We start from the raw sequence: 53,988 nt of genomic DNA on the forward strand, positions 1-53,988 counted from the left end.
GGCCTTCGTCGAAGGGGCGGTGTACGACGCCGAAGGGCGCGTCTGCAGCCATGCCACGGGCACCTTCAAATACGTGCCCAAGGCCGTGCCCGGCGGCGTGTCCACCGACTGATTATTGAACGAAAAGTGGCTCTAGCGCTTGTGTATCAAGCGCTAGAAGCTATTGAAACAATAGCAAACCTTAACCTGGAGATTTCGCATGCCACGCAACCAACAGATCCTCCTCGACAACCGCCCCCAGGGTGAAGCCACGGTGGACAACTTCCGCTTGGTCACCACCGATACGCCTGCACTGCAGGACGGCCAGGTGCTGGTGCGCCACCATTACCTGAGCCTGGACCCCTACATGCGCGGGCGCATGAACGACAGCAAGAGCTACGCCGCCAGCCAGCCGCTGGGCGAGGTGATGATCGGCGGGACGGTGGGCGAGGTCGTCGAGAGCCGCCACCCGGCCTATGCCGTGGGCGACAAGGTGGTAGGCATGGGCGGCTGGCAGGAGTACAGCGTGGCCGACGGCAACACGCCCGGCATGCTGCGCAAGGTCGATACCACCCACGTGCCGCTGTCGGCCTACCTGGGGGCCGTGGGCATGCCCGGCGTGACCGCCTGGTACGGCCTGGTGAAGATCATCGCCCCGAAGGCGGGCGAGACCGTGGTCGTGAGCGCCGCCAGCGGCGCCGTGGGCAGTGCCTTCGGCGCGCTGGCCAAGGCGCGCGGCTGCCGCGTGGTGGGCATTGCCGGCGGCCCGGACAAATGCCGCTATGTGACTGAAGAGCTGGGCTTTGACGCCTGCATCGACCACCGTGCGAACGGCGATTTGAAGAGCATGGCCCGCGCGCTCAAGGAAGCCTGCCCGGACGGCATCGACGGCTACTTCGAGAACGTGGGCGGCTACATCCTGGACGCCGTGCTGCTGCGCGCCAACGCGTTCGCCCGCGTGGCCGTGTGCGGCATGATCGCCGGCTACGACGGCCAGCCGCTGCCGCTGCAGAACCCCGCGCTCATTCTCATCAACCGCATGAGGGTCGAGGGCTTCATCGTCAGCGAACACATGGAGGTGTGGCCCGAGGCGCTCAAGGAACTGGGAGGCCTGGCGGCCAGCGGCAAGCTGCGCCCGCGCGAGACCATCGCCCAGGGCCTGGCCGCGGCGCCCGAGGCGTTCCTGGGCCTGCTCAAGGGCAAGAACTTCGGCAAGCAACTGGTGAAGCTGGTTTGACGGTGCAGTGGAGCTGGGCACGGTTTGACGACCTGGGCGTGCACGCGCTGCACGATGCCTTGGCCCTGCGCTGCCGGGTGTTCATCCTGGAGCAGGGCCCCTACCAGGACCCGGACGGCGCGGACAAGCACGCCTGGCACCTGCTGGGCCGCGCGCAGCCGCAGGGGCCGCTGCTGGCCACGCTGCGCGTGGTGGACCCCTGCGTGAACTACGCCGAGCCCTCGATCGGCCGCGTGGTCTGCGCGCCCGAGGCGCGCGGCAGCGGCCTGGGCCGCGCGCTGGTGGCTGAAGGGCTGGCGCAGTGCCAGCGGGTATGGCCGGGGCGCCCGGTGCGCATCAGCGCGCAGGCGCACCTGCAGCGCTTGTATGGCAGCTTGGGGTTTGCTACGGTGTCCGATCCCTATCTGGAAGACGACATCCCGCATGTCGAGATGCTGTGGAGCCCGCCGCCACAGGCCTGAAAGGGCGCAAGGCAGGGGCCGTCTTTCGCACCGCACCGGAGAGCGCGCATGACCGAACTCATCCTGCACCACTATCCCGCCTCGCCGTTCGCACACAAGGTGCGCTGCGTGCTCGGCTTCAAGCAACTGGCGTGGAAGTCGGTGATCGTGCCCAGCGTCATGCCCAAACCCGACGTGGTGGCGCTCACCGGCGGCTACCGGCGCACGCCCTTCCTGCAGATCGGGGCTGACATCTATTGCGACACGGCGCTGATCTGCGATGTGCTGGAGCATCTGCAGCCCGAGCCCGTGCTGTACCCGCCGCACCTCAAAGGCGTCTCGCGCGTGTTCGCGCAGTGGGCGGACATGGTGCTGTTCGGGGCTGCCATGGCCTACTGCCTGCAGCCGCGCGGGGCACAGGCGCTGTTCGCCGGCCTGCCCGATGGTACGGCCGAGGCTTTTCGCAACGACCGCCGCGCCATGGGCACGGCGCGCACCCACCCGGCGGACGCCACGGCGGCCTACCGCTCGTACCTGCGGCGCATCGCCAACATGGTGGAAGAGCACGACTTTCTCTTCGGCGCCGAGCCCTGCGTGGCCGACTTTGCCGCCTACCACCCGCTGTGGTTCACGCGCGAATGTGTGCCGGTGATGGCCGACATTCTCTCGGCCACGCCGGCGGTGCTGGAGTGGATGGATCGCATGGCCGCGCAGGGCCAGGGCCGCGCGGAGAAGTTCAGCGCCCAGGACGCCGTCACCGTTGCCGCAGGCGCGCTACCCCAGCCGCTGCCCGCCGAGGCCTTCCAGGACGAGCATGGCATCCCCCTGGGCAGCCGCGTGACGATCACCGCCGAGAGCTTTGGGCCCGAGCCCACCGAAGGCACGCTGATCGCCGCCACGCGCACGCGCTACACGCTGGCGCGCACCGACCCGCGCGCGGGCGACGTGCATGTGCACTTCCCACGCGTGGGCTATGTGCTGCGCCGCGCCGCATGAGATTTCCATTCATAGACCGCAGGAGACACACCGCATGATCGACAACTTCGCCGGCAAGACTGCCGTGCTCACGGGGGCGGGCTCGGGCTTTGGCCTGGAGTGCGCCCGCATCGGCGCGCGCCTGGGCATGAACCTGGTCCTGGTGGACGTGCAGCAGGACGCGCTGGAGCGCGCCGCCGTGGAGCTGGCCGCCGCTGGCGCCCCCGTGCTGGCGCGCCGGGTGGACGTGTCCAGCGCCGCGCAGATGGAGCAGCTGGCGCAGGACGTGGTGCAGCACTTCGGCGCGCCGCACCTGGTGTTCAACAACGCGGGCGTGGGATCGGGCGGGCTGGTGTGGGAGAACTCGGCCCGCGACTGGGAATGGGTGCTGGGCGTGAACCTCATGGGCGTGGTGCACGGCGTGCGCCTGTTCACCCCGCTGATGCTGCAGGCGGCCAAGGACGACCCCGCCTGGCGCGGGCACATCGTCAACACCGCCAGCATGGCCGGCTTACTGGCCCCGCCCAACATGGGCATCTACAACGTCAGCAAGCACGCCGTGGTGGCACTGAGCGAGACGCTGTACCAGGACCTGGCGCTGGTCACCGACCAGGTGGGCGCCAGCGTGCTGTGTCCGTATTTCGTGCCCACGGGCATCAGCCAGAGCGAGCGCAACCGCCCGCAGGTGCTGGCGGACGAGCGGCCCACCAAGAGCCAGCTCATCGGCCAGGCCATGATCGGCAAGGCCGTCACCAGCGGCAAGGTGACGGCCGCCGAGGTGGCGCAGAAGGTCTTCGACGCCGTGGCGGCGGGGCAGTTCTACATCTACAGCCACCCGCAGGCGCTGGGGGCCGTGCGCACGCGCATGGAAGACGTGGTGCAGGCACGCAACCCCACCGACCCGTTCGCGGACAAACCCGAGCTGGGGGCGCAACTGCGGGCGGCGTTGCGCGCGCAGTGACCGGTTTTTGAATTGAAATGGCTTCTGGCGCTTGCTGGATAAGTGCTAGCAGCTATTGAAAATGTAGCGTTTGCGCGTCCACCCAGGTGCAGGGTGCGCAGAGCGTCCGCTCAGGGCGCCGGGCGCACCAGCCGTATGGGCAGGCGCGTGCTGCGGCCCACGTCGCCGCGGGCCTCGCCGCTGGTCATGTCCACGGCCCAGCCCTGCTGCACCGACAGGCTGCTCTCGCCCGCGCCGCCGCGCGCCACATTGCCATAGGCGTAGGGGTTCACGCTGAGGGTGTTGACGCTGGCGGTGCCGGTCCAGTGCCATTCCAGCGGCGCATTGGGAAAGAGTTGGGGGTCGACCGAGGGCGGCTGCGCGTTGCGGTTGACCAGGCGGCGCAGCTCGGGCACGCGCGGCAGGCGCCAGCGCACGCCCTCGTCCTTCCAGCGCTGGCGCACCAGCGCCTGGGCCTCGCCGTAGGTGTAGCGCAGGGCCACGCCGGTGCAAGTGGTGCCTGTCCATTGCATGCCCTGCGCGCAGCGCGGCCAGGCCAGCCGCGCCTGCGTATCGATCACCAGCGCGCCGTCGGGCGACGGCACCAGCACCGGCTGGGCGGGCGCGACCGGAACGGGCGGGGCGTCGTCGGCCTCGTCCTCACGGTCCGCGGCGGCGAGGGCGGGCGCGGCCAGGAGCAGGGCGCCAGCGCACAGGGCCAGGGTGGCGGCCCAGCCGCGCACGGCGGGGGCGATCGGGGGCAGGGGCATGCGGTCTCCGGGCGAGGCAGTACAGGACGGCAGGGAACAGTGCGGCCGAGCCGCGCACGCGATTGTCGGGCGGCGGCAGGGCCAGGCAACCCGTGAACAGCGGGCAGGAAGGGCGGCTTTTGCGGCCATCGAACGCACGCGGGTGCCGGCCGCGGCGCTGCATGGGAGGCGATGTGGGCCTTCGCGCAGCGCGCCAGCACGATCCGGCCAGTGTGGCGACAATCGCCCGAATGCCCTTTTCCCCGTTCTTCCGCATGGCCCTGATCCTGGGCCTGCTCTCGGCCATCGGCCCATTTGCCATCGACATGTACCTGCCGGCGCTGCCGGCCATCGGCGCGGCGCTGCGGGCCGACGTGGGGGCGGTGCAGTGGAGCCTGACGGCCTTCTTCCTCGCGCTGGGCGTGGGCCAGTTGGTCTACGGCCCGGTGTCCGACATGGTCGGGCGCAGGCCGCCGCTGTTCTTCGGGCTGGGCCTGTTCACGCTGGCCAGCGTGGGCTGCGCGCTGGCGACCGACGTGCACACGCTCGTGCTGCTGCGCTTTGTGCAGGGGTTGGGCGCGGCGGCGGGCATGGTGATTCCGCGCGCGGTGGTGCGCGACCTGCACACGGGCACCGAGGCGGCCCGGCTCATGTCGCTGCTGATGCTGGTGTTTAGCGTGTCGCCCTTGTTGGCGCCATTGGTGGGCAGCGGCGTGATCGCGCTGGCCGGCTGGCGCGGCGTGTTCTGGGTGGTGGCGGTGGCGGCGCTGGCCGGGCTGGTGTTGGTCCAGCGGGCGCTGCACGAGACACGGCCCGCCGGCCAGCGGGTGCGCAGCTCCGTGGGCAGCGCGGCTGCGGCGTACACGACGCTGCTGCGCGACTGGCACTACCTGGGGCTGGTGGGCATCGGCGGCTGCTCCATGGCGGGTTTCTTCGTTTACCTGGCGGGCTCGCCTTTCGTGCTGATCAACCACTACGGGTTGTCGCCCGTGCAGTACAGCGTGGCGTTTTCGGTCAACGCGGCGGCCTTCTTCGCCAGCGCGCAGTTCACGGCGCGGCTGGGGCGGCGCTACGGCATGGCGCCGGTGGTGAAGGCGGCCGCCAGCGGCGCGGGCGCGGTCATGCTGGCCCTGCTGGCGCATTACCTGCTGGGCGGCGACCGGCTGGCCGTGCTGCTGGTGCTGTACTTCGTCGCCAGCGCGCTGATGGGGCTGGTGATCCCCACCACCTCCGTGCTGGCGCTGGAGGAGCACGGCACCATTGCGGGGACGGCGTCCGCCCTCATGGGCACGCTGCAGATGCTGATCGGCACCCTCGCCATGGCGGCGGTGGGCCTGTTCGCCAGTGACGCGCCCCTGCCCATGGTGGTGGGCATGGCCACGGGGGCGCTGACGGGGGTGGCGCTGACCTGGATCACGCTGGGGCCGGCGGGCGCGCAGCGCATCGCGCACGGCGCCGCGAAAGACATCGCCCCGGAGCGCCGGCCATGAGCGGCTTACCCGTGGGTGCGCCGCCCCTGGCCGACGGCCTGCCGCAGCCCGCACGCCGCCAGGCGATGCTGGTCATCGTTCTCGGGCTCACGCTGGCGGTGCTCGACAGCAGCATCGTCAACCTGGCGCTGCCCGACATCGCACGCCAGTTGCAGTCGGGCGCGGCGCAGAGCGTGTGGGTGGTCAACGCCTACCAGCTCGCCACGCTGGTCGTGCTGCTGCCGCTGGCCGCGCTGGGCGAGCGCGTGGGCTACCGGCGCGTGTATCTGGTGGGCATGGCGCTGTTCGCGCTGGCGTCGGTGGGCGCCATGCTGGCGGCCAGCATGCCCGCCTTGATTGCCGCGCGGGCGTTGCAGGGCCTGGGCGCCGCGGGCGTGATGGCCGTGAACGCGGCGCTGGTGCGCCTGATCTACCCGCGCGCACAGCTGGGCCACGGCATGGCCATCAATTCGCTGGTGGTGGCCACCGCGTCTATGGCGGGGCCGTCGGTGGCGGCGGCCATCCTGTCGGTGGCGTCGTGGCCCTGGCTGTTTGCCATGAACCTGCCCTTGGGCGTGGGAGTCTGGTGGCTGGGGCGGCGCGCGCTGCCGGCCAATCCTCCATCCGCCAACCATGCGCCGCGCTTTTCCGCCATCGACGTGCTACTCAACGGCGCCATGTTCACGCTGCTGTTCCTGGGCGGGGAGCAACTGGGCGTGCGCAGCGCGGCGCAGGGCGGCAGCGCGGCCACGGGTGCGATCCTGCTGGCCGTGGGTGTGGCCGTGGGGGCGGTGTTCCTGTGGCGCCAGCGCGGCCTGGCGGCGCCGCTGTTTCCGGTGGACCTGCTGCGCATTCCGGTGTTCGCCCTGTCGATGGGCTCGTCCGTGGGGGCGTTCTGCGCGCAGATGCTGGGCTTTCTGTCGCTGCCCTTCCTGCTGTTGGAGGCGCAGGGCCGCACCCACCTGGAGGCCGGACTGCTCATCACGGCCTGGCCCCTGGCCACCGCCGTGGTGGCGCCGCTGGCGGGCCGGTTGATTGGCCGCTACCCGGACGGCCTGCTCGGCGGCATTGGCATGGCGGTGTTTGCTGCCGGCCTGGTCTCGCTGGGCCTGATGCCCGCGCAGCCCGCGGACTGGAACGTGGCCTGGCGCATGGCGCTGTGCGGTGCCGGCTTTGCGCTGTTCCAGTCGCCCAACAATCACACCATCGTCACCTCGGCCCCGCTGCACCGCAGCGGCGCGGCCAGCGGCATGCTGGGCACCGCGCGCCTGACGGGCCAGACACTGGGCGCCGTGTCGCTCGCGGCCATCTTCGCCCTGCGGCCGGGGCACGATGGAAGCGCGGAGTCGCTGGCACTGCTGGTGGCGGGGGCGTGCGCGGTGGTTGCGGGGGTGTGCAGCTCGCTGCGGGTGAGGCAGCGGTAAGAGGGCACGCGCCGTGGCGCTTGTGCGCCCCATGTGGGCGGTGTTCTTGGCCTCCTTTTGGCGCAAGAAGAACGTCGTGCGGGCGCGGCAGTCCGTGATCGTCAGATCGTCAGATCGTCAAAAAAGATAGCTGCCAGCGCTTGCCAGTCAAGCGCTAGAGCTGTTTTTGATCATAAAGAACCACCTGTTCCGCCAGCCGCTGCACTGTCAGCGGCGCACAGCCTTCCGCGTGGTTGCTGATGGTCACGAAGGCGTTTTGGTCCCGTCCGCAGATGCCCGCCACCGTGCGCGCCAGCAGCGCCAGGTTGTCCGGATCGGGGTCGTGAATGCGGTCGTAGGGCGCGTAGCCCTTTTCAGCGGCTTCATACCCCTGCGGGCCGTGCACGGGGTTCAGGTTCCACCGGCAGACCAGTGGGCCGGGCCAGAGCCGGCGCAGCAGCGGTAGTTGCTCGGCCAGGGGCGGCAGGCGCGCGTGCAGGCCCAGGCAGTAGGTGGCGCCGCTGCTGCGCAGTACGTCGGCGAAGTGGGGCAGGTGTGCGGGCGCCAGCCATTCGGGGTCGCGCACCTCGACGGCCAGCACGGCGTCGGGCGCCGCGGGGAATAGCGCCGGTTGGGCCTGCAAGAGCGTGCGCAGTCGCTCCAACACCTCGGGCAGGCGGTCCAGCAGGTTCCAGGGCAGCGGGCTTAGCTGGAACACCAGCGCGCCGGTGCGCTGGCCCAGCCCCTCCAGTGCGGGCGCCACGAACTCCTGGGCGGCCAACTGCGCGTCCAGGAAGGCCGGGTTGGGCTCGCGTCCACGGCCGTCCTCACTGCGCACCAGCGCGTCGGTGACCAGGCTGGGCGCCTTGACCACGAAGCGGAAGTCCGCCGGCACCTGGGCCGCGTAGCGCGCATAGTCGCTGGCCGTGAGCGGGCGGTAGAAGCTCCGGTCGATGCTCACGGTGCGCATCAGCGGATGCTGGGCCAGCACGGGCAGGCCTTTGCGGGCCAGCAGCTGTTCGGAATGCACACCCTTCCACACCAGGCCCTGCCAGCCAGGGTAGCTCCAGGAGGAGGTGCCCAGCCGCAGCGTGGACGGCAGCCGGTTGGCGAGTGCGTGCAGGTCATCGTCCCAGGCGGCGGGATGCACACCGGTGCGGCGGGTGGGCGACTTTTCCCGTGGGCGGGCGGGGGTGTCTTCCGGTGGTCGTGGCGGTGCTGAGGGCGATGGCGGCGCACCGCCAAACAGATCGTCCTGCATGGATCACACGCCTTCGAACAGGCCGCCCGCGTTGAGCAGGGCGTAGACGATCTCGGGGTGCCGCTCCATGCTTTTCTTGATGGCCGCAGGGATGGCCTGGCGCGTCTTGCGGCACAGGCCCGGCTGCTCCTGGACCAGCACGGTGATGCCACGCAGGCTGCGCACCTCGTTGGGGCTGGTGCCGATGGTCAGGCGCACGCCGAGCTGCTCGAACAGGCGCTGCTCCATGTGGCGCAGGTCGGCCAGGCTGGTGAGGCTCTCCAGGCGCTGCACGAGGCGATTTTCCTCCTCGCGCGTGAGGCGCAGGATGCGCACATCACCGCCGGGCGTGCGCATCAGCGCGTCGCGCTCGCACACGCAGGCGCCGGGCGGGCATTCGGTGCGGAGGGGAAAGGGCGGGGTGGACATCGGCAGTTGCAATTTTAGGGAGCAAGCCCTGTGGCAAACTCGCGCGCTTCGTGTTTTGACCCGTCTCAGAAGGCACATGCAGCAGATCGTTCGGCAGTTGGCCGCAGAAATCAAAGTCACCGAATCCCAGGTCCGCGCAGCGGTGGAGCTGCTCGATGGCGGGGCCACCGTGCCCTTCATCGCGCGCTACCGCAAGGAGGTGACCGGCGGCCTGGACGATGTGCAACTGCGCGAGCTCGAAGCGCGCCTGGCCTACCTGCGCGAACTGGAAGACCGCCGCGTGGCCGTGCTGAAAAGCATCGACGAGCAGGGCAAGCTGACCGACGCATTGCGCGCTGCCATTGCTGCTGCTCCAACGAAGCAGGAGTTGGAAGACATCTACCTGCCGTTCAAGCAAAAGCGCCGCACCAAGGGCCAGATTGCCAAGGAGTTCGGCATCGAGCCGCTGGCCGACAAGCTGCTGGCCGATCCCACGCTGGACCCGCACGCCGAGGCCCAGGCCTTCTGCCAGCCCGCCACCACGCTTGACGACGGCAAGCCGGGGCCCGATTTTTCGACCACCTTCGCCGTGCTCGACGGCGTGCGCGACATCCTGTCCGAGCGCTGGGCTGAGGACGCCGTGCTGGTGCAGTCGCTGCGCGAATGGCTGTGGGCCGAGGGGCTCTTGCGCAGCAAGAAGGTGGAGGGCAAGAACGAGAACGACCCCGAGGTCGCCAAGTTCCGCGACTACTTCGACTACGACGAACCGATTGGCCGCGTGCCCTCGCACCGCGCGCTGGCGGTGTTCCGCGGCCGCGCGCTGGAGATTCTGGAGGCCAAGCTGGTGCTGCCTGAGCCGCAGGTGAATTCCACGTTCAAGCCCGAGCCGGGCCAGCCCAGCCTCGCCGAGGGCAAGATCGCCCTGCACCTGGGCTGGAGCCACCAGGGCCGCAAGAGCGACGACCTGCTGCGCAAGTGCGTGGCCTGGACCTGGCGCGTGAAGCTCAGCCTGTCCACCGAGCGCGACCTGTTCTCGCGCCTGCGCGAAGAGGCCGAGAAAGTGGCCATCAAGGTGTTTGCCGACAACCTGCGCGACCTGCTGCTGGCCGCGCCCGCCGGCCCGCGCGCCGTGATGGGGCTGGACCCGGGCATCCGCACCGGCGTGAAGGTGGCTGTGGTGGACCGCACCGGCAAGCTGGTGGAGACCGCCACCGTCTACCCGCACGAGCCGCGCCGCGACTGGGACGGCAGCCTGGCCACGCTGGGCCGCCTGTGCATGAAGCACGGCGTGCAGCTCATCGCCATCGGCAACGGCACCGCCAGCCGCGAAACCGACAAGCTGGCGGCCGAGCTGATCAAATTAATGCAAAAACAGGCCGTAGACCAGGCGGGGCAAGCGCTGCCAGCTATTGAAAAGATAGTGGTGAGCGAGGCCGGCGCCTCGGTGTATTCCGCCAGCGAGTACGCCAGCCAGGAAATGCCCGACGTGGACGTGAGCCTGCGCGGCGCCGCCAGCATTGCGCGCCGCCTGCAGGATCCGCTGGCCGAGCTGGTGAAGATCGAGCCTAAGAGCATTGGCGTGGGCCAGTACCAGCACGACGTGAACCAGAGCGAGCTGGCGCGCACGCTGGACGCCGTGGTCGAGGACTGCGTGAACTCCGTGGGCGTGGACCTGAACACCGCCAGCGCGCCGCTGCTGGCGCGCGTGTCGGGCCTGTCGGGCAGCGTGGCCAAGGCCGTGGTGCGCTGGCGCGAGCAGCACGGCGCCTTCAGGAACCGCAAGCAGCTCATGGAAGTCAGCGGCCTGGGCGCCAAGACCTTTGAGCAGGCGGCGGGCTTCTTGCGCATCCGCGATGGCGACAACCCGCTGGACATGACCGGCGTGCACCCCGAGACCTACCCCGTGGTCGAGCAGATCATGGAAAAGACCGGCAAGCCGGTGGCCGAGCTCATGGGTCGCGCCGAGATGCTCAAGACGCTCAAGCCCGAGCTGTTCGCCAACGAGAAGTTCGGCGTGATCACCGTACGCGACATCCTGGGCGAGCTGGAAAAACCCGGCCGCGATCCGCGCCCCGACTTCAAGGTGGCGCGCTTCAACGAGGGTGTGGAAGACATTGCCGATCTGCGCGAGGGCATGGTGCTGGAGGGCACGGTGAGCAACGTGGCCCAGTTCGGCGCCTTCATCGACCTGGGCGTGCACCAGGATGGGCTGGTGCACGTGAGCCAGCTCAGCCACAAGTTCGTTCAGGATGCGCGCGAGGTGGTCAAGACCGGCGACATCGTCAAAGTGAAGGTGCTGGAGGTGGATGCGGCGCGCAAGCGCATCAGCCTCAGCATGAAGCTGGACGCCGCACCCGCGCGCCGCGACGGCCCGCGCGACAACCGCTTCGAAGGCGCGGGCCGCGGCTACGCCCCGCCGCGCCGCGCGGCCGAGCCGGCGCAGCCCTCGGCCATGGCCTCGGCCTTCGCCAAGCTGCAGCAGGGCAAGCGCTGAAGCGCTGCCCGTAAACAACCGTAAGAGTTGCATGGATAATGGCCCGACCTTCCTGTCTGGGCAATCCGATCCATGGAGTTGAACGCACTGCTGGCGCAGCCCATCACGCTGCCCAGCCTGCCACGCGCGGTGGCGCTGCTGATGAACGAGTTGAGCGCGGTCGAGCCCAACCTGCGGCGCCTGAACCAGCTCTTCGGCACCGACCCTGCACTGGCCGCACGCCTGCTGGAAGAGGCGAACACGCCCCCATTCGCCGCGCAGCGCCAGATCGGCGGTATTCCAGAAGCGCTGGCGCTCCTGGGTGTGTCCCAACTGCGCGCGCTGGTGGCGTCCGCGCCGCTGGGGACCACGTCGCGCTCGGTGCCGGGGATGAACCTGCAGCACTTCTGGCGCTACAGCCTGCACACGGCCAAAGTGGCACGCGCGCTCGCCGGGCTGGTGCACCACAACCAGATCGCTGCCTACACGGCCGGCCTGCTGCACGGGGTGGGCGAGCTGGCCATGCACCTGGCCGACGCGGGCCGCATGCAGACCCTCAACAGCCTGGTGGGCCCGCTGGACCTGCGCCGCGCCCGGCTGGAGCAGCACCTGTGCGGCTACTGCTACGCCCATGTGAGCGCGGGGCTGGCCTGGCGCTGGCAGTTGCCCGAGACCGTGGTGGACGCGCTGCGCCACCACCATGCGCCGTTCGACAACGATGTGTACGAGCCGCTGGCGGGCGTGCTGCACCTGGCCGCGTGGCGCGCTCGCGCGCGCGAGGCAGGGCTGGATGCGCGCGAGCTGGCGGGGTCTTTCCCCGGCGAAGTCGGCATCGCGCTGGGGTTGGACATCGACATGGTGCTGCAGCAGGACCCGATTGACTGGAAGGTCCGCCCCGACGCGGGCGATTACGTGTGAGCCGGCGCATGCGTGAGGCGGGGGCGTGATGAAGGCGCTGTGCATCCATGCCGGTCCGCAGGCGCTGCGGCACATCGGGCGCCATGGCCTGGCGCCGAGCGACGTGGCCGTGATTCCCGCGGCCGCGGGCGGTCCGAAGGGACTCATCCTCGGCCCGCTGGACCGGTTTGTCTTTGGTGAATGGCTGGCGCAGTCGGCACAGCCGGTGGACCTGGTGGGCGCCTCCATCGGCGCGTGGCGCATGGCCACGGCGTGCCTGGATAACAGCCTGCCGGCCTTCGAACGGTTGGAGCACGACTACATCCACCAGGAGTACGAGCTGCCCCCTGGCGCGCGCCGCCCCACGGCGGACGCGGTGAGCGCGCAGTTCGGCCAGAACCTGCAGGCCTTTTTTGGCGGCCGTGTGGACACGGTGCTGGGCCATGCGCGCTACCGGTTGCACATCGTCGCCGCGCGCGGGCGCCACCTGCTGGCGCGCGAGCACCGCTGGGCCACGCCGCTGGGCTACCTGGGCGCTTTCGCCAGCAATGCGCTGCACCGCCGCGCGCTGGCGCTGTGGCTGGACCGCGTGGTGTTCTCCACCGCTGCGCCGGGCGCGCTGCCGTTTGACGTGCGCGACTTCCGCACCCACCAGGTGGCCTTGACCCCGCAGAACTTCATGCCCGCGCTGCAGGCCAGTTGTTCCATTCCCTTCGTGCTGCGTGCCGTGCACGACATCGCCGGCGCACCGCGCGGCGCCTACTGGGACGGGGGCATCACCGACTACCACCTGCACCTGCGGTATCAGGTGCCAATTGCTATTAAAAATATAGCTGATACCGCTTTACCCGCGGGCGCTGCAGGCCAAAACGGCTTGGAAAGTGCGCCGGGGATCGTGCTCTACCCGCACTTCCAGCACCGCGTGGTGCCTGGCTGGCTGGACAAGGGGTTGCCCTGGCGCCACCGCGCCACGCCAGCGCTGGACCGCATGGTGCTGCTGTCGCCCCATCCCGACTGGGTGCGCAGCCTGCCCGGCGGCAAACTGCCGGACCGCACCGATTTCACCCGCTACGGCACCGACACGGCCGCGCGCGCCCGTGCCTGGAGCACCGCAACGGCGGCGGCGCAGCAGCTGGCGGACGAGTGGGCGCAGTGGCTGCGGCGGCCCGATCCCGCCCGCGTCCAGCCGCTGTGAGCGTGTCCGCCGCGGCGTGCCGCGGCAACGTCACCGGGGGCGAAAGACCAGCACGTGGCCCGCGGCGGTGCCGTCGGGCGCGTGCACGGCCGCCACGGAGTAGTCCACCGTGCGCGGCGCACCCGAATGGCAGGCGAGGATCGCGGTGGCCGCGGCGCCCGCGCCGTGCGCAGCATGCCCCTGCGTTCCCGAGGCGGCGAGCACGGAGTGCGGTGGCTCCAGGCGAAAGACCTCATCGACGTGGCGGCCGACCGTCTGCCCCTGCGCGAGCCCGATGACCCGCTGGGCCGCGCCGTTGATCGTGCGCACGAGGCCCTGCGCGTCCATGGTGATGACGCCATCGGCCACGGTGTCCAGCGCGGCCTCCGCACACGCACGGCCGGCGCGCTCTGCCTGCAGTGCCTGGGTGTGCTCCGTCATGTCCACCAGCACGCCGATGGTGCCGGCGGGTACGCCATCGGGCGCGGTGAAGGTGGCGTGGTAGCAGGCCATCTCGTGCGGCACGCCCTGCAAGGGGCGTACGGTGGCCTGCCATCCCGAGGGACGGTCGGACAGCCGCTGGGCCAGGACGATGGAGGAGTCCACGCCATCGGCCCAGAGCTGGTCCAGCGTGCCCGCGACGGTGGCGGGGCGGGAGGCATTGAGCAGTTCGCGCCAGGCCTTGTTGGTCTCCAGGTGCGCGCCATCCGCGCCCAGCACGAACAAAGGCAGTGGCAGGGCGTTCACCAGCTGGCGGCGAAAGTGCAGCTGCTCGTTCTGCTGCCGCTGGGTTTCCTGCAGGGACAGCACCAAGGACTGGACCTTGCCCGCCATGTCGTTGAAGGTGTCGGCGATTTCGCGCGCCTCCAGCGTGCCCGTGCGGCGTATGCGCGCGTCCAGGTGGCCTTGCTTGAAGCGCTCCGCCGCGTGCCGCATGCGGTCCAACATGCGGTCGTTCGCGCGCAGGATCAGGGTCAGCAGGAGCAGGATGGTGAAGATGTTCAGCGCCGTGATGCGCAACTGCGTGGCCATGGCGCTCCAGGCGCGGTCCACGTAGTGCTGGGGCCACAGCGCCAGCGCCAGCTGCCCCGTGCGGCCGTCCGCCAGCCGGTGCGCCACCGTGTGGCGCGGGGTGGGCAGGTCCAGCAGCTGCACGAACCACGGCGGCGCCTTGGTGGGCGGCATGGCGTTGCGCAGGTCGACGGCCGGGCGGGAGGGCAGTTCCCAGCGGATGGACTGGACCGGTGCGTCCGCGACCTGCGCGGCCTGGCGCAGGCGCTCCTGCGCTGCAGCATTGCCGGCAGGCTCGTCCAGCGCCTGCAGCACGGCGTACGCGGCTGCCTGCAGCTCTGCGCGCATGCGCAGCTGCGCCTGCTCACGCTCGGCGCCCACCAGCGCGTGGTAGCGCACCAGCGTGACCGCCACCATGATCAGCACAATGGGAACGTACAGGCGCGGGTAGGTGCCTTGCGTCAGCCATTTGGAGAGCGGGTATGTGCGCATGCGGTACGCGGCCCCGCCGAACCGGCGGAATGCGTGTTAATAAATGTTAAGCGCACCAGTGTAGCGAGGCCGCCGGGCGCCTGCTCGGCGAACGCTGCCGCGGGTCAGAGCGACTCGACCAGCATCTCCCGGTAGTCGTCCGGCGTGGCCAGGCGGGGATTGGTCTTGTGGCAGTGGTCGGCCAGGGCGCCCTTGATCACGTCGTCGAACACGGCCTCGGTCACGCCCATGGCCGCCAGACCCGTGGGCAGGCCCAGGCGTGCGCTCATGTCGCGGATGGCATCGGGGACGTCGCTGGCAGAGGCCAGGCCCATGGCATGGGCCATGCGCTCCAGGCGGCGCTCTTTGCGCACCGATTCGGCCTGCGCGTTGAAGCGCACCACGGCGGGCAGGAACACGGCGTTCAGCGTGCCGTGGTGCAGGCGCGGGTTCAGCCCGCCCAGGCTGTGGCTCAGGGAGTGCACGCAGCCCAGGCCCTTCTGGAAGGCCATGGCGCCCTGCATGCTGGCGCTCATCATGGCCAGGCGTGCGTCGCGGTCCTGTCCGTCGCGCGTGGCGGCCTCGATATGGTGCCAGCCGCGCTCCAGGCCATCCAGCGCAATACCGTCCGCCGGCGGGTTGAACGCGGCGGACATGAAGGTTTCCATGCAGTGCGCGATGGCGTCCATGCCCGTGGCGGCCGTCAGCAGGGGCGGCAGGCCCAGTGTGAGGCCGGGGTCGCAGATGGCGGCCTTGGGCACCAGGTGCCAGGAGTGAAAGCCCAGCTTGCGGTGGTCATCCACGATGATGATGGCGCCGCGCGCCACCTCGCTTCCCGTGCCGCTGGTGGTGGGCACGGCGATCAGCGGCGCGGCGCGCTCGGTGATGCGCGGCGAACCCCCCTCGATGGTGGCGTAGTGCGTGAGCGGGCCGTCGTGCGTGGCGGCGATGGCGATGCCCTTGGCGCAGTCGATGGCGCTGCCACCGCCCACGGCGATCAGGCCGTCGCAGCCCTGGGCCTTGTAGAGTTCCACGGCCGCGCGCACGGCCGCTTCGGTGGGGTTGGAGGGCGTCTGGTCGAACACGGCGACGTTCAGGCCGGGCAGGGCGTCCAGCGCCTGCTGCAGCACGCCGGCGGCCTTCACGCCGGGGTCGGTGACCACCAGGGGGCGGGTGATGCCGATGCGCTCGCATTCTGCTTTGAGCAGGCGCACGGCGCCGAATTCGAACTGGATCTGGGTGACGTAGTAGATGAAAGCCATGGTGTGCGAAAGAGAGGGAGTGCCAGTAGGATCACCCGACACACTACAACCAGGAGACACGCATGACCATGAAGCAAACCCTCATCGCCCTGGGCGCGGGGGTCGCCTTGGCGACCGGCCTGGGCGCCCAGGCCGAGTGCCTCAGCGACGCTGCGGTGGGGGCGATGGCCTCGCACTACGCCGCCAAGACCCCCGCGCCCAACTTCCCGGCACTGTCAGACGCCGACGGCGCCTGCACCCGCGCCAAGTTCAATGCGCTGCTGGGCACCCGCCTGGGCAAGGTGGTGGGCTACAAGGCCGGCCTCACCAACCCCGCGGTGCAAAAGCGCTTCAACACCGACAAGCCGGTGTGGGGCAAGCTGTACGAGGGTATGGTGCGCCCCGGCGGCAGCACCGTGCCCGCCGCGTTTGGGGCGCGCCCGCTGTACGAGGCCGACCTACTGGTACGCGTGAAGGATGCGGCCATCAACCACGCGCGTACGCCCGAGGAGGTGCTGCAGCACATCGACCAGGTGATCCCCTTCATTGAACTGCCCGACCTGGTGGTGCAGGCGCCGCCCCAGCTCAACGGCGCCGGCGTGGGCGCGATCAACGTGGGCGCGCGCCTGGGCATCGCCGGGCAGCCTATCGCCGTGCCGGCGACGCGCGGCGAGCGCTATGCGCTGCTGGACGCGCTGGAGCGCATGACCGTGCAGCTCACGGACCATTCCGGCGCGCTGCTCGCCAGCGGCAAGGGCAGCGATATCCTCGGGCATCCGCTCAACGCCGTGGTCTGGCTGGCCCAGGCGCTGCAGCAGGAGGAGATCACGCTGCAGCCCGGCGACCTGGTGAGCCTGGGGTCGTTTTCTCCGCTGCTGCCCCCGCGCGCCGGCCTGAGCGTCACGGCAACCTATCTGGGCCTGCCCGGCGCGCAGCCGGTGCAGGTGCACTTCCAATAACCCAAGGACTTTTCCGTTGACGACGCCCGGTTCCGCTTCCCATGTGCCTTCCCCCCACCACGCGCGGCTCACGCCGCAGATGCGCAACGTCATCGACGGCATGGCGCGCGCCGGGCGCCCCCCACTGCACACCCTGAGCCCTGCACAGGCCCGCGCTGCCTATGAACTGGGCGCCGGGGTGCTGGAGCTGCCCAAGGCGGCCTTGCCGCGCGTGGAAGACCTGCGCATCCCCGCACGCGACGGCACCCCGCTGCCCGCGCGCCTGTATGCACCCACGGCCTCTGACGCGCAGGCGCTGCCGTTGCTGCTGTACCTGCACGGTGGCGGCTTCACCATCGGCAGCATTGCCACCCACGACGTGCTGTGCCGCGAGTTGGCGCGGCTGGCCGGCTGCATGGTGGTGTCGCTGGATTACCGGCTCGCGCCCGAGCATCCGTTCCCCACGGCCAGCGACGATGCGTGGGACGCGCTGGCCTGGCTGGCGCAGCACGCCACCACGCTGGGCGCCGACCCGTCGCGCCTGGCGGTGGGCGGCGACAGCGCAGGCGGCACGTTGGCCGCGGTGTGCGCTCTGCAGGCGCGCGATGCCGGGCTGCCCCTGGCGCTGCAGTTGCTCATCTACCCCGGCACCACGGCGCACCAGGACACGCCCTCGCACACCGAGTTCGCGCACGGCCTGGTGCTGGAACGCGCGGCCATTGGCTGGTTTTTCGACCAGTACATCCCCAGCCGTGCCGAGCGCGAGGACTGGCGCTTCGCCCCCTTGCTCGCGCCCGACGCCGAGGGCGTGGCGCCGGCCTGGATCGGTCTGGCCGAGTACGACCCGCTGGTGGACGAGGGCGTGGAGTACGCGGACAAGCTGCGTGCCGCGGGCGTGCCGGTGCAACTCGAGATCTACCGCGGCGTGACGCACGAATTCATCAAGATGGGTCGCGCCCTTCCCGAGGCGCGCCAGGCCCATGCCGATGCTGCCGCCGCGCTGCGCAGCGCCTTTCAACTCGACTGATCCCTTCGACGGAAACACGCCATGCAACGCTCTGACTTTCGCTGTTTTCACCGCCTGCGCGTGCGCTGGTCAGAGGTGGACATCCAGAAGATCGTCTTCAATGCCCACTACCTCACCTACGCTGATTGCGCCATGACCGAATACTGGCGCGCGCTGGCGTTGCCGTACGAAACCGGCATGCAGGCGCTGGGCGGCGAGGTGTACCTCAAGAAAGCCAGCGTCGAGTACCACGCCTCGGCCCGGCTCGACGACCTGCTGGACGTGGGCATGCGCTGCGCGCGCGTGGGCACCACGTCGCTGGTGTTCGAGGCCAGCATGTTCGCTGGCGATCGGCTGCTGGTGACCGTGGAACTGGTCTATGTGTTTGCCGACCCCGCCACGCAGACCAAGCGCGCGGTGCCGCCCGCGCTGCGCGCGATGATCGAGCACTTCGAGGCCGGCGGCGAGATGGTGGAGCTGCGCGTGGGCGACTGGGCCACGCTGGGGCGCGACGCCACGGCGCTGCGCACGGCGGTGTTCGTGCAGGAGCAGGGGATTGCGCCCGAGATCGAGCTGGACGCGCTGGACGCCACCGCCGTGCACGCCGTCGCCTACAACCGCCTGGGTCTGCCCGTGGCAACGGGCCGACTGCTGCAGGATGCGCCGGGCCAGGCGCGCATCGGCCGCATGGCGGTGGATCGCGTGTTGCGCGGCCAGCGTTGGGGCCGCATGGTGCTGGACGCATTGGTGCAGGCGGCACGCGCGCGCGGCGATGTGCAGGTCACGCTGCATGCCCAGTGCAGCGCCGAGGCGTTCTACCGCCGCGCAGGTTTTGAGGCCGTAGGCCAACCGTATGAGGAGGCGGGCATTGCCCACATCACCATGCGGCGCAGTCTGCAGGGCTGACTGCTTCTTTATTGATAGCTGCTAGCGCTTGTCAAATAAGCGCTAGCGCCTGTTTTTGCTTAAATGTCTTCCAGCAGCGCGTAGGGCAGCGGCAGCAGCGTGAGCGCCACGCCATCCGCGGCGCCCACCTGCAGGGCGCCGCCGGTGGCTGCGATCTGCAGCGACACCAGCGCATCCACGCCGCCGGTGGGTGCGGCCGCAACCTGCACCACCGTGCCCACGGGCTGTTCGGCGTCACCGTCGGCAAACACTTCAGCACCCACGGCCACGGCCGAAGGGGCATGTGCCAGGTAAGTGCGCCGCTTGAGCGTGCCGCGGAACTGGCTGCGCGCCACGACCTCCTGGCCGGGGTAGCAGCCCTTCTTGAAGTTCACGCCGCCCACGGACTCATAGTTCAGCATCTGCGGCACGAAGGCCTCGACCACGGGCGCGGTCAGGGTGGCGATACCGCTGCGCACCTCGCTCCACAGCCACAGCGCTTCAGTCAGGGCTGCGCCGGCGGGTGCGGCGCTGCCAGCGGGCGCTACCCACAGCGCGCGCGGCTGCCCTTCGGCGGGGTAGAGCTGCACCACGCTGGCATCCCCCACATCGGCCTTGGCCCAGGGCTCGCCAGCGGGTAGCACGGCGCGGGCGGCGTCGCCCAGCAGGCCGTACAGCGCAAAGTCGCCGGTGGCATCGGTCAGCTGGGCCTTGGCGCGCATCACGAACATCGACAGGCGCTTGAGCGCGGGCGCCAGCAGGTCGCGGGCGCAGACCAGTAGTACCTCGGCCTCGCTGCGCTTGAAGGCGATGAAGCTGGCCTGCATGCGGCCTTTGACGGTCAGGAACGCCGCCAGGCGGGCGTGGTGCAGATCCAGCAGCGCGAAGTCCTGCGTCAGCTGGCCGTGCAGGAACTTGGCGGCGTCTTCACCGGCCACGCGGATCACGCCAAGGTGGGACAGGGGGACTACGCCGTCCGCAGGCAGGGACGGGGGCACTGGCATGGAGTCGATCATGGCTGAATTATGATGCCCGGCTTCTTTCATACAGGCTGCAGGGTTGTGCGTCGTTTCCTCGCATTGGTGTTGCTCATCGTGATCGCAGTGGGCGCTGTGGCCGCCTGGTGGCTGCAGGCGCCGTTGCCGGTGCGCGCGGACGTGCCCGCCGGCCAGCCGCTGGAGCTGGAGATCGAGCCTGGCACCACGCCACGCGGCGTGGCCCGCGCGGTGGTGCGGTCGGGCATGGCCACGGATGCAGACGTGCTGTTCCTGTGGTTCCGGCTGTCGGGCAAGGACCGCGAGATCAAGGCCGGCAACTACGAGATTCCCCAGGGCACCAGCCCCTACGCGCTGCTACAGAAGCTGGTGCGCGGCGAGGAGGCATTGCGCGCCGTCACGCTGGTGGAAGGCTGGACCTTTCGCCAGGTGCGCCAGGCGCTGGCGCGGGCCGAGCAGCTCAAGCCCGACACCCAGGGCCTGAGCGACGCGGACATCATGGAGCGCCTGGGCCGCGCGGGCGTGCCCGCGGAGGGGCGCTTCTTTCCCGACACCTACACCTATGCCAAGGGCAGCAGCGACATTGCCGTGCTGCGTCGCGCGCTGCACGCCATGGACCGGCGTCTGGACGCGGCCTGGGCGCAGCGCGCGCCGGACACGCCGCTCCAATCCGCCGACCAGGCGCTGATCCTGGCGAGCATCGTCGAGAAGGAAACCGGCCGTGCCGAAGACCGCGCGCAGATCGCCGGCGTGTTCAGCAACCGCCTGCGCGTGGGCATGCTGCTGCAGACCGACCCCACGGTGATCTACGGCCTGGGTGAGAAGTTCGACGGCAACCTGCGCCGCCGTGACCTGACCGCCGACACCCCCTACAACACCTACACACGTGCGGGCCTGCCGCCCACGCCGATTGCCATGCCCGGCAAGGCGGCGCTGTTGGCCGCAGTGCAGCCCGCGCCCACCAAGGCGCTGTACTTCGTGGCGCGCGGCGACGGTTCCAGCCACTTCAGCAGCACGCTCCAAGACCACAACCGTGCGGTGAACCGCTACCAACGCGGCCAGAAATGACCAACGGCGCATTCATCACCTTCGAGGGCATCGACGGCGCGGGCAAGTCCTCGCACATCGACGCGTTGGCCCAGGCGCTGCGCGCTGCGGGGCATACCGTGACCCTGACGCGCGAGCCCGGCGGCACGCCGCTGGCCGAGAAGCTGCGCGAGATGCTGCTGCACGACAGCATGGACGCGCTGACCGAAGCGCTGCTGGTGTTCGCCGCGCGGCGCGACCATCTGCGCTGCGTGATCGAGCCGGCGCTGGCACGCGGCGAAGTGGTGTTGTGCGATCGCTTCACCGATGCCACCTTTGCCTACCAGGGCGCAGGGCGCGGCTTCGATCTGGAGGTGCTATCGTATATGGAGCGCCTTGCGCAGACTGGTGTTGGTCTGCAGCCCGATTTGATGCGAAATCCGGACCTCACGCTGTGGTTCGACGTACCACCTGAGGTGGCCGCGCAGCGCTTGTCCGCCGCGCGCGCGCCCGACCGCTTCGAGTCGCAGCCCGTGGAGTTCTTCACCCGCGTGGCGCGCGGCTATGCCGACCGCGCCGCGGGAGCGCCGCAGCGCTTTGCGCGCATCGACTCGTCGCAGCCGCGCGAGCAGGTTGCCGCGCAGCTGCGTGCCGTAGTGGCCGCACGCGGCTGGCTGGCGCAGACGCCATGAGTGCGGTCGCCCCCTGGATCGCCGCGCAGCGCCAGGCGCTGCTGGCCCAGCGCGGCCACGCGTGGCTGCTGCAGGGCCCGTCCGGCCTGGGCCAGTACACGCTGGCGCTGGAGCTGGTGCGCGCCTGGCTGTGCGATGCGCCCACCGCGCACGGCGCCTGCGGCCAGTGCGCCAGCTGCCATGGCATCGATGTGCATACGCATGCCGACCTGTGCGTGCTCATGCCCGAAACGCAGGCGCTGGCCCTGGGCTGGCCGCTGCCCGAGAAGGCGCAGGCCGAGATCGAGGACAAGAAGCGCAAGGCCAGCCGCGAGATCCGCGTGGAGGCCATGCGCGACGCGGTGGAGTTCGCCCAGCGCACCAGCGGGCGCGGCCGCGGAAAGGCCGTGCTGGTCTACCCGGCAGAGCAGATGAACCATGTGACGGCCAACGCGCTGCTCAAGACGCTGGAGGAGCCTCCGGGCGACGTGCGGTTTGTGCTGGCCACCGAGGCCGCGCACGAACTGCTGCCCACCATCCGCAGCCGCTGCCTGGGGCACACCCTGCAGTGGCCCGACCCGGCCCAAAGCCAGCAATGGCTGGTAGAGCAGGGCGTGTCCGCTGATGCGGCCGAGGCCCTGCTGCGCGCCGCCGGCGGCCGGCCTGACGACGCACTGGCCCTGGCGCGTGCGGGCCGCAGCCCGCAGACCTGGGCGCTGCTGCCCAAGGCCGTGGCGCGCGGCGACGTGTCGGCGCTGGCCGGGCTGGAACCCGCACGGGCCGTAGATGCCTTGCAAAAGCTCTGCCACGATCTGCTGGCGCAACGCGTGGGTGCACAGCCGCGCTATTTCTCGCCCGCCGACTTGCCCGCGCCGCCCGGCGTGGGGCCGCTCACGCGCTGGTCGCGCGCCCTCGCCAAGGAGGCGCGCACGGCCGAGCACCCCTTCAACGCCGGCCTGATGCTGGAGTCGCTTGTGGCGCAGGCGCGCCGCACACTAAACTCGCGCCATTGAAAGCCTTCTACGACCTATGAGCAGTCCCTCCACAGCGCCGCGTCCCAGCGTCATGCAGCTGAACATCAAGGAAAAGGCCGCGCTGTACACGGCCTATATCCCGTTCTTTGAAGAGGGCGGCATCTTCGTGCCCACGGCGCGCGAATACAAGCTCGGCGATGATGTGTACGTGCTGCTCACGCTGCCCGACGACCCGCAGCGCTACCCCGTGGCCGGCCGCGTGGCCTGGGTGACACCCGCGCGCGCCGCGGGCAACCGCACGCAGGGCGTGGGCATCCAGTTCCCCAAGGACGAGAAGTCGCGCCAGCTCAAGCACAAGATCGAGGAAGTGCTGGGCACGGCCCTGGCGTCTGAACGGCCTACGCAGACCATCTAAGGGCAACCCTTCGCGGGCCCCGCAGGATGCCGACCGCGCCCGCCGGTCGGCATTTTTGTTTTTCGAGACCACCATGTTTGTCGATTCCCACTGCCACCTGAACTTTCCCGAACTCATCAGCCAGTTGCCGCAGATCCGCCAGGCCATGGCCGAGGCGCAGGTGGACCGCGCGCTGTGCATCTGCACCACGATGGAGGAGTTCTCCGCCGTGCACGCGCTGGCGACCGGCTATGACAACTTTTGGGCCACGGTCGGCGTGCACCCGGACAACGAAGGCGTGGCCGAGCCCTCCGTGCAGGACCTGCTGGAGCGCGCAGCGCTGCCGCGCGTGGTGGCCATCGGGGAGACGGGGCTGGACTACTACGGCATGGACGACCGCAAGGGCGGCCGCAGCATTGCCGACCTGGAGTGGCAGCGCGAGCGCTTTCGCACGCACATCCGCGCTGCGCGCGCGGCGGCCAAGCCGCTGGTGATCCACACGCGCAGCGCTTCGCAGGACACCCTGGCCATCCTGCGCGAAGAGGGCGAGGACGGTGCGGGCAACCGTGCGGGCGGCGTGTTCCACTGCTTCACCGAAACCGCCGAGGTGGCCCGCGCGGCGCTGGACCGGGGCTACTACATCTCGTTCTCGGGCATCGTCACGTTCAAGAACGCGCAGGACCTGCGCGACGTGGCTGCCTTTGTGCCCATGGACCGCCTGCTCATCGAGACCGACAGCCCGTATCTGGCGCCGGTGCCTTACCGGGGCAAGACCAACAACCCGTCTTACGTGCCCTATGTCGCCCAGCAGCTGGCACAGGTGAAAGGGCTGAGCGTCCAGCAGGTGGCCGAGGCAACCAGCCGTAACTTCGAGCAACTTTTCTTGAGCAAGGAGGCCGTATGAAGAGCCTGTTGCAGCGTCGCAGCGCCCTGGCGTGGCTCGCCGTGGCTGCCGCCGGTACCGCGGGGCTGGCGCATGCCGGCGCGTACGACGATTTCCTGCGTGCCATCGCGCGTGACGATGCCGCCACGGTGGCTTCGCTGCTGCGCCGCGGGTTTGACCCCAACGCGCGCGATCCCAAGGGGCAGCCCGCGCTGATCCTGGCCCTGCGCGAGGAAGCGCGGCAGGTGGCCGAGGTGCTGATCGCCGCCAAGGGGCTGAAGGTGGAGGAGCGCAATGCCAAGGACGAAAGCGCGCTGATGATGGCCGCCTTGCGCGGCAATCTGCCCGCTGCGCGCGGCCTGATCGCGCGCGAGGCGGACGTCAACAAGACCGGCTGGGCGCCACTGCACTATGCCGCCGCGAGCACCACGGCCGATGCCGCGGCCATGGTGGCGCTGTTGCTGGAGCATCACGCCTACATCGACGCTGCATCGCCCAACGGCACCACGCCGCTGATGATGGCCGTGCGCTACGGCACGGCGGATGCGGCGCGCCTGCTGATCAGCGAGGGGGCCGACCCGTCGCTGAAGAACCAACTGGGCCTGTCGGCCGTGGATTTCGCCATGCGCGCCGACCGGCAGGACATGGTGCAACTGGTGGCGGAGGCCGTACGCCGCCGCCAGCCGGACCGCGGGAAATGGTAGGCCCTCGGGCGCGTATGCTATGAATAACGGAGCTGCTGGCGCTTGTCAGCTGGCGGTTTCATGCCAAAATAGTGCCGAATCGCTTGCAGGGTAAGCGCAAGCAGCTATTGTTTTTGGTAGTCGTCACGCGCCGCCATGTGCGCGCAGGCGCGCGTACAGGCCGCCCCGGGCCAACAGCTCCGCGTGGGGGCCCTGCTCGACGATGCGCCCTTGCTCCATGACCACCACGCGGTCCGCGTGTTCGATGGTGGAGAGGCGGTGGGCAATCACCAGCGTGGTGCGCCCTTGCATGAGGCGCTGCAGGGCCTGCTGTACCAGGCGTTCGGACTCGGTATCCAGTGCCGAGGTGGCCTCGTCGAGGATGAGCACCGGAGCGTCGCGGTAGAGCGCCCGCGCGATGGCCAGCCGCTGTCGCTGTCCGCCCGACAGTTGCGTCGCGTTGTGCCCCACCACGGTGTGCATACCCTGCGGGAGGCTGGCCACGTACTCGGCGAGGTTCGCTGCGTCCAGACAGTGCTGCACACGTTGCTCGTCCACGGCAGCGCCCAGCGCCACGTTGGCGGCGACGCTGTCGTTGAACATCACCACGTCCTGGCTCACCATGGCGAATTGCGCGCGCAGGCTGGGCAACGCCCACTGGTCGGTTGCCACGCCGTCCAGCAGCACCTGGCCGCTGCTGGGGCTGAGAAAGCGCGGCAGCAGGTTCACCAGCGTGGTCTTGCCGGCACCGGAGGGGCCGACGAACGCCACCACTTCGCCCGGGCGGATGTCCAGGCTCACGGCGTCCAGTGCGGGCGCCTGGTCGGGCCGGAAGGACACGGTCACGTTGCGCAGGGCAATCGCCCCCTGGGCGCGCTGCGCGGTGTGCGTGCCGCCTGTCTCGGCCGGCGCCTCGTGCAGCAGGGCCAGGCCCCGCTCCAGCGCCGCCACGCCGCGCGTGATGGGGTTGGCGATGTCGGCCATGCGGCGGATGGGCGCTATCAACATCAGCATCGCCGCTATGAACGAGGCGAAACCGCCCACGGTCACGTCCTTGGCACCGTTGCCATGGCTTTGCCACAAGGCGATGCAGATCACGGTGGACAGCGCGCCCGCGGACAGCAACTGCGTGGTGGGCGTCATGGCGGCCGAGGCGATCGTGGATTTGATGGCCAGGCGGCGCAGGCGCTGGCTCAGCCTGTCAAATCGCGCGGCCTGCTCGGCCTGGGCACCGTGCAGGCGTACCACACGGTGGGCCAGTACGTTCTCTTCGACCACATAGGCCAGGTCGTCGGTGGCCTGCTGGCTGCTTTTAGTGATCTTGTACAGGCGCCGCGAGAGCGTCTTCATCACCCAGGCCACCCCCGGCACCAGCACGGCCACGATCAGCGTGAGTTGCCAGTTCAGGTAGATGAGATAACCCAGCAGGGCGACCAGCGTGAAACCATCGCGCGACAGGCCCAGCAGCGCCTGGACCAGCGAGGTGAACCCGGTCTGCACCTCATACACCACGGTGTTGGACAGTGCGCTGGCCGACTGGCGATGGAAAAGCCCCATGTCCGCAGCCAGCAGCCGCTCGAACAGCGCCGTGCGCAGGCGCAGCATGCCCTCGTTGGCGATGCGCGTGAGGGCGTACTGTCCCGTGAACTGGGCCAGCCCACGTACCAGGAAGACGCCGATGATGGCCACGGGAACCATCCACAGCTCCAGCGATCCTTCTGTAAAACCCTGGTCCAGCAATGGTTTGAGAAGCGCGGGAATCAATGGCTCGGTGGCGGCCGCGACGATCGTCGCCAACACCGCCATGGTCCATGCCAGCCGCTGGTGGCCGAAGTACGGATGGAGTCTGCGCAACCGCTCCCAGAGCGAAAGAGACTGCGGAGCTTGCTGCAAAGTGGTCTTTGGCGCGCTATGATTCGAATCTTGCATGAGGGGCGGATTCTACGTTTCGGCTATTGCAGACCGGCACAGTTTGTCACATGGCACGCTACGCTATGTGTAACATGCGAGGCTCTGTTTGCCGGCATTTGACGGTTATTCGATGGTTCCAATGACTATTGACCGCATCCCCAATACCCCTTCCCTCCGCACGGCTCTGCCGCAGCTTTCGCGGCGCCACGCCGTTGCAGCCTTGGCTGCCAGTTCCTCCCTTTCAGCGCTTGCGCAGTTCCGTGTGGAAATCACGGGCGTAGGCCTGACGCAACTGCCCATTGCGATCGCACCGTTCCGTGGCGAACCGCAGTCGCCGCAGAAAATATCCGCCATCGTCCAGGCTGACCTGGAGCGCAGCGGGCGCTTTTTGGGCGTGGACGCGTCGGGTGTCGCGCTGGATGAATCGTCCCGTCCCGATCTGTCCCTGTGGCGTCAGCGCAAGGCCGACGCACTCACCTCCGGCAGCATCACGCGCTTGGCCGACGGCCGTTTCGACGTCCGATTCCGCTTGTGGGACGTGGTCAAGGCGCAGGACCTGGGCGGGCAGAGCTTCGTGGTCACGCAGGCCGACCTGCGTCTGGTGGCGCACCGCATTGCCGACTTCGTCTACGAAAAACTCACGGGCGAGCGCGGTATCTTCTCCACCCGCATTGCGTATGTGACCAAAGCCGGCTCGCGCTACAGCCTCTGGGTGGCCGATGCGGACGGCGAGAACGCGCAGTCAGCGCTTTCCAGTCCTGAGCCGATCATTTCTCCCGCATGGGCGCCCACCGGGACCCAGCTGGCTTACGTATCGTTCGAGTCGCGCAAGCCGGTGGTGTACGTGCATGACGTGGCCACAGGCCGCCGCCGTTTGATCGCCAATTTCCGTGGCTCCAACAGTGCCCCTGCTTGGTCGCCCGATGGCCGTACCTTGGCCGTGACCCTCAGCCGCGACGGGGGCTCGCAGCTCTACACCATCGACGCTAACGGCGGTGAGCCGCGCCGCCTGATGCAAAGCAGCGGCATCGACACGGAGCCCGTGTTCTCCAGCGACGGCCGCAGCATCTACTTCGTCAGCGACCGTGGAGGTTCGCCCCAGGTGTACCGCGTGGCAGCCAGCGGGGGAGGCGCGGAGCGCGTGACGTTCAACGGGTCCTACAACATTTCACCCAGCATCAGTCCCGATGGTCAGTGGTTGGCCTACATTTCCCGCGTGGGCGGCGCCTATAAGCTGCACGTGATGGATTTGAAGTCGGGCAGCGTGACGGCGGTGACCGACACCTCCGCCGATGAGAATCCCAGCTTTGCTCCCAATAGCCGCCTGATCGTCTATGCCACGCAGCAGCAGGGTCGCGAAGCCCTGATGACCACCACGCTGGACGGCAAAATCAAGGCGCGTCTGGCGGGGCAGGGTGGGGATATCCGCGAGCCCGACTGGGGCCCGTTCCAGAACAAATAAGTTTCCGTTTTTCGAACAACTGCTCTTCAGGAGTTTTTAATGAACCGTTTCCCCTTCAAGCGCGTGTCTCTGGCGCTCTCCATCGTCGCCCTCATGGCAGGCTGCAGCTCCGGCGTCAAGCTGGACGATGTGCCGGTCGAAGACCGCGGCGCTACGTCCACCGCACCGGGCGCCAACTCGGGAAGCACGGGCCAAAGCGGCGTGGCTCCTGTGGATCTGTCCCAGTCGGGCCGCGACGCCGCGGGTCCCGTTGGCGTGGCGCGCGTCATTTACTTCGACTTTGACAGCTTCATCGTCAAGCCTGAGTTCCAGTCCGTGTTGGAGGCCCATGCTCGCTTCATGAAGGCGTCTTCCGCCCGCAAGGTCGTGCTGGAGGGCCATACCGATGAGCGCGGTGGTCGCGAGTACAACCTGGCGCTGGGCCAGAAGCGCGCGGAAGCCGTGCGCCGCTCGTTGGGGCTGCTGGGCGTGCCGGACGCGCAGGTGGAGGCGGTGAGCTTTGGCAAGGAAAAGCCGGCGGTGCAGGGCCACACGGAAGACGCGCACTCGCAAAACCGCCGCGTTGAGCTGTCGTACCGTTGATGCCGCGCATGTCTTTGCTCCTGCGCCCGCGGGCGCTGGGCGCGGCGGCGCTGGCCGCCGCTGCCTGCTGGTCGACCCCCAGCTATGCATTGTTCGAGGACAGCGAGGCGCGCCGCGCCATCCTTGAGATGCGCCAGCGTGTCGATGCATTGACGCAGGCCAGCCAGCGTGCGGGTGAACGGTCCGGTGATGAGGTCTCGCAACTACGGCGCAGCCTGCTCGACCTACAGATGCAGATCGAGGCATTGCGCACCGAACAGGCGACACTGCGTGGTCAGAACGAGCAGCTATTGCGCGATGTCGCAGAGTTGCAGCGCCGCCAGAAGGACATGGCGCAGGGTGTCGATGAGCGGTTGCGCCAGTTTGAGCCCGCGACGGTGACGCTGGACGGGCGCGAATTCCGGGCTGATCCTGCAGAGAAGCGTGATTTCGAGGCGGCTTTGGCGCTCTTCCGTGCAGGTAAGTTCGGTGAAGCGTCCAACGCTTTTAGCAGCTTCGTGCGCCAGTATCCACAGTCCGGTTATGTACCGTCTGCCCGTTTTTGGCTGGGCAACGCACAGTACGCCACGCGTGATTACAAAGAGGCCATCAACAACTTCAAGGCTCTGTTGTCGGCGGCGCCAGACCATGCGCGCGCTCCCGAGGCGGCCCTCTCGATTGCCAATTGCCAGATCGAATTGAAAGATACGCGGGCTGCGCGCAAGACCCTGGAAGACTTGCTGCGCGTTTATCCGCAGTCGGAAGCAGCAGCCGCAGCGAAGGAACGACTGGCGCGCCTGAAGTGATCACACCCGTTCACGACACGCCAGACTTGGAGCGGCGCTTCGCAGGGCTGGAACGCCTGTTCGGGCAGGAGGGCGCCGCACGCATCCGGAGCGCGCATGTTGCTGTGGTCGGAATTGGCGGCGTGGGTTCTTGGACAGCAGAGGCACTCGCGCGCAGCGGCGTTGGGGCACTCACGCTGATTGACCTGGACCATGTAGCCGAGTCGAACGTCAACCGGCAAATTCACGCTCTGACCACAACCATAGGCCAAGCCAAGGTACGCGCCATGGCCGAGCGCATTGCCCTGATCAATCCGGCATGTCGGGTGAACTGCGTTGAAGAGTTCGTGGATGCACAGAACTGGCCCACTCTGTTGCCATCTTCGGTAAATGCATTGGTGGATGCATGCGACCAGGTAAACGCCAAGGCCGTAATGGCAGCTTGGGCCGTCTCCACACGGCTGCCTTTCGTCACGGTAGGTGCTGCCGGGGGCAAGCGTCACGCATATAAAGTCGAGGTAGAAGATTTGGCGTTTACCACGCACGATCCTCTACTGGCCCAGCTGCGCTATCGCTTGCGCAGGAACCACGGTGCGGCCCGAGAAGGCCGCAAAATCGGCGTCACCTGCGTCTATAGCAAGGAAGCGGTATCAAAGCCACGCGCGTCTTGCGGCGTCGGTGAAGGTGACGGATCCCTGAATTGCCATGGTTATGGCTCATCGGTCGCCGTCACGGCCACATTTGGTCACTGTGCAGCGGGATGGATTCTCGACAAGTTGGCGGAAAGGTCGAAGACCTGAAAACCACGCTATAATCTTTAGCTTTGCTACCGAGAGGTGGCAAAGGTTGGGACGTTAGCTCAGTTGGTAGAGCAGCGGACTTTTAATCCGTTGGTCACAAGTTCGAATCTTGTACGTCCTACCAAGTTTCAAAGGCTCTGTAGCGATACAGGGCCTTTTTTGTTTTTGCTTGGCCAATTGTGAGGGTAGGGGTGCGCCAACGTTTTGCCCCCCCAATAGCTCCGTGATCAGCATAGAAGGCACCCATGACCTGACTGCTTACCTTTGTCGCTGTGCTAGCGATGAGTGGTACAGCGTCGTATTACTCCACCGTACGAGTTTCAATCAGTCCGGGAACAATGGGGCGCTTCTAAAATGCCTCGACGTTCATCCACATTTCCAGCCATGAAGACTCTGCTTGCCATTGCGGTTGCTGCATTCACGCTTTCCGGTTGCGCGGTCTATCACGACCATTACGACAACCGTGGAGCGGGTCCCAAGAGCCACCCGCACGGGTGCCCTCCCGGTCAGGCGAAAAAAGGCAACTGCTGATGTGACGCCGCGCTTCGCGCCGTATCGGACCTTTTTTGGGAAAGCTCGGTGTGGCGCAAGAGGGGGCAAAAATGCAGGCCCCCGGCCCTCTGCGGCAGATTACGGCGTGCCCAGGCGTTGGTTCAGTCGGTCAGGGCGCGCCAAGTGCGCCTTGCGCCCCGGGATCACCGCTAAAGTGGTGGGCTAGGCGGCGCGCGCAGCGCGAGTGCTTTCCTTCCTCCCGCATCCCGGCAAAGTTCCCATGACACTTCACCTCAGCATTGGCCCCCTGGTTTCCCTCATCGCAGGCATCCTGATTCTGATCATGCCCAAACTGCTCAACGTGATCGTTGCGCTGTACCTGATCGTGATGGGCATCCTCGGCCTGTTGGGTATGCACACGCTGCGTTTCTAGCCGGGCTTACCGTTTGCGTTTCGACGGTGTGCCGCCCTTGCGTGTGGGCGCACCGGCCTTTGCCGAGCGGACTGTCGCCCGGCTGATGGGTTGTTTCGCGCTGGTGCGCGCCAGCGAGGTCGCGGTAAGCCGCACGGGCAGGTACATCACGACCTGTTCTCCGGGCTTGAACTTGCTGGAGGTCTTCACGTCGTTCCAGTCGGCAACGTCTGCGGTGCTGACCTTGTAGCGCCGTGCGATGCTGGCTACGGTGTCGCGCTTGCCCGCGCGCACCGTGGTGCGCCGCGTCACGATTTCGGGCGTGAAGCTGACTTGGCCGTTGTCGGCCAGATGGCCCGGGACGTCTGCGCGCATGGTGGCCGCGCGGGGCACCATGAGGGCCGAGCCGGCCTTGATCATCATGCGTGGTGGAATGCCATTCACCTGACGCAAATCGTTTTCGCTCATGCCCGTGCGTTGCGCCGCGGTGGAGACGCTCATCGTGTTGGGCACCGTCCATACCGTCCAACTGGCGTATTGGCCTTCGGTGTAGGCCTCCAGGTTCTTGCGGAACACCTGGGCGTTGTCCCAGGGCAGCAGGATCTGCGGCATGCCCGCCGCAAGGATCACGGGCTTGTGCAGCGACGGGTTCAGGGCGCGGAAATCCTCGATGCGTACGCCGGCGAGACTGGCTACCAGGGTGACGTCCATGTCGCGCGTGATCTCCACGCTCTGAAAGTACGGGTGGTTCTCGATCAGCGGCAGCTCGGTGCTGAACTTGTCGGGATTGGCCACGATGTTCTTCACGGCCTGCAGCTTGGGCACGTACATGCGGGTTTCGGCGGGCATCGTCAACTCGGTGTAGCGCGTGCCCAGACCCTGTTTCTCGTTGCGCGCGATCGCGCGGGCCACGCTGCCTTCCCCCCAGTTGTAGGCGGCCAGGGCCAGATGCCAGTCGCCGAACATGCCGTAGAGCTTCTGCAGGTAGTCCAGTGCCGCGCGCGTGGACGCCAGCACATCGCGCCGGTCGTCGCGGAAGGCGTTCTGCTTCAAGTCGAAGTAGGTTCCCGTGGCCGGCATGAACTGCCACATGCCCGCGGCCTTGGCGCTGGACACTGCCTGGGGGTTGAAGGCGCTCTCGATGTAGGGCAGCAGCGCCAGTTCTGTGGGCATGCCCCGGCGTTCCAGCTCTTCGACGATATGGAACAGGTACTTGCTGGAGCGCTCGGTCATGCGCTGCATGTAGTCGGGGCGCGTGGCATACCACTGTTCCCGGTCGCGTACCAGATCGGTGTCCAGGTTGGGCATGGAAAAGCCGCGCCGGATGCGGTCCCACAGATCGGCTGGCGCGCTGACGCCAGCCACTGTGTGGCCGCTGGCGGCGCTCGCCGTGATGGGCTGCAATGGTCCCGACGGATACAGCGGCGTATGGCTGGCAGTAGTGGGGTCGGCGGTGGATGCGGCGTTGTCCGTAGGGGCAGTGGTCGCGCAACCGGTCAACCACAGCAGGCTTGCCAGCCCCAGGATGTGCAGAAGTCTCATCGAAATTCGTTTTTCCATTGGCGCAGCGCGGCCAGTACGGCTGCGGGTTCGCGCGGGTCTATGAGGGGGTCGAAGCCGTGGGCGGCTTGGGCTACCGTAGCAACGCGCGTGCGCAGAAAAGGGTTGATGTCGCGCTCGATGGCAATGCGCGACGGCAGTGTGGGCTGATCCGCGCGGCGCCGGGACTCGCATTCGATGATGTACTGGAGTAGCGCAACGTTATGGGGTTCCACCGCGCGGGCGAACTTCAGGTTGGACAGCGTGTATTCATGGGCGCAGCATACGCGGGTGTTGCCGGGCAATGCGGCCAGCGTGTCCAGCGAGGCCTGCATTTGCGTGGGCGTGCCTTCGAACAAGCGCCCGCATCCACCTGAGAACAGCGTGTCCCCGCACAACAGCAGGGGCTCGCCTTCCATGTCCGCACAGTAGTAGGCGATATGCCCCGCCGTATGCCCCGGCACGTCCAGCACGGAAAACGTGAGGCCTAGCACCTGAAGAGTGTCGCCGCCCGACAGGCGGATGAGGGGCTCGGGCATGGGCTCCGTGGCAGGGCCATACACGGTTGCGCCCGTGGCTTCGCGCAGGGCGTTCACCCCGCCCACGTGGTCGCCATGGTGGTGCGTGACTAGAATCGCTTCCAATGGCAGCCCCATGCTGCGCAGCGCCTGCAACACGGGTTCTGCATCGCCGGGATCCACAACGACCGCACGCTGCGCGTCGTACATCATCCAGATGTAGTTGTCGGCGAAGGCGGGCAATGGCAGCAAGTTCTTCATGACCGGCGAAATTATAGGTTTGCACCACTGGTTCGATACTGCCCCTGGCCGCTACCTGCTGGCCTGGGAGCAGGAGCGTTACGACGAGCTGGTGGCGGACATCTTCGGCTACCACGCGCTGCAGCTGGGCATGCCGGGCCTGCAGGCATTGCGCAGCAACCGCATGCCGCACCGCTGGCTGGCCGTAATGCCGCCGGAGTTGCTGCTAGAGCGTAGCGATGCGCAGGAGCCACCGGCGCTGCTGGCGGATGCGGTCGCGCTGCCGTTTGCCGAGGCCAGCCTGGACCTGCTGGCGCTGCCCCACACCCTGGAGCTGAGCGTGGACCCGCACACGGCGCTGCGCGAGGTGCACCGCGTGCTGGTGCCCGAGGGCAAGGTGGTCATCAGTGGACTCAACCCGCTCAGTCTGTGGGGGTTACGGCAGCGGCGATCGCGCCTGTACCAGCGCTGTGGCGCAGGGGGGCGGCTGTTCCTGCCGGACGTGGGGGAGTTCATTTCGCCCGGGCGCCTGCGCGACTGGCTGCGCCTGCTTGGCTTTGAGCTGGAATCCATGAGCTTCGGCTGCTACCGGCCCGCCGTGGCCGGCGACCGCTGGCTGCAGCGCTACGGCTGGATGGACGCGCTGGGTGCGCGCTGGTGGCCGATCTTCGGGGCCGCGTATGTGATCGTCGCCGTCAAGCGCGTGCAGGGCATGCGCCTGCTGGAGCCTTCGTGGCGCAAGGCGCCGCAGGCGGCTGCCGCGCAGGTACAGGTAGCGCGGCGCCATGGCCCGGGCTGAGGCGACGGGCCTTTTTTTTATTTCTGGGAGCTATTTTTGAATCAGGTGGTGATCTATACCGACGGTGCGTGCAAGGGCAATCCGGGCCCCGGCGGTTGGGGGGCAGTGCTACGTTCAGGCACGCTGGAGAAAGAGCTGTTCGGTGGCGAATTGGGAACGACCAACAACCGCATGGAACTGATGGCCGTGATCCAGGCGCTGGGCGCGCTCAAGCGCCCCTGCCAGGTGGCGTTGTACCTGGACAGCCAGTACGTCCGCCAGGGCATCACCGAGTGGATCCATGGCTGGAAGAAAAAGGGCTGGCGTACGGCGGCCGGCCAGCCCGTGAAGAACGTGGAGCTGTGGCAGCGCCTGGACGAGCTGGCGCACCAAGCGGGCCACCGCATCGAATGGCACTGGGTGCGCGGCCATGCAGGCGACCCTGGCAACGAGCGCGCCGACATGCTGGCCAACAAGGGTGTGGAGCAGGCGCTGGGCCGCTGAGACCGGGTTCTGTGCCTTGCGGGTGATCAGCCAGTGGTGGCGGTGATGCCCTGCACCGCTTCATGGATGCTCTGTGCCGTCTGTGGGCGCACCAGCCGCGCCGTTTCGCGCCCGTCGCGCAGGAACACGAGCGTGGGCCAGAGTTTCACGCCAAAACTGCGGCCCAGGCGCTGGCCGGGGCCGTCCTCCACCTTGACGTGGCGCACATCGTCCCGGTCTTCGAGGGCCTGCTCGATGAGCGGCTGGGCGCGCTGGCAGTGGCCGCACCAGGGCGTACCGAACTCCAGCACGGTGGGGCCCAGCCACTGGTCCACCGTTTCACGCGAAGGCGGCTGAGCGAGATGGGTGGCGGCAAACGGCATGGCGGCTCCTGCAAGGATGGCGATGGGGGCAGGGTAGGGCTGCGGCGCACGCGGCCAAGCCGGCCGCCGCTGCGCGGGCGTGTCAGATCACGCCGTCAAACATCATCACATCGACCATGTCGCCAGGTGCCACGTTGCCCTGGCCGTGGTGCAGCACGATGAGGCCGTTGGCTTGCACCATGGAACTGAGCACCCCTGAGCCCTGGTTGCCCGTGGTGCGCACCTGCAGCGTGCCGTCCGCGGCCGTGGTGACCAGGCCGCGCTGGTATTCGGTGCGGCCGGGTTTCTTACGCATGGCCTCGGTGCTGACGGCGCGCAGCAGCGGCGGTGCGCTGCGCGTGCAGCCCATCATGCGCAGCAGCGCGGGGCGGACGAAAGCCAAGAAGGTGACCATCACCGCCACAGGATTGCCTGGCAGGCCGAACAGCACGCTGCTGCCGTCTGCACTCTGAATGCTTCCATTTTGATAGCTGTTAACGCTTGATGGAAGAGCGTTAGGATCGGATTTGGCTTGTAATTCGCGCCGAAGGCGGCCCACCGCCATCGGCCGGCCCGGGCGCATGGCGATGCGCCAGAACGCCACGTCGCCCAGCTGCTTCATCATGGTGCGCGTGTGGTCGGCCTCGCCCACGCTCACACCGCCGCTGGTAATGATGGCGTCGGCCTCGGCGGCCGCACGGCGGAAGGCGGCTTCCAGCAGTGTGGGCTCGTCGCGCACCACACCCAGGTCGATCACCTGGACGCCCAGACGTGTCAGCAGGCCAAAGACCGTGTAGCGGTTGCTGTCGTACACCGCGCCCTCGCGCGGTGGCTCGCCCAGGCTGAGGATCTCGTCGCCCGTGGAGAAATAGGCCACGCGCACCCGGCGGTATACCGTCACTGTTTTTAGACCCAAACTGGCCACCAGGCCAATAGCAGCAGGCGCTAGAAGCTCTCCTTTTGATAGCGCTACGCGGCCTTGCATGAGGTCTTCCCCCAGCAGGCGGCGGTTGTCGCCGCGGCGCAGCACGTCGGGTGCAATGCGGATGTGGCCGTCGGGCTCGGCGGTGGTGAACTCCTGCGGCACCACGGTGTCCAGCCCTGTCGGCATGATGGCGCCGGTCATGATCTTCACGCACTCGCCTGCGGCCACGGTGCCGGTCCAGGCGGCGCCGGCAAAGGCTGTGGAGCCGACCGGGCGCAGCACCAGCGGTTGGCCGGGCTGCAGTTGGGCGCCGTCGAAGGCGTAGCCGTCCATGGCCGAATTGTCGTGCGGCGGCACGCTGACGGGCGAGACCACGTCCCGCGCCAGCACGCGGCCCAGGGCGTCGAAGATGCCGACTTCTTCGGTGCTGGTGACGGGCGCGACCAGGCGCTCCAGGAAGGTGTTCACATCGGCGGCACGCAGTGCCTGCGGGTCGTAGCCCTGCAACTCGGCGGCGATCTGGTCAATGGTTTTCATGCGGTACGGGCAAAGAGGGTTGCAGCTCAGCGGTGGCCCAGGCCTTCCAGGGCGTGCAGCTCGGCCAGAGTGTTGGCGTTGTAGAAAGCATGCGGGTCGTCTCCCGGCTGGTCGAACGGAACCACGGCGCAGGCGTGCTGTTCGGTCCAGCGGTCGATTTTGCGCCCGCCGCCCTGCGTGAAGCGCACCAGGCTCTCCAGCAGCGTCACGCGCAGCAGGCAAAACACCGGCTGGGTGCGCACGCGCACGGTGCCATCGCGCTCGTCGGCCTCGGGTGCCGCTGCCATGGCAATGTCGGCGCCCTCGCGCATGGCGGCCTGGGCCAGGCGTGCGGCAAGGTCTGGCGGGAACAGCGGTGTGTCGCAGGGCACGGTGAGCAGCCAAGGGGTCTCGCAGCGCTCCAGCCCTGTGAGAAAGCCCGCCAGCGGGCCTGCGTAGTCGGCAAGGCCATCAGGCCACACCGGCACTCCGAATGATTCATAGGCCGCCAGGTTGCGGTTGGCGTTGATCATCACGTCGCCCACTTGCGGCTGCAGCCGCATCAGCGTGTGCAGTGCCAGGGGCAGGCCGCGGAAGTTCTGCAGGCCTTTGTCCACCCCGCCCATGCGGGAGCCGCGGCCGCCGGCGAGGATGAGACCTGTGATGTCGTGGGTGTCGATCATGGGAAAGAAGAAGGGTGGTGAACGGCGCGCCGGGGCAGGTCCCTGCGGCGCGGCGGCGGCTCAGCCGCCGATGTAGCTCATCTCGATGCGCCGCTGGCCGCTGCCCGTCTCGGGTGGCAGGCTGGCACGCAGCTCGGAATAGCGGTCGCCGCGCCCCTGCCAGATGTGGGCGATGGCGGCGCTGATCTGCGCGTCGCTGGCATTGCCGCGCAGCAGGCTGCGCAGGTCCCAGCCTTGCGAGGCAAACAGGCACAGGTACAGCCGACCCTCCATGGACAGGCGCGCGCGGTTGCAGTCGCCGCAGAAGGCCTGCGTGACGCTGCTGATCACGCCCACTTCGCCCAAGCGCGGGTCGTGGCGACCGTCGGGGCCGGCGTAGCCCCAGCGCTTGGCGGTCTCGCCGGGGGACTGCGCGGCCAGCGGCACCAGCGGCAGCTCGGCCTGCAGCCGCGCGATGACTTCGGCGGAGGGCAGCACCTCATCCATGCGCCAGCCGTTGGTGGCGCCCACGTCCATGTATTCGATGAAGCGCAGTGTGATGCCGGTGCCGCGAAAGTGGCGCGCCATCGCCGGGATCTCGTGGTCGTTGGTGCCGCGCTTGACCACCATGTTGACCTTGATGTGCTCCAGGCCCGCCGCCTGCGCGGCCTCGATACCGGCGAGCACGTCGGCCACCGGAAAGTCCACGTCGTTCATGCGGCGGAACACGTCGTCCTGCAGGCTGTCCAGGCTCACGGTGACGCGCCGCAGGCCCGCGGCCTTGAGGGCGCGCGCCTTGCGCGCCAGCAGCGATCCATTGGTGGTCAGCGTGAGGTCGGGCACGCGGCCCTCCAGCGTGCGCAGTTCCGCCAACTGGGCAACCAGGTTCTCCAGGTCCTTGCGCAGCAGCGGCTCGCCGCCGGTGAGGCGGATCTTGCGCACGCCATGCGCCATGAACAGGCGCGCCAGCCGCGTGATCTCTTCAAAGCTCAGCAGGTCGCTGTGCGGCAGGTAGCGGTAGTGCTTGTCGAACACTTCCTTGGGCATGCAGTAGCCGCAGCGGAAGTTGCAGCGGTCCGTCACGCTGATGCGCAGGTCGCGCAAGGGACGGGAGAGCGTGTCCTGCAGCAGTCCGGTAGCGGGTGCCGCGGCCAGGAGCGCGGGGGGCTGCAGCACCTTGCTGCGCTGATCCACGAGGGGAATGACACGTTCAGCCATAGCGAAATTGTGCCCCATCGGCGTCGTAGGGGTATGGCGGCTGCCCGCTAAATTGATGTTGATCAATCTGCTGTCACGGCAGCGACATGAGGTGCCTTTGACCAGTGTCATAGGGGCGCGGGAGGGCGATTTGAGAATACGGCGCATGCAGAACCAACGCCCAGTCCCCACCCCTCCCTCCGTCGCCGCCTGCCGGCGCGGCCGCCGCACCGCTGTGCGCGCGCTGGCCACCGTGTTGCTGGTGCCGGCCCTGCCGCTGTCGGCCCAGGCGCGCATGGCCCTGGCCACGGCCATCAACCGCACGGCGCGCTTTCGGGCGCTGTCCCAGCGCACGGCCAAGGTCTACGGCCAGCTGTACCTGAACGTGGGTGCCGCGCGCGCCCGCGATGCGCTGGAACACACCCGCCGGCAGGTGCATTCCGGCTTCGAGGACATGGACCGCCAGAGCTGGCCGCCCGAGGTGGCGCGGCTGCTGGCGGACGTGCGCCGCAACGCGGACCGCCTGGACGCGCTCACGGCCCAGGCGCCGACGAAGGAGGGCTTTCAGGCCGTGTCGGCCCAGGCTGACCAGATGCTGGCTGCCGCCAACACCACCACCGAGGCCCTCGAGCGCCTGGCCCAGGCGCCCACGGCACGCCTGGTCAACACCGCCGGGCGCCAGCGCATGCTGTCGCAGCGCCTGGCCAAGAACTATGAGCTGTTGGCCGCCGGCCTTGACAGCCGCACGGTGCGCGAGCAGATGACGGGCGACGCCGATGAGTTCCAGCGTGCCCTCGCGCAGTTGAACAAGGCGCCTATCTCCACCCCTGCCATCCGCTCGGCACTGGAACTGGGCCAGGCGCAGTGGGTGTTTTTCGAGGCCGCCCTCAAGCGCCAGCCAGACCCGCGCGGCCTGGAAAACGTGGCCACCACCAGCGAGCGCCTGCTGGAGGTTACGGACAGCTTGACTTCGCTGTACGAGGTGGCCCTGCAGGACGTGCTGGGCTGACCCCTGCGGGCACAAGAGCAACTGCGTGTCTCATCGGCGCGGCGCCCGACTGCGCCGCCTTTCCCGGGGGAGGGAAGGCCGACGTGGCTGGGCTGGTTGCGCCGCTGGGCAGCAGCTGTGGCGCGCGGGACACGGCCCTGGCTCGACCGCCCCAGCCGCGCGCCCCCGGCGGATGTGCCACGCCACTCTCCACTCTCTTTACTAACCAGGGGCTGGCTAACCAGGGGTTGGCGCAGGCCGTCCGTCGGGCCGAGCCGTTCAAGCGCTATTCAGCCTCCGCGAGTGGCGGCATGGTGAACCTGAGCCGCGCGCCTGCACATGCGGTCGATCTAAATCAGGCCTATGGGCAAAAAGTGCCTCTAGCGCCCGTGTAGAAAGCGCGGGCAGCTATTGAATCGGGAGCGATTGCCGATCAGGCTGCCTTCGGCGTGCGCGGCGCGCGGCCGTAGAACTGCGGGTAGTGCTCCTTCACTCCTTGACCGCTGAAGTCCCAACCCGTGCACTGGCCCAAGTGGCGCGGCGGCTCGTCGCCTTCATTCTGGAATGCGGCGTGAATCGTCTGGAACGTGGCCGTGGCCAGGTTGAACAGCAGTTCCCGCAGATGGGTGCAACCGGCCACGCCGCCCAGGTGGGTCTGGATGGACTGGCGCCAGCCGCGCGCCATGCTGCAGCCCACCATCGCCTGCAGGGCGCGCTGCGCTTGTGTGCAGCCCGCCAGGGGGTGGGCATCCATGGCGGATTCGATGGCGCGCACCACCAGGTCGCGGTCCACGGTGACGCGCAGCCACAGGTGGTGGATGGGTTCGCCCGCGCGGCGCACGCCGTCCGGGTAGCGCAGCGACGGCAGGTCCTGCGGCTTGCTGTCGTGCAGCTCGCCCTCGATGTCCCAGAGCCCGTCCTCGCGCTCGTAACCCTGGTAGGTGACGCGTCGGACATGGCGGGCAGTGCGGGGGGCAGGGGATGACAGAGGCATGGGGTCGAGATGGGAAACGTATCAGCGGCCAAGCGAGCACTGGCGGGGCACCGCAGGGCACGCGGCTCGCAGGGATCAGCCGTGGCGGATGGCCACGGTCTTGAGGGTGGTGAAGCCGTAGAGCGCCTCGAAACCCTTCTCGCGTCCGTGTCCGCTGGACTTCACGCCGCCAAACGGCAATTCGACGCCGCCGGCTGCGCCGTAGTTGTTGATGAATACCTGGCCGCTGGCAATGCGCCGCGCCATGCGGAACTGGCGCGCGCCATCGCGCGTCCACACGCCCGCCACCAGGCCAAAGGGCGTGCCGTTGGCGAGCTCCACGGCGTGGTCTTCGTCGTCGAAGGGCATGGCGGCCAGCACGGGGCCGAAGATTTCCTCCTGCGCCAGGCGGTGCTGCGCCGGTACGTCGCGCAGCAGGGTGGGGGCCTGGTAGAAGCCCGTGTCGGGCGCTTCGTCCACCACGGTGCCCTGCGCGGCCAGGGGAATGCCAGCCACCTGCGCATCGGACAGGTAATCCCACACGCGCTGCTGCTGGCTCTGGCGGATCAGCGGCCCCAGGTCCAGGTCCATGGCGGCGGGGCCCACGCGCAGCGCCTCGAAGGCCTTTGACAGGCGCTCCAGCAGCGGTTCGTAGATCAGGGAATCGATCAGCACGCGCGAGCCGGCCGAGCAGGTTTGCCCGGCGTTCTGCACGATGGCGTTCACGAGCACGGGCACGGCGGCGTCCAGGTCGGCGTCGGCAAAGACGATCTGCGGGCTCTTGCCGCCCAGCTCCAGCGTGACCGGGCAGTGGCGCTCGGCGGCGGCCTGCTGGATCAGCGTGCCCACCTTGGGGCTGCCGGTGAAGCTGATGTGCTGGATGCCGGGGTGGCGCGCCAGCGCGTCGCCGACCTCGTGGCCGTAGCCGGTCACGAGGTTCAGCGCGCCGGCAGGGAAGCCCACCTCGACCGCCAACTGGGCCACGCGCAGCAGGGACAGGCAGGCGTCCTCGGCCGGCTTGACCACGCACACGTTGCCGGCCGCCAGTGCGGCGCCCACGCAGCGCCCGAAGATCTGCATGGGGTAGTTCCACGGCACGATGTGGCCGGTCACGCCATGCGGCTCACGCCAGGTCAACACGCTGAAGCCGTCGGGGTAGGGAATGGTCTCGCCGTGCAGCTTGTCGCAGGCGCCGGCGTAGAACTCGAAGTAGCGCGCCAGGGCGTGTGCGTCGGCCCGTGCCTGCCGGGTGGGCTTGCCGCAGTCGCGTTGCTCGATGGCGGCCAACTCCTCGGCATGCTCGGTGATCTTGGCGGACAGCCGCATCAGCAGCCTGCCACGCTCGGCCGGGGCCAGCTTGCGCCACACGCTGTGGTAGCACTGCTGCGCCGCATGCACGGCGGCATCGATGTCCTCGGCCGTGCCGCGCTGGATTTCGTCGTACGGCTGGCCGTCGGAGGGGTCGATCACGGCAATGGTGCGGCCCGAAGTCGAGGCCACGCCGGCGTTGGCGATGTGGTGGAGCTGCATGGGCCTGATTGTGCGGCAGGCGCGCGCAGCGTGCTGGGCTACGAGCCGGAATGCCGTCCAGCGCCCAAGGGACGGGCGCTGGCAGCTTCTTTTTTGATAGTGCCGGGTCAGCCGGCGTGGAACTTCACCACCAGCGGCACGATGAGCAGCGCCACGATGTTGATGATCTTGATGAGCGGGTTCACCGCCGGGCCGGCCGTGTCCTTGTAGGGGTCGCCCACGGTGTCGCCGGTGACGGCGGCCTTGTGCGCGTCGCTGCCCTTGCCGCCGTGGTGGCCGTCCTCGATGAACTTCTTGGCGTTGTCCCAAGCGCCGCCGCCGGTGCACATGCTGATGGCCACGAACAGGCCCGTGACGATGGTGCCCATGAGCAGCCCGCCCAGCGCCTTCGGCCCCAGCGCCAGGCCCACGATGATGGGCACGGCCACGGGCAGCAGGCTGGGGATGATCATCTCCTTGATGGCGGCGCTGGTCAGCATGTCGACCGCGCGGCCGTACTCGGGCTTGGCCGTGCCTTCCATGATGCCGGCGATCTCGCTGAACTGGCGGCGCACCTCCACCACCACGCTGCCGGCGGCGCGGCCCACGGCCTCCATGGCCATGGCGCCGAACAGGTAGGGAATGAGCCCGCCGATGAACAGGCCCACGATGACCATCGGATCGCTCAGGTCGAAGCGGATCGCCTGGCCGAAGCTCTCCAGCTTGTGCGTGTAGTCGGCGAACAGCACCAGTGCTGCCAGGCCCGCCGAGCCGATGGCGTAGCCCTTGGTCACGGCCTTGGTGGTGTTGCCCACGGCGTCCAGCGGGTCGGTGATGTCGCGCACGCTGCTGGGCAGCTCGGCCATCTCGGCAATGCCGCCGGCGTTGTCAGTGATGGGGCCGTAGGCGTCCAGCGCCACCACGATGCCCGCCATGCTGAGCATGGACATGGCGGCCACGGCCACGCCGTACAGGCCCGCCAGCATGTAAGACACGATGATGGCCGCACACACGAAGATCACCGGCCAGGCCGTGGAGCGCATGGACACGCCCAGACCCGCAATGATGTTGGTGCCATGCCCCGTGGTGGACGCCTGCGCGATGTGGCGCACCGGGGAATACTGCGTGCCGGTGTAGAACTCCGTGATCCACACCAGTGCCGCCGTCAGCACCAGGCCGGTGGCGCAGGCGCCGAACAGCCGCATCTGCGCGCCCGTGCCGCCCAGCGCGTTGTCGGGGATGATCCAGGCCGTGACGAACCAGAACGCGACGAGCGACAACACGCCCGCGATGGCCAGCCCCCGGTACAGCGCGGGCATCACGTTGCGCATGCCCGGGCCGGCCTGCACGAAGAAGCAGCCGATGATGGAGGCGATGATGGAGACGGCCCCCAGCGCCAGTGGGTAGGTCACGGCCGCGACGGGCGCAGCACCCACCAGCAGCGCGCCCAGCACCATCGTGGCGATGAGGGTGACGGCATAGGTCTCGAACAGGTCGGCCGCCATACCGGCGCAGTCGCCCACGTTGTCGCCCACGTTGTCGGCGATCACGGCGGGGTTGCGGGGGTCGTCCTCGGGGATGCCGGCCTCCACCTTGCCGACCAGGTCCGCGCCCACGTCGGCACCCTTGGTGAAGATGCCCCCGCCCAGGCGGGCAAAGATGGAAATCAGCGACGAGCCGAACGCAAAGCCGATCAGCGGGTTGAGCAGCGCTGGCAGGCTGGCCGTGGGGGTGAGCCGGCCATTGCCAACCAAGAACCACGCGAAGGCGGTCACGCCCAGCAGGCCCAGGCCCACCACCAGCATGCCCGTGATGGCCCCGCCGCGGAAGGCAACCTGCAGCGCCGGGCCCATGCCCTGCGTGGCGGCCTGGGCCGTGCGCACGTTGGCGCGCACCGAGACGTTCATGCCGATGAAGCCGCAGGCGCCGGAGAGTACCGCGCCGATGACGAAGCCCACGGCGGTGGTGCCGTCCAGGAACGCCGCAATGAGGATGGCCAGCACGATGCCGACGAAGGCGATGGTCTTGTATTGCCGTGCGAGGTAGGCCGCCGCGCCCATCTGGATGGCGCCGGCGATCTCCTGCATGCGGGCGTTGCCCGCGTCCTTGGAAAGGATCCAGCTGCGTGCCCACAGTCCGTAGGCCACAGCAATCAGTCCGCAAACCAGAGCCAGGATGAGAGGGGCAGTCAGCGCCGAGGTGGAACCAGCCATTCGTTATCTCCATCGGTTGTCAGTTGCACGGAGGGGGAAGCGCAACGCATGGGGGAAGTGCTTCCGCTGCGTTGCTTCCTCGTGCCCCGGCGGCGGGAGACGATTGGCCAACGCAGCCATTTAACGCGAAACCCCCGGTGCAAGCAAGCTGCAAGGGGCGTGCGCCTAAAATCACGGACCGCCTTGCGCACCGCCCCCGGGGCGAAGGCCGTGTCATTCCAACCACTCAACCCCCAAACCATGTCGCTGAACAACGTCAAGCCCGGCAAGAACATTCCCGAAACCTTCAATGTGGTGATCGAGATCCCGGCGGAATCCGATCCCATCAAGTACGAAGTGGACAAGGAGTCGGGTGCCGTCTTCGTGGACCGTTTCCTGACCACGGCCATGTACTACCCCTGCAACTACGGCTACGTGCCCCAGACCCTGTCGGGCGACGGCGACCCGGTGGACGTGCTGGTGATCACCCCGTACCCGTTGCACCCCGGCGTGGTGGTGCCCTGCCGCGCGCTGGGTATCCTGAAGATGGAAGACGAGGCCGGCGTGGACGGCAAAGTGCTGGCCGTGCCCACCACCAAGATCCTCAAGATGTACGAGCCCTGGAAGACCGTGGAGGATGTGAACCCCATGCGCCTGAAGGCCATCAGCCATTTCTTCGAGCACTACAAGGACCTGGAAGAAGGCAAGTGGGTCAAGGTGCTGGGCTGGGAAGGCATCGACGCCGCCCACAAGGAAATCCTGGACGGCGTGGAAAACTACAAGAAAGCCTGATGGTGGCGGGGTGCGGCCCGCATCGCGCCCACTGCCTCATCCAGCCCGCTGGCACATGCCCGCGGGCTTTTTTCTTGCAGGGATTTCGGTTTCTGGCAAAATTGTCAGCATAAGTAACCGATGACTGCTATGCTGCCAGGGCGTGCGCGACGCTGGTGTGGCCGGCGGTGCCCGACCTGCGCGCAAGCGCGAGAACATTTCCCTAGGAGTTGCCATGTCGTCTTCCATCGCCCAGCGTCCTTCCTACGGCAACGCCAACGCCAGCGGTGCCGCGGAATACCTGACCTTCCGCCTGGGTGAGGAGGAGTACGGCATCGACATCCTGCGCGTGCAGGAAATCCGCTCCTACGAGCAACCCACCCGCATGGCGCACGCGCCGGAGTTCATCAAGGGCGTGATCGATCTGCGCGGCGTGATCGTGCCGATCGTCGACCTGCGCCTGAAGCTGCAATGCGCCAGCGCCGACTACACCGACTTCACCGTGGTCATCATCCTCAACGTGGGTGGCACGGTGTTGGGCGCTGTGGTGGATGCCGTGGCCGACGTGGTGGCTCTGCCGGCCGATGCCATCAAGCCTGCACCGCAGTTCCAGGGGCAGGTGGATTCGTCCTTCGTGCGTGGCATCGCGACCGTGGGCGAGCGCATGCTGATCGTGGTGGACATCGAATCGCTGCTCAGCAGTTCTGAGATGGGATTGGTGCAGTCGGTCGCGACGGCCTGAGGGCCTTCGCGCTGTATCTCTGCCAACCGCGCCCATGGGCGCGGTTTTTCATGGCCGCGTCCAGCCCGTCAGCCTGCCTGCCGGAAGGGGTTGCGCGCGTGCAGATCCTCCAGGTACTGCTCCACGCCTTCGCCTTCACGCGCCAGGAACCGGTCCACGGCTTCGGCAAACGCCGGGTGCGCCAGCCAGTGGGCGCTCTGTGCGCGCACGGGCAGGAGGGCGCGCGCCATCTTGTGTTCGCCCTGCGCACCGCCTTCGAAACGGTGCACGCCCTGCGCGATGCACCACTCGATGGGCTGGTAGTAGCAGGCCTCGAAATGCAGGCAGTCCACCCGTTCTAGCGCACCCCAGTAGCGGCCATAGGCCACGGATTGCATGTCATTTGGGGTGTTCACGCAGTTGGGATAAGCGCCAGCAGCTATTAAACTGGTAGCAATGGGGCGGCCTGCGCGCTCCGCCACGAAAAGCACCCAGGCCTCGGGCATGTGCTGGTGCATGGCGTGGAAGAAGGCCCGCGTCAGGTAGGGCGGATTGCCGTGCTCCAGGTAGGTGCGCTCGTAGCAGCGGAAGAAGAAGTCCCAGTCTGCCGTGGTGATCTGCGTGCCCCGCAGCACGCGAAAGCACACCCCCGCCTGGGCCACGCGCCGGCGCTCCTGGCGGATCTTCTTGCGCTTGTCCTGGTTCAGGGAGGCGAGGAAGTCCTCGAAATCCGCGAACCTTGCACCGTCCATGGGCCGCCGGTTGTGCCAGTGGAACTGCACGGTGCTGCGCAGCAGCATCCCCGCCTGGTGCGCTGCAGCCAGATCCTGCTGCGCGCCGAACAGCAGGTGCAGGGATGACAGCCCCGCCTGCTTCGCCCAGTCCAGCACGGCACGCAGCAGGGCGTCCCGCGCGGCATCGTCGCAGGCCATCAGCCGGGTGCCGGGTACCGGCGTGAACGGCACGGCGGCCACGGCCTTGGGGTAGTACGCCAGCCCGTGGCGGGCGTAGGCATCGGCCCAGGCCCAATCGAACACGTACTCACCGTACGAGTGCGCCTTGGCGTACACGATGCAGGCGGCCTGCAGGTCCGTGCCCGCCCACAGGGTGAACACGACGGGCGTCCAGCCCCGGGCGGGCGTGGCGCTGCCGCTGTCTTCGAGCGCGCACAGGTAGGCATGGCGCAGGAAGGGCGTGGGGTGGGGCTGGAGCGCCAGCAGTGCGTCCCATGCATCGGCGCCCACGCGATGGATCGAGTCGTGCAGGTGCAATGCGTAAGCAGGCGTGCTGGCAGGGCAGGGTGTGGTCATGCAGTGGGCGGTGCCGCAATCAGGGCAGAGCGCATCATCTCCCCAAAGCCCGGACCGCGTGGCCGTGGGGATTTCTCCGCGGTGGCGCAGCCTGCTTAAAAATGAGGCGGTGCAGGGGCGGGCGTTATGAATCAACCACTTAAGCCGCATGTGCCCGCCTCGCCCGCAGCTTATCCACAGGTCTGTCCCTGGCCTGTGGGGACAAGCGCGCAGCCGGGGCGTGCCGCAGGGGCAAGGCGCGGCTCGGGGCGGCGCCAGGGCCCGGGTGACATAATCGTCCGAGACCAACCCGCCCCGCTATTCCCATGCCGTTCGTCATCAGCATCGCCCAACTCAACTTCGTGGTGGGCGACGTGCCGGGCAATGCCCAGAAGATTCTTGCGGCCGCGCGCGATGCCCATGCTGGCGGCGCCCGGCTGCTCCTTACGCCCGAGCTGGCGCTGTGCGGCTACGCGGCCGAGGATCTGTACCTGCGGCCAGCCTTCGTGCAGGCGTGCGAGCAGGCACTGGAAGGGTTGGCGGCCGCTACGGCGGATTGGCCGGGGCTGACGGTGGTCGTGGGGCACCCGCGGCGCGTGGCGCACGGGGTGGGCGAGGGGGGGCGCGGCCTGTGCCACAACGCGGCCAGCGTGCTGCGCGCGGGGCGTATCGAGCACACCTACGCCAAGCAGTACCTGCCCAACTACGAAGTCTTCGACGAACGCCGCTATTTCGTCCCCGGGGATGAGAACTGCGTGTTCGAGGTCGAGGGCGTGCGCATGGGCCTGCTGATCTGCGAGGACGCGTGGTACCCCGGGCCGGCGCGCGGCGCGCGGGAGGCGGGCGCGCAGGTGCTGGTCACGCTCAATGCGTCGCCCTACCACCTGGGCAAGGCTGTCGAGCGCGAACAGGTGATGCGCGAGCGCGTGCTGGAAACCGGCCTGCCCCTGGTCTATGCGCACTTGGTCGGCGGGCAGGACGAGGTGGTTTTCGAGGGCCGGTCCTTCGCGCTGAATGCCGATGGCAGCGTGGCGGCTCGTGCGCCAGGATTTGAAGAAAAAACGCTGCTGATCAAGGTGCAGCAAGCGCAAGCAGCTATTGTTTTGGAAGCGCCAGTGGCGCCACACGAGGGCTGGGAGGCGGAGCTGTGGTCCGCCCTGGTGCTGGGCGTGCGCGACTACGTGGGCAAGAACGGCTTCCCCGGCGTGCTGCTGGGCCTGTCGGGGGGCATGGACTCGGCGCTGGTGCTGGCTATTGCCGTGGACGCGCTGGGCGCCGACAAGGTGCGCACAGTGATGATGCCCTCGCCCTACACGGCCGACATCAGCTGGATCGATGCGCGCGACATGGCCGGGCGGCTGGGGGTGCGCTATGACGAAATCGCCATCGCCCCGCAGTTCGAGGCTTTCAAGACTGCGCTGGCGCCGCAGTTCGCCGGCCTGCCCGAGGACACGACGGAAGAGAATCTGCAAGCGCGCATCCGCGGCATGCTGCTGATGGCGCTGTCGAACAAGTTCGGCAGCCTGGTGCTGACCACGGGCAACAAGAGCGAGCTGGCCACGGGCTACTGCACGCTTTACGGCGACATGGCCGGGGGCTTTGCCGTGATCAAGGACGTGGTCAAGACGCGCGTGTTCGCCCTGGCCCGGTGGCGCAACGCCAATGACCCGTATGGCACCGGCGCGAATCCCATTCCCGAGCGCATCATCACCCGTCCGCCCAGTGCCGAACTGCGTCCCGACCAGAAAGACCAGGACAGTCTGCCGCCCTACGAGGTACTGGACGCCATCGTCGAGCGCTACATGGAAAATGACGAGCCTCTGGAAGACATCGTGCGCGCCGGCTTTGAACGTGCGGATGTCGAACGCGTGACCCGGCTCATCAAGCTCAACGAATACAAGCGCCGCCAGGCGCCTGTGGGCGTGCGCGTCACGCGCCGCAGCTTCGGCAAGGACTGGCGCTACCCCATCACCAACCGATTCAGGGCCTGAGCCCCCTGTGGCGGCCGCTGGGTCGCCGTGCCGTGCCCACCGCTTTTTAGATATTTGAGGAGTTCCCCATGCAAATGATCACCGCCGTCATCAAGCCCTTCAAACTGGAGGAAGTCCGCGAGGCCTTGGCCGAATGTGGGGTGACGGGGCTGACGGTGACCGAGGTGAAGGGCTTCGGCCGGCAAAAGGGCCATACCGAGCTGTACCGTGGTGCCGAGTATGTGGTGGACTTCCTGCCCAAGGTCAAGATTGAGGTGGTGGTGCGCACCGAAGACGTGGACCGCTGCGTGGATGCGATCGTAGGCGCGGCGCGCACCGGCAAGATCGGCGACGGCAAGATTTTCGTCACCGCCGTGGAGCGCGTGGTGCGCATCCGCACCGGCGACCTGGACGACGCCGCGGTGTAACGAACGGCACGTCTGCCAATCCCGCGCACGCCAGCGCGGTGGGACAGCCGTCAGATCACGCTGCGCAGGGGGATGGCGCTGGCATTCGCGCCTGCGTCCTGCACCAACGCGGTGAGCAGGGCATCGGGCTCCGTACCCACGCGGATCAGGCCCATCTGCCATTCCCCCATGAGCCCGCCATGTACCGCATGCTGCAGGAAGCCCAGCATGCCGCCGTAGTAGCCGTCGGTGTCCAACAGGCCGATGGGCTTGTCGTGGTAGCCCAGCTGGCGCCAAGTCCAGACTTCGAACAGCTCTTCCAGTGTGCCGATGCCGCCCGGCAGGGCGACGAAGGCATCGCTGCGCTCGGCCATCATGGCCTTGCGCTCGTGCATGGTCTGCACGATGTGCAGCTCATCGCAGAAGTGGTTGGCCAGTTCCTTGTCCACGAGAGCCTGCGGAATGATGCCCACGACCCGGCCGCCTGCCACGCGCGTGGCCTCCGCCACCGTGCCCATGAGGCCGCTGCGGCCACCGCCGTAGACCAGCTGGCCGCCGTGGCGGCCTATCCAGTGGCCCACGGCCGTGGCCGCTTCTGTGAACAAGGGGTTGTTGCCCGGGCGAGAGCCCAGGTACACGCAGATCGAAAAAGCGACATCAGCCATGTAGGAACCTTTGGTAGAGCGCGGCCGCCCACACGGCTGCGCACAGCAGCAGGCTGAGCAGCACCGCTGCGCTGCCCAAGTCCTTGGCGCGCTTGGACAGCGGATGCAGTTCATGCCCGACGCGATCGATGGCGGCCTCGATGCCGGAGTTGAGCAACTCGGTGATCAGCACCAACACCACCACCGCCGCCAGTACAGCGGTCTGCATCCAGTCCCGACCGACGTAAAAGGACGAGGGCAGCAGCAGGGCTGCCAGGCACACCTCCTGGCGAAACGCCTTTTCTTCCCAGCCTGACCGCAGGCCCGTCAGGGAGTAGCCCGTGGCATGCCACAGCCGGCGCAAGCCGGTGCGTTGCTTGTGGGGGTGTGGTGCGGAGGACGTGGGATCAGGCATTCGGACGGTGATTGTCGCGCCATGGGAAGGCGAACTGCAGGGGTTGTGCGCATAGCTTGCGCGTCAGATGCACACGTGCGTGGCCCAGTCCGCCCCTCAACCCTTGCGGCGGGGCGGCACTTCGTAATGCACCAGGCGGGTACCGGCGAGTGCGTCGTGCCAGAACTGGCGTTGCGGGTGAAATCGGCTGAGCAGGGCCCATACCGCGACCCAGCCCGCCACGATGACGGTCGCTTCGCCCGCAGACAGTTGAAAGGGTGCGATCACCGCCAATGGGGGCAGGAACCACAGCCAGCACAACAAGTAGCGCAGCAGCGCCCGTGGTTGCGAGAGGGAGCGCCCCTGCCGGTCTTCCACCCGGATGTGCCAGGTCTTCATGGCAAGCGTGTGTCCCTGGGACCAGAACCAGACGAAGTAGATGCCGAACACCACGAACAGAAAGGCCTGCAGCGCGTGGCGGTTGTCCAGCCCATGCCGCGTCTGTGTCAGGGTGCCGAACAGGTAGCCCGCGATGAACACCACCCCGAACATCAACATGCCCTCATACAACCAGCAGGCCATGCGGCGCCGCAGCGGAGGGGCGATCGCGCGGGATGCCGCCGGGGCGGCAGCGTCGGAAGGGTGGGGGGTCTGCGGATTGGCGCGCGAGGCAGTCATGCGGGACGGCGAACGGAGGTCATGCACCGATCATTGCGGCGGATGCAGGGGGGTCAGGTCCACTGGCGGTTCCGGAGCGGGTTCGGGAGCCGAGGCGGGCGCAAGGGGGGGGAGCGGCGCAGGCAGTGCGGACGGGATCGTGACCGGCGATGTTTCCACGACCACGGGGGGCGGCACCGGCAGGGCCTGGGGCGAATGGAATTCCGCTGGCGGCTGGATTTTCGGAGGGTTGGGGACGGCCGGCGGCGCATTGGTGGCTGCAGGGACGCGGGCCAGTTTCTTGGGGGAAACCGGGCGTACCGTGGTGGCTGCGCCGGTCGGCCGCGGCGCCGCCTTGGCCGCCAGGCGCTTCTTCTCTTCCGCACTCAGCGCCTGGTATGCCTCCCATCGGGCACGCCGGCTGTCGGCCGGGAGCCTGCTGGCGGCGGCATAGTTCAGTCGCGCCTGGCTGCGCTGCTGGGTGCTGAGGCTGGCCCAATCGGTAATGCGTGCGAGCATCTTCGCCTGCTCGTCCTCAGAGAGTGCGTGAAAGCCCGCCGCCAGGTTGAGCCAGTTGCGCTTTTGCCCTTCGCTGAGCACGCTCCAGCGGTCTGCAAGGGGGTAGAGCGCTTCTTTCTGAGGAGTGCTCAATTCTGTCCAGCGGGGGCCAGCCTCGGCTTGCGGAGCCTGCCGGGGCTCGCTGTAGATTTTGTGCCTGCCATCTCCCAGCGCCTCGGCCGGGACAGGGGTACTGGGCGCCACCCGCACATAGGCAGCCATCCACCACCCCGTCGTCGCCAGCGCACCCAGCAAGACAAAAGCCAGCAAGAATGCTGGCAGGTGGGGGCGTGGGGCGTGCGGGGACGGCTCGTGCATGCAGGCAGTGATCTTATTGCGTCGTATTGGCTGTCTTGAGGTATTGCAGGAAGCCGGGGTCAGCATAGGCCGACGGGGGAAGATCGTCGGTCAGAAGCGCAGCGTCGACTTCGGCGATTTCGGTGGCCACCGTCTCATCCTGCGCCATATTGATGAAGACCAGCCCCACCACCAGCGCCGTCAGCGGCACGGCGGATACCAGGGCGCGCCACCAATTGCCACCTTCGCTGCCCCAGCCGCTGAGCGTGGCGGTGGAGCCTTGCGAAGACACGTGCGTTGCCGCGGCTGTTTGACGGGCAGACTGTACGGCGGGGCGCTTGCGCTGCGCCAACGCCTGCATGCGGGCGGCGCGCAGGCGCTCGGTGATGTCGTAGGGAAGGCTGGCATTGCCTTCGCTCAGGCGCGCCGTAAGGCGGCGGGCGAACGCATCCGCGGCCTGGGTGATTTCCGGCGGGTATTCTGGAGGGCGGTTCATAGCACGATTCCTTTGGCCTTCAGTGCCTTGCTGAGGGTTTGGATGGCCCGAAAGCAGTGTGTCTTGACGCTGCCTTCGGAGCAACCCATGGCGGCTGCGGTTTCTGCGACATCCATTTCTTCCCAGTAACGCATCAAAAATGCCTCCCGTTGACGCGGGGGCAGTTCTTGGATCTCGGCATCGATATCGCGCAGTACCTGTGCGCGACGCACGGAATCCTCTGCACTCTGTGCCATTTCGCCATTGGCAGCGGCGTGTACCTCGAGAAAATCAAAATCTGAACCATCGTCCGACGGGCCCTCGAAGTCGCTCAGGCTGGAAAAAAGCGCATTGCGTGTCTTCTGTCGCCGGAACCAATCCAGCATGCAGTTGGTGAGGATGCGCTGGAAGAGCATGGGTAGCTCGGCCGGCGGTTTGTCGCCATAGTGCTCGGCCAGCTTGAGCATGCTGTCCTGAACGATGTCCAACGCGGCCTCCTCATTGCGCACATGGTAAAGCGTGCGCTTGAAAGCACGCTTGTCCACGCTTTTGAGGAAGTCGGAGAGCTCTTGTTCAGTAGCCAAAGGCAAAAACCCAAGGAGGGCGAAAGCGGAGTGCGCGCGCAGGTGCGTGCAGCAAGCTGCGAAAGACGGATTATCGCATTGCCGCGTATTTTTTATGCCGTGCTGCGCCAACTGCATGTGTGCAGTGCAATAATGTGTACTGCAATTCAAAAAGGCAAACGGGTCCCGGTCCGGCGCAACACTCCTGGCGCCCATGGCCGAGGCCTCAAGTCCCAAGTCGGCTTCACAAGAGTTCGTACAAGGGGCACCCAAGGTTTTTCGTTAGAGAAATTCGCAAAGGTTGATCATGGAAATCTCCAAGGCCGAACTCACGTCGGCGGCTGCGGCCTCTCGCGGCGGCAACTCCTCATCTTCTCCCGGCACCCAGGACCTCATGGGGTCCGAGATCCTCGTCAAGGCTCTGCAGGCCGAGAATGTCCAGTACATCTGGGGCTACCCCGGCGGCGCCGTGCTGTACATCTACGACGCGCTGTACAAGCAGGACACCATTCAGCACGTGCTGGTGCGCCACGAACAGGCGGCGGTGCACGCGGCCGACGGTTATGCCCGCGCGACGGGCGAGGTCGGGGTGGCGCTGGTGACTTCCGGTCCCGGATTGACGAATGCCGTGACGGGCATCGCTACGGCGTATATGGATTCGATCCCCATGGTGATCATCTCCGGCCAGGTGCCCACGCCCGCGATCGGGCTGGATGCCTTCCAGGAGTGCGACACCGTTGGCATCACGCGTCCCATCGTCAAGCACAACTTCCTGGTCAAAGATGTGCGCGACCTGGCGGTGACGCTCCAAAAAGCCTTCCATATCGCGCGCACCGGCCGTCCCGGCCCCGTGGTGGTGGATATCCCGAAGGATGTGTCGTTCAAGAAGACGGCTTTCCAAGGTTATCCGCAGAGCGTGGAAATGCGCTCTTACAACCCCGTCAAGAAGGGGCATGGCGGCCAGATCCGCAAGGCGCTGCAACTGCTGCTGGCCGCGAAACGACCTTATATCTACACCGGCGGCGGCGTGCTGCTGGGCAATGCGGTGCCCGAGCTGCGCACGCTGGTCGACATGCTGGGCTATCCGGTCACCCACACGCTGATGGGTCTGGGTGCCTACCCGGCCACCGACCGCAAATTCCTGGGCATGCTGGGCATGCACGGCACGATCGAGGCCAACAATGCCATGCAGAACTGCGACGTGCTGCTGGCCGTGGGCGCGCGCTTTGATGACCGCGTGATCGGCAATCCCAAGCATTTCGCGCAGAACGAACGCAAGATCATCCATATCGATATCGACCCGTCGAGCATTTCCAAGCGCGTGAAGGTGGACATTCCGATCGTGGGCGATGTCAAGGACGTGTTGACTGAGCTG

Annotated in this window: 56 protein-coding genes and 1 tRNA gene (2 of these 57 cut by a window edge); 34 read left to right on the forward strand and 23 right to left on the reverse strand. The window is 67.9% G+C overall.

What is annotated here, in order from left to right; translation table 11 throughout:
* The 5 genes from PCQ86_RS09650 to PCQ86_RS09670 form a co-directional block, all read left to right on the forward strand.
* Positions 1-112 carry the 3' end of a PaaI family thioesterase gene (locus tag PCQ86_RS09650; RefSeq protein WP_270175366.1) on the forward strand. The gene continues 296 nt to the left of window position 1, outside the view, so the window shows 112 of its 408 coding nt (coding positions 297-408); its start codon lies beyond the left edge, outside the window; it ends in the stop codon at positions 110-112.
* Between the two features lie 87 nt (positions 113-199).
* Positions 200-1,216, forward strand: a complete 1,017-nt coding sequence (locus tag PCQ86_RS09655) for an NADP-dependent oxidoreductase (protein ID WP_088886546.1) — start codon at positions 200-202, stop codon at positions 1,214-1,216.
* A complete protein-coding gene (locus PCQ86_RS09660; RefSeq protein WP_270175367.1) occupies positions 1,213-1,677 on the forward strand; it encodes a GNAT family N-acetyltransferase in 465 nt (154 codons plus the stop codon). The genes PCQ86_RS09655 and PCQ86_RS09660 overlap by 4 nt, the downstream gene beginning before the upstream one ends.
* A gap of 48 nt (positions 1,678-1,725) precedes the next feature.
* Positions 1,726-2,652, forward strand: a complete 927-nt coding sequence (locus PCQ86_RS09665; protein WP_270175368.1) for a glutathione S-transferase family protein — start codon at positions 1,726-1,728, stop codon at positions 2,650-2,652.
* 34 nt (positions 2,653-2,686) lie between these two features.
* Positions 2,687-3,592, forward strand: a complete 906-nt coding sequence (locus PCQ86_RS09670) for an SDR family oxidoreductase (protein ID WP_088886548.1) — start codon at positions 2,687-2,689, stop codon at positions 3,590-3,592.
* Between the two features lie 110 nt (positions 3,593-3,702).
* On the opposite strand, the gene PCQ86_RS09675 is transcribed toward PCQ86_RS09670, so the two are convergent.
* Positions 3,703-4,341: an Lcl C-terminal domain-containing protein gene (locus PCQ86_RS09675; RefSeq protein ID WP_270175369.1), complete on the reverse strand. Its 639-nt coding sequence runs from the start codon at positions 4,339-4,341 to the stop codon at positions 3,703-3,705.
* Between the two features lie 230 nt (positions 4,342-4,571).
* Here PCQ86_RS09675 and PCQ86_RS09680 point away from each other — a divergent pair, with 230 nt between their 5' ends.
* On the forward strand, positions 4,572-5,810 hold the full coding sequence (locus PCQ86_RS09680) for a multidrug effflux MFS transporter (protein ID WP_270175370.1): 1,239 nt from the start codon (positions 4,572-4,574) through the stop codon (positions 5,808-5,810).
* Positions 5,807-7,213: an MFS transporter gene (locus tag PCQ86_RS09685; protein WP_270175371.1), complete on the forward strand. Its 1,407-nt coding sequence runs from the start codon at positions 5,807-5,809 to the stop codon at positions 7,211-7,213. Before PCQ86_RS09680 ends, PCQ86_RS09685 begins: the two co-directional genes overlap by 4 nt.
* Before the next feature lie 154 nt (positions 7,214-7,367).
* Here the strand turns inward: PCQ86_RS09685 and PCQ86_RS09690 are convergent, their stop codons facing one another.
* Positions 7,368-8,453, reverse strand: coding sequence for a DUF72 domain-containing protein (locus tag PCQ86_RS09690; protein WP_270175372.1), 1,086 nt, complete (start codon positions 8,451-8,453; stop codon positions 7,368-7,370).
* 3 nt (positions 8,454-8,456) lie between these two features.
* Positions 8,457-8,861, reverse strand: coding sequence for a hypothetical protein (locus tag PCQ86_RS09695; protein WP_270175373.1), 405 nt, complete (start codon positions 8,859-8,861; stop codon positions 8,457-8,459).
* A 76-nt stretch (positions 8,862-8,937) separates the two neighbouring features.
* Between PCQ86_RS09695 and PCQ86_RS09700 the strand changes: the two genes are divergently transcribed.
* The 3 genes from PCQ86_RS09700 (at position 8,938) to PCQ86_RS09710 (ending at position 13,405) form a co-directional block, all read left to right on the forward strand.
* Positions 8,938-11,334, forward strand: a complete 2,397-nt coding sequence (locus PCQ86_RS09700) for a Tex family protein (protein WP_270175374.1) — start codon at positions 8,938-8,940, stop codon at positions 11,332-11,334.
* A 72-nt stretch (positions 11,335-11,406) separates the two neighbouring features.
* Complete coding sequence (locus PCQ86_RS09705) at positions 11,407-12,231, forward strand: HDOD domain-containing protein (RefSeq protein WP_011804978.1); 825 nt, start codon at positions 11,407-11,409, stop codon at positions 12,229-12,231.
* 28 nt (positions 12,232-12,259) lie between these two features.
* Entirely contained in the window at positions 12,260-13,405 is a 1,146-nt protein-coding gene (locus PCQ86_RS09710; protein WP_270175375.1) for a phospholipase, read from the forward strand.
* A 30-nt stretch (positions 13,406-13,435) separates the two neighbouring features.
* Here PCQ86_RS09710 and PCQ86_RS09715 read toward each other — a convergent pair whose 3' ends face one another.
* The gene (locus tag PCQ86_RS09715) at positions 13,436-14,887 is read right to left on the reverse strand and encodes a PAS domain-containing protein (protein WP_270175376.1); all 1,452 of its coding nucleotides are present in this window, start codon (positions 14,885-14,887) and stop codon (positions 13,436-13,438) included.
* Between the two features lie 104 nt (positions 14,888-14,991).
* Entirely contained in the window at positions 14,992-16,128 is a 1,137-nt protein-coding gene (locus tag PCQ86_RS09720; protein ID WP_011804981.1) for an iron-containing alcohol dehydrogenase, read from the reverse strand.
* 62 nt (positions 16,129-16,190) lie between these two features.
* On the opposite strand from PCQ86_RS09720, the gene PCQ86_RS09725 reads away from it, so the two are divergent.
* The 3 genes from PCQ86_RS09725 to PCQ86_RS09735 all read left to right on the forward strand — a co-directional run bounded on the left by PCQ86_RS09725 (position 16,191) and on the right by PCQ86_RS09735 (position 18,957).
* Positions 16,191-17,066, forward strand: coding sequence for a 2-keto-4-pentenoate hydratase (locus tag PCQ86_RS09725; RefSeq protein ID WP_270175377.1), 876 nt, complete (start codon positions 16,191-16,193; stop codon positions 17,064-17,066).
* Between the two features lie 79 nt (positions 17,067-17,145).
* The gene (locus PCQ86_RS09730) at positions 17,146-18,072 is read left to right on the forward strand and encodes an alpha/beta hydrolase (protein ID WP_210435946.1); all 927 of its coding nucleotides are present in this window, start codon (positions 17,146-17,148) and stop codon (positions 18,070-18,072) included.
* Between the two features lie 21 nt (positions 18,073-18,093).
* Positions 18,094-18,957 carry a YbgC/FadM family acyl-CoA thioesterase gene (locus PCQ86_RS09735; protein ID WP_270175378.1) on the forward strand — a complete coding sequence of 288 codons (864 nt, stop codon included), beginning with the start codon at positions 18,094-18,096 and terminating at the stop codon, positions 18,955-18,957.
* 59 nt (positions 18,958-19,016) lie between these two features.
* Here the strand turns inward: PCQ86_RS09735 and ygfZ are convergent, their stop codons facing one another.
* Positions 19,017-19,952 carry a CAF17-like 4Fe-4S cluster assembly/insertion protein YgfZ gene (ygfZ, locus tag PCQ86_RS09740; RefSeq protein ID WP_270175379.1) on the reverse strand — a complete coding sequence of 312 codons (936 nt, stop codon included), beginning with the start codon at positions 19,950-19,952 and terminating at the stop codon, positions 19,017-19,019.
* A 45-nt stretch (positions 19,953-19,997) separates the two neighbouring features.
* Between ygfZ and mltG the strand changes: the two genes are divergently transcribed.
* The 6 genes from mltG (at position 19,998) to PCQ86_RS09770 (ending at position 24,583) form a co-directional block, all read left to right on the forward strand.
* Positions 19,998-20,999 (forward strand): endolytic transglycosylase MltG, encoded by a 1,002-nt coding sequence (mltG, locus tag PCQ86_RS09745; RefSeq protein WP_135148310.1) that lies wholly within the window; start codon positions 19,998-20,000, stop codon positions 20,997-20,999.
* Positions 20,996-21,649, forward strand: a complete 654-nt coding sequence (gene tmk / locus PCQ86_RS09750) for a dTMP kinase (protein ID WP_172207068.1) — start codon at positions 20,996-20,998, stop codon at positions 21,647-21,649. The genes mltG and tmk overlap by 4 nt, the downstream gene beginning before the upstream one ends.
* The gene (locus PCQ86_RS09755; protein ID WP_270175380.1) at positions 21,646-22,641 is read left to right on the forward strand and encodes a DNA polymerase III subunit delta'; all 996 of its coding nucleotides are present in this window, start codon (positions 21,646-21,648) and stop codon (positions 22,639-22,641) included. The genes tmk and PCQ86_RS09755 overlap by 4 nt, the downstream gene beginning before the upstream one ends.
* Positions 22,642-22,657: 16 nt before the next feature.
* Positions 22,658-23,017 carry a PilZ domain-containing protein gene (locus tag PCQ86_RS09760; protein ID WP_270175381.1) on the forward strand — a complete coding sequence of 120 codons (360 nt, stop codon included), beginning with the start codon at positions 22,658-22,660 and terminating at the stop codon, positions 23,015-23,017.
* Between the two features lie 73 nt (positions 23,018-23,090).
* Positions 23,091-23,900: a TatD family hydrolase gene (locus PCQ86_RS09765; protein ID WP_123675730.1), complete on the forward strand. Its 810-nt coding sequence runs from the start codon at positions 23,091-23,093 to the stop codon at positions 23,898-23,900.
* A complete protein-coding gene (locus PCQ86_RS09770; protein WP_270175382.1) occupies positions 23,897-24,583 on the forward strand; it encodes an ankyrin repeat domain-containing protein in 687 nt (228 codons plus the stop codon). The genes PCQ86_RS09765 and PCQ86_RS09770 overlap by 4 nt, the downstream gene beginning before the upstream one ends.
* Positions 24,584-24,706: 123 nt before the next feature.
* Here the strand turns inward: PCQ86_RS09770 and msbA are convergent, their stop codons facing one another.
* On the reverse strand, positions 24,707-26,491 hold the full coding sequence (msbA, locus tag PCQ86_RS09775; protein WP_135149035.1) for a lipid A export permease/ATP-binding protein MsbA: 1,785 nt from the start codon (positions 26,489-26,491) through the stop codon (positions 24,707-24,709).
* Positions 26,492-26,612: 121 nt separating this feature from the next.
* On the opposite strand from msbA, the gene tolB reads away from it, so the two are divergent.
* The 7 genes from tolB to PCQ86_RS09810 all read left to right on the forward strand — a co-directional run bounded on the left by tolB (position 26,613) and on the right by PCQ86_RS09810 (position 31,006).
* Positions 26,613-27,935, forward strand: a complete 1,323-nt coding sequence (gene tolB / locus PCQ86_RS09780) for a Tol-Pal system beta propeller repeat protein TolB (RefSeq protein WP_103738949.1) — start codon at positions 26,613-26,615, stop codon at positions 27,933-27,935.
* A 39-nt stretch (positions 27,936-27,974) separates the two neighbouring features.
* Entirely contained in the window at positions 27,975-28,517 is a 543-nt protein-coding gene (gene pal / locus PCQ86_RS09785; protein ID WP_220637549.1) for a peptidoglycan-associated lipoprotein Pal, read from the forward strand.
* Complete coding sequence (gene ybgF, locus PCQ86_RS09790) at positions 28,517-29,302, forward strand: tol-pal system protein YbgF (RefSeq protein WP_123675734.1); 786 nt, start codon at positions 28,517-28,519, stop codon at positions 29,300-29,302. The genes pal and ybgF overlap by 1 nt, the downstream gene beginning before the upstream one ends.
* A complete protein-coding gene (locus tag PCQ86_RS09795) occupies positions 29,299-30,081 on the forward strand; it encodes a tRNA threonylcarbamoyladenosine dehydratase (RefSeq protein ID WP_270175383.1) in 783 nt (260 codons plus the stop codon). Before ybgF ends, PCQ86_RS09795 begins: the two co-directional genes overlap by 4 nt.
* 48 nt (positions 30,082-30,129) lie before the next feature.
* Positions 30,130-30,205, forward strand: a tRNA-Lys gene (locus PCQ86_RS09800).
* Between the two features lie 260 nt (positions 30,206-30,465).
* Positions 30,466-30,612: a lipoprotein gene (locus tag PCQ86_RS09805; protein ID WP_015913477.1), complete on the forward strand. Its 147-nt coding sequence runs from the start codon at positions 30,466-30,468 to the stop codon at positions 30,610-30,612.
* Between the two features lie 241 nt (positions 30,613-30,853).
* Positions 30,854-31,006: a DUF3096 domain-containing protein gene (locus tag PCQ86_RS09810; protein ID WP_011805007.1), complete on the forward strand. Its 153-nt coding sequence runs from the start codon at positions 30,854-30,856 to the stop codon at positions 31,004-31,006.
* Between the two features lie 6 nt (positions 31,007-31,012).
* On the opposite strand, the gene PCQ86_RS09815 is transcribed toward PCQ86_RS09810, so the two are convergent.
* Together PCQ86_RS09815 and gloB are read right to left on the reverse strand one after the other, a co-directional pair.
* Positions 31,013-32,527 (reverse strand): transglycosylase SLT domain-containing protein, encoded by a 1,515-nt coding sequence (locus tag PCQ86_RS09815; protein ID WP_270175384.1) that lies wholly within the window; start codon positions 32,525-32,527, stop codon positions 31,013-31,015.
* Entirely contained in the window at positions 32,524-33,303 is a 780-nt protein-coding gene (gene gloB / locus PCQ86_RS09820; RefSeq protein ID WP_270175385.1) for a hydroxyacylglutathione hydrolase, read from the reverse strand. The genes PCQ86_RS09815 and gloB overlap by 4 nt, the downstream gene beginning before the upstream one ends.
* Between gloB and PCQ86_RS09825 the strand changes: the two genes are divergently transcribed.
* Positions 33,302-34,081, forward strand: a complete 780-nt coding sequence (locus PCQ86_RS09825) for a class I SAM-dependent methyltransferase (protein ID WP_011805010.1) — start codon at positions 33,302-33,304, stop codon at positions 34,079-34,081. The genes gloB and PCQ86_RS09825 overlap by 2 nt on opposite strands.
* Positions 34,082-34,117: 36 nt before the next feature.
* A complete protein-coding gene (gene rnhA / locus PCQ86_RS09830) occupies positions 34,118-34,564 on the forward strand; it encodes a ribonuclease HI (RefSeq protein ID WP_015913473.1) in 447 nt (148 codons plus the stop codon).
* 26 nt (positions 34,565-34,590) lie between these two features.
* On the opposite strand, the gene PCQ86_RS09835 is transcribed toward rnhA, so the two are convergent.
* The 4 genes from PCQ86_RS09835 to moaA all read right to left on the reverse strand — a co-directional run bounded on the left by PCQ86_RS09835 (position 34,591) and on the right by moaA (position 38,226).
* Positions 34,591-34,926 carry a thioredoxin family protein gene (locus PCQ86_RS09835; protein WP_011805012.1) on the reverse strand — a complete coding sequence of 112 codons (336 nt, stop codon included), beginning with the start codon at positions 34,924-34,926 and terminating at the stop codon, positions 34,591-34,593.
* Between the two features lie 82 nt (positions 34,927-35,008).
* Positions 35,009-36,367 carry a molybdopterin molybdotransferase MoeA gene (moeA, locus tag PCQ86_RS09840; RefSeq protein ID WP_270175386.1) on the reverse strand — a complete coding sequence of 453 codons (1,359 nt, stop codon included), beginning with the start codon at positions 36,365-36,367 and terminating at the stop codon, positions 35,009-35,011.
* A gap of 26 nt (positions 36,368-36,393) precedes the next feature.
* The gene (gene mobA / locus PCQ86_RS09845; protein ID WP_270175387.1) at positions 36,394-37,029 is read right to left on the reverse strand and encodes a molybdenum cofactor guanylyltransferase MobA; all 636 of its coding nucleotides are present in this window, start codon (positions 37,027-37,029) and stop codon (positions 36,394-36,396) included.
* Positions 37,030-37,089: 60 nt separating this feature from the next.
* Positions 37,090-38,226: a GTP 3',8-cyclase MoaA gene (gene moaA / locus PCQ86_RS09850; protein ID WP_047351443.1), complete on the reverse strand. Its 1,137-nt coding sequence runs from the start codon at positions 38,224-38,226 to the stop codon at positions 37,090-37,092.
* Between the two features lie 145 nt (positions 38,227-38,371).
* Here moaA and PCQ86_RS09855 point away from each other — a divergent pair, with 145 nt between their 5' ends.
* Entirely contained in the window at positions 38,372-39,214 is an 843-nt protein-coding gene (locus PCQ86_RS09855; protein ID WP_015913469.1) for a type IV pili methyl-accepting chemotaxis transducer N-terminal domain-containing protein, read from the forward strand.
* A gap of 412 nt (positions 39,215-39,626) precedes the next feature.
* Here the strand turns inward: PCQ86_RS09855 and PCQ86_RS09860 are convergent, their stop codons facing one another.
* From PCQ86_RS09860 to PCQ86_RS09870, 3 genes are all read right to left on the reverse strand, one after another.
* Positions 39,627-40,187, reverse strand: coding sequence for a DUF2889 domain-containing protein (locus PCQ86_RS09860; protein WP_015913468.1), 561 nt, complete (start codon positions 40,185-40,187; stop codon positions 39,627-39,629).
* Between the two features lie 75 nt (positions 40,188-40,262).
* The gene (locus PCQ86_RS09865) at positions 40,263-41,696 is read right to left on the reverse strand and encodes an aldehyde dehydrogenase family protein (protein ID WP_047351344.1); all 1,434 of its coding nucleotides are present in this window, start codon (positions 41,694-41,696) and stop codon (positions 40,263-40,265) included.
* A 107-nt stretch (positions 41,697-41,803) separates the two neighbouring features.
* On the reverse strand, positions 41,804-43,888 hold the full coding sequence (locus tag PCQ86_RS09870) for a sodium-translocating pyrophosphatase (protein WP_270175388.1): 2,085 nt from the start codon (positions 43,886-43,888) through the stop codon (positions 41,804-41,806).
* Between the two features lie 240 nt (positions 43,889-44,128).
* On the opposite strand from PCQ86_RS09870, the gene ppa reads away from it, so the two are divergent.
* Positions 44,129-44,659 (forward strand): inorganic diphosphatase, encoded by a 531-nt coding sequence (gene ppa / locus PCQ86_RS09875; RefSeq protein ID WP_015913465.1) that lies wholly within the window; start codon positions 44,129-44,131, stop codon positions 44,657-44,659.
* Positions 44,660-44,873: 214 nt separating this feature from the next.
* A complete protein-coding gene (locus PCQ86_RS09880) occupies positions 44,874-45,380 on the forward strand; it encodes a chemotaxis protein CheW (protein ID WP_047351342.1) in 507 nt (168 codons plus the stop codon).
* A 68-nt stretch (positions 45,381-45,448) separates the two neighbouring features.
* On the opposite strand, the gene PCQ86_RS09885 is transcribed toward PCQ86_RS09880, so the two are convergent.
* On the reverse strand, positions 45,449-46,669 hold the full coding sequence (locus PCQ86_RS09885) for a GNAT family N-acetyltransferase (protein ID WP_270175389.1): 1,221 nt from the start codon (positions 46,667-46,669) through the stop codon (positions 45,449-45,451).
* 305 nt (positions 46,670-46,974) lie between these two features.
* On the opposite strand from PCQ86_RS09885, the gene PCQ86_RS09890 reads away from it, so the two are divergent.
* Together PCQ86_RS09890 and PCQ86_RS09895 are read left to right on the forward strand one after the other, a co-directional pair.
* Positions 46,975-48,639 (forward strand): NAD+ synthase, encoded by a 1,665-nt coding sequence (locus PCQ86_RS09890; protein WP_270175390.1) that lies wholly within the window; start codon positions 46,975-46,977, stop codon positions 48,637-48,639.
* A 68-nt stretch (positions 48,640-48,707) separates the two neighbouring features.
* Positions 48,708-49,046 (forward strand): P-II family nitrogen regulator, encoded by a 339-nt coding sequence (locus PCQ86_RS09895; protein WP_011805026.1) that lies wholly within the window; start codon positions 48,708-48,710, stop codon positions 49,044-49,046.
* Between the two features lie 50 nt (positions 49,047-49,096).
* Here PCQ86_RS09895 and PCQ86_RS09900 read toward each other — a convergent pair whose 3' ends face one another.
* The 6 genes from PCQ86_RS09900 to PCQ86_RS09925 form a co-directional block, all read right to left on the reverse strand.
* Positions 49,097-49,690, reverse strand: a complete 594-nt coding sequence (locus PCQ86_RS09900; protein ID WP_011805027.1) for a TIGR00730 family Rossman fold protein — start codon at positions 49,688-49,690, stop codon at positions 49,097-49,099.
* On the reverse strand, positions 49,683-50,084 hold the full coding sequence (locus PCQ86_RS09905; RefSeq protein ID WP_047351338.1) for a diacylglycerol kinase: 402 nt from the start codon (positions 50,082-50,084) through the stop codon (positions 49,683-49,685). The genes PCQ86_RS09900 and PCQ86_RS09905 overlap by 8 nt, the downstream gene beginning before the upstream one ends.
* A 96-nt stretch (positions 50,085-50,180) precedes the next feature.
* A complete protein-coding gene (locus tag PCQ86_RS09910) occupies positions 50,181-50,741 on the reverse strand; it encodes an RDD family protein (protein WP_172207026.1) in 561 nt (186 codons plus the stop codon).
* 30 nt (positions 50,742-50,771) lie between these two features.
* Positions 50,772-51,596 (reverse strand): DUF3106 domain-containing protein, encoded by an 825-nt coding sequence (locus PCQ86_RS09915; protein ID WP_270175391.1) that lies wholly within the window; start codon positions 51,594-51,596, stop codon positions 50,772-50,774.
* 13 nt (positions 51,597-51,609) lie between these two features.
* Positions 51,610-52,071 carry a DUF3619 family protein gene (locus PCQ86_RS09920; protein ID WP_011805031.1) on the reverse strand — a complete coding sequence of 154 codons (462 nt, stop codon included), beginning with the start codon at positions 52,069-52,071 and terminating at the stop codon, positions 51,610-51,612.
* Positions 52,068-52,634 (reverse strand): RNA polymerase sigma factor, encoded by a 567-nt coding sequence (locus tag PCQ86_RS09925; protein ID WP_011805032.1) that lies wholly within the window; start codon positions 52,632-52,634, stop codon positions 52,068-52,070. Before PCQ86_RS09925 ends, PCQ86_RS09920 begins: the two co-directional genes overlap by 4 nt.
* Before the next feature lie 286 nt (positions 52,635-52,920).
* Between PCQ86_RS09925 and PCQ86_RS09930 the strand changes: the two genes are divergently transcribed.
* On the forward strand, positions 52,921-53,988 hold the 5' portion of the coding sequence (locus tag PCQ86_RS09930; protein ID WP_270175392.1) for an acetolactate synthase 3 catalytic subunit. The gene runs 729 nt beyond the window's last position; 1,068 of the gene's 1,797 nt are visible here — the first part of the coding sequence; it begins with the start codon at positions 52,921-52,923; the stop codon falls past the right edge of the window.

It is taken from the genome of Diaphorobacter sp. ED-3 (assembly GCF_027625375.1).
In the GTDB taxonomy this organism is placed as follows: Bacteria; Pseudomonadota; Gammaproteobacteria; order Burkholderiales; family Burkholderiaceae_C; genus Diaphorobacter; species Diaphorobacter nitroreducens.

Excerpts from the sequence above, each read along its gene's own strand:
- PCQ86_RS09655 (WP_088886546.1), top strand. The coding sequence starts at position 200 with ATGCCACGCAACCAACAGATCCTCCTCGACAACCGCCCCCAGGGTGAA.
- PCQ86_RS09665 (WP_270175368.1), top strand. The coding sequence starts at position 1,726 with ATGACCGAACTCATCCTGCACCACTATCCCGCCTCGCCGTTCGCACAC.
- PCQ86_RS09670 (WP_088886548.1), top strand. The coding sequence starts at position 2,687 with ATGATCGACAACTTCGCCGGCAAGACTGCCGTGCTCACGGGGGCGGGC.
- PCQ86_RS09675 (WP_270175369.1), bottom strand. The coding sequence starts at position 4,341 with ATGCCCCTGCCCCCGATCGCCCCCGCCGTGCGCGGCTGGGCCGCCACC.
- PCQ86_RS09680 (WP_270175370.1), top strand. The coding sequence starts at position 4,572 with ATGCCCTTTTCCCCGTTCTTCCGCATGGCCCTGATCCTGGGCCTGCTC.
- PCQ86_RS09685 (WP_270175371.1), top strand. The coding sequence starts at position 5,807 with ATGAGCGGCTTACCCGTGGGTGCGCCGCCCCTGGCCGACGGCCTGCCG.
- PCQ86_RS09690 (WP_270175372.1), bottom strand. The coding sequence starts at position 8,453 with ATGCAGGACGATCTGTTTGGCGGTGCGCCGCCATCGCCCTCAGCACCG.
- PCQ86_RS09695 (WP_270175373.1), bottom strand. The coding sequence starts at position 8,861 with ATGTCCACCCCGCCCTTTCCCCTCCGCACCGAATGCCCGCCCGGCGCC.
- PCQ86_RS09700 (WP_270175374.1), top strand. The coding sequence starts at position 8,938 with ATGCAGCAGATCGTTCGGCAGTTGGCCGCAGAAATCAAAGTCACCGAA.
- PCQ86_RS09705 (WP_011804978.1), top strand. The coding sequence starts at position 11,407 with ATGGAGTTGAACGCACTGCTGGCGCAGCCCATCACGCTGCCCAGCCTG.
- PCQ86_RS09710 (WP_270175375.1), top strand. The coding sequence starts at position 12,260 with ATGAAGGCGCTGTGCATCCATGCCGGTCCGCAGGCGCTGCGGCACATC.
- PCQ86_RS09715 (WP_270175376.1), bottom strand. The coding sequence starts at position 14,887 with ATGCGCACATACCCGCTCTCCAAATGGCTGACGCAAGGCACCTACCCG.
- PCQ86_RS09720 (WP_011804981.1), bottom strand. The coding sequence starts at position 16,128 with ATGGCTTTCATCTACTACGTCACCCAGATCCAGTTCGAATTCGGCGCC.
- PCQ86_RS09725 (WP_270175377.1), top strand. The coding sequence starts at position 16,191 with ATGACCATGAAGCAAACCCTCATCGCCCTGGGCGCGGGGGTCGCCTTG.
- PCQ86_RS09730 (WP_210435946.1), top strand. The coding sequence starts at position 17,146 with ATGCGCAACGTCATCGACGGCATGGCGCGCGCCGGGCGCCCCCCACTG.
- PCQ86_RS09735 (WP_270175378.1), top strand. The coding sequence starts at position 18,094 with ATGCAACGCTCTGACTTTCGCTGTTTTCACCGCCTGCGCGTGCGCTGG.
- ygfZ (WP_270175379.1), bottom strand. The coding sequence starts at position 19,952 with ATGATCGACTCCATGCCAGTGCCCCCGTCCCTGCCTGCGGACGGCGTA.
- tmk (WP_172207068.1), top strand. The coding sequence starts at position 20,996 with ATGACCAACGGCGCATTCATCACCTTCGAGGGCATCGACGGCGCGGGC.
- PCQ86_RS09755 (WP_270175380.1), top strand. The coding sequence starts at position 21,646 with ATGAGTGCGGTCGCCCCCTGGATCGCCGCGCAGCGCCAGGCGCTGCTG.
- PCQ86_RS09760 (WP_270175381.1), top strand. The coding sequence starts at position 22,658 with ATGAGCAGTCCCTCCACAGCGCCGCGTCCCAGCGTCATGCAGCTGAAC.
- PCQ86_RS09765 (WP_123675730.1), top strand. The coding sequence starts at position 23,091 with ATGTTTGTCGATTCCCACTGCCACCTGAACTTTCCCGAACTCATCAGC.
- PCQ86_RS09770 (WP_270175382.1), top strand. The coding sequence starts at position 23,897 with ATGAAGAGCCTGTTGCAGCGTCGCAGCGCCCTGGCGTGGCTCGCCGTG.
- msbA (WP_135149035.1), bottom strand. The coding sequence starts at position 26,491 with ATGCAAGATTCGAATCATAGCGCGCCAAAGACCACTTTGCAGCAAGCT.
- tolB (WP_103738949.1), top strand. The coding sequence starts at position 26,613 with ATGACTATTGACCGCATCCCCAATACCCCTTCCCTCCGCACGGCTCTG.
- pal (WP_220637549.1), top strand. The coding sequence starts at position 27,975 with ATGAACCGTTTCCCCTTCAAGCGCGTGTCTCTGGCGCTCTCCATCGTC.
- ybgF (WP_123675734.1), top strand. The coding sequence starts at position 28,517 with ATGCCGCGCATGTCTTTGCTCCTGCGCCCGCGGGCGCTGGGCGCGGCG.
- PCQ86_RS09805 (WP_015913477.1), top strand. The coding sequence starts at position 30,466 with ATGAAGACTCTGCTTGCCATTGCGGTTGCTGCATTCACGCTTTCCGGT.
- PCQ86_RS09810 (WP_011805007.1), top strand. The coding sequence starts at position 30,854 with ATGACACTTCACCTCAGCATTGGCCCCCTGGTTTCCCTCATCGCAGGC.
- PCQ86_RS09815 (WP_270175384.1), bottom strand. The coding sequence starts at position 32,527 with ATGAGACTTCTGCACATCCTGGGGCTGGCAAGCCTGCTGTGGTTGACC.
- PCQ86_RS09825 (WP_011805010.1), top strand. The coding sequence starts at position 33,302 with ATGACCGGCGAAATTATAGGTTTGCACCACTGGTTCGATACTGCCCCT.
- gloB (WP_270175385.1), bottom strand. The coding sequence starts at position 33,303 with ATGAAGAACTTGCTGCCATTGCCCGCCTTCGCCGACAACTACATCTGG.
- PCQ86_RS09835 (WP_011805012.1), bottom strand. The coding sequence starts at position 34,926 with ATGCCGTTTGCCGCCACCCATCTCGCTCAGCCGCCTTCGCGTGAAACG.
- moeA (WP_270175386.1), bottom strand. The coding sequence starts at position 36,367 with ATGAAAACCATTGACCAGATCGCCGCCGAGTTGCAGGGCTACGACCCG.
- mobA (WP_270175387.1), bottom strand. The coding sequence starts at position 37,029 with ATGATCGACACCCACGACATCACAGGTCTCATCCTCGCCGGCGGCCGC.
- moaA (WP_047351443.1), bottom strand. The coding sequence starts at position 38,226 with ATGGCTGAACGTGTCATTCCCCTCGTGGATCAGCGCAGCAAGGTGCTG.
- PCQ86_RS09855 (WP_015913469.1), top strand. The coding sequence starts at position 38,372 with ATGCAGAACCAACGCCCAGTCCCCACCCCTCCCTCCGTCGCCGCCTGC.
- PCQ86_RS09860 (WP_015913468.1), bottom strand. The coding sequence starts at position 40,187 with ATGCCTCTGTCATCCCCTGCCCCCCGCACTGCCCGCCATGTCCGACGC.
- PCQ86_RS09865 (WP_047351344.1), bottom strand. The coding sequence starts at position 41,696 with ATGCAGCTCCACCACATCGCCAACGCCGGCGTGGCCTCGACTTCGGGC.
- PCQ86_RS09870 (WP_270175388.1), bottom strand. The coding sequence starts at position 43,888 with ATGGCTGGTTCCACCTCGGCGCTGACTGCCCCTCTCATCCTGGCTCTG.
- ppa (WP_015913465.1), top strand. The coding sequence starts at position 44,129 with ATGTCGCTGAACAACGTCAAGCCCGGCAAGAACATTCCCGAAACCTTC.
- PCQ86_RS09880 (WP_047351342.1), top strand. The coding sequence starts at position 44,874 with ATGTCGTCTTCCATCGCCCAGCGTCCTTCCTACGGCAACGCCAACGCC.
- PCQ86_RS09885 (WP_270175389.1), bottom strand. The coding sequence starts at position 46,669 with ATGACCACACCCTGCCCTGCCAGCACGCCTGCTTACGCATTGCACCTG.
- PCQ86_RS09890 (WP_270175390.1), top strand. The coding sequence starts at position 46,975 with ATGCCGTTCGTCATCAGCATCGCCCAACTCAACTTCGTGGTGGGCGAC.
- PCQ86_RS09895 (WP_011805026.1), top strand. The coding sequence starts at position 48,708 with ATGCAAATGATCACCGCCGTCATCAAGCCCTTCAAACTGGAGGAAGTC.
- PCQ86_RS09900 (WP_011805027.1), bottom strand. The coding sequence starts at position 49,690 with ATGGCTGATGTCGCTTTTTCGATCTGCGTGTACCTGGGCTCTCGCCCG.
- PCQ86_RS09905 (WP_047351338.1), bottom strand. The coding sequence starts at position 50,084 with ATGCCTGATCCCACGTCCTCCGCACCACACCCCCACAAGCAACGCACC.
- PCQ86_RS09910 (WP_172207026.1), bottom strand. The coding sequence starts at position 50,741 with ATGACTGCCTCGCGCGCCAATCCGCAGACCCCCCACCCTTCCGACGCT.
- PCQ86_RS09915 (WP_270175391.1), bottom strand. The coding sequence starts at position 51,596 with ATGCACGAGCCGTCCCCGCACGCCCCACGCCCCCACCTGCCAGCATTC.
- PCQ86_RS09920 (WP_011805031.1), bottom strand. The coding sequence starts at position 52,071 with ATGAACCGCCCTCCAGAATACCCGCCGGAAATCACCCAGGCCGCGGAT.